Raw genomic sequence first — 57671 nt, forward strand, 5'->3', positions numbered from 1 at the left:
CTGATATTCGAGTTGAAACCATGCGGTTTCAATCTCTACAAAAACGAGCGAAAAATACTACACGTAATAAGAAAAATGGCAAAATCAATCGCAAGAAAAGATTTGGCAAATCAATAGCTAATCGCGCACCAGCCATGTTGCTAACAATAATTGACCGAAAACTAGGTTACCAAGGTCGTTCTTTAAAGAAAATAGATACTTATGCAACGAAAGCAAGCCAATTCAATCATATAACAAGAGAATATAGTAAAAAACAACTTTCGGAACGTTGGAATGAATTTGGAGAGTTTCTCATTCAACGTGATTTATATAGTGCTTTTTTAATAGGTAATACAAACGAAACTCTTAATTCAGTTGATGTGCAATTATGCAATACGCAATGGGATAATTTTGTGCAACTACACAATCTTGAGGTTGAGCGTTTAAAAAAATCACCAAGTAAAACTTTGCGATGGTTTGTCGCATAAAACAAACCTGATTGGTCGTGACAACGCCCAATAGAAGTCGGAACGATAAGCATATCAAGAGTCTTTCTAGGCTTGTTGAGAGAAGTGCCTTGCGATTGCGCAATACGTCCGTTAATGTTTTAGGAGAAAGTACGTCAGTGCTTTGGTGGAAACTCTTTCCGAAAAGAAAGATAAGGGCACCATTGAGAAGCTTGCAAGTACCCTAGAACCCCACTGCTTTAGCTGTGGGAGTTGTCAGAGACGAGTATCCAAACTATAAACCACATCAATATACGTATAAATTTTATGAAACAAAAATAAATTACACTTATAAAACGTATAAGCTACTTGACCAACAAGAAAAGGAATTAGCTGCTTCAGACAATCCGTTTGCGATGGCAATTTTAGCTGGAATATATGTGATTCGTTCAAAAAGAGATAACGCAAAAAAGTTTCTCTTCAAACTTAATTTAGTGCGGTTACTTTTATCTAAGAAATGGGAGAAAGAAAAGATTGATATGATTTTCCGTTTCCTAGATGGCATTATTCGCTTGAATGAAGACGAAGCATTACAATTAAAAAAAGAAGTCGATGAAATCATGAAAAAGAAAGGTGATGAGGAAATGGGCTTAACATGGGATAAAACAAACTTAGCGGAAGTTTATTGGAAGAAAGGGAACGAACAAGGGTTAACAGAAGGTCAAAGGAAAAAAGCACTTGAAATGGCTTTGAATTTGTTAAAAGAAGGAGTAGACGCCCAGGTTATTGTACGTGCTTCTGGACTAGATAAGGAAGAAGTCGAGCGTCTAGCAGTTCAATTAAATAATAAATAATGGAAATGAAGCAATTACGTAGAAGAACTGAGCTGTCGGGAAAGAGAACTCGTTCTAGCTTCGCTAGAACATCGGAAATTCAGATGGAGTCTCAACTCCACCTGAATGGAAGTGCCCGCCTACGTCACGCTTAGAGGTGGGGTTAAGTACAAGGTATAAGTGCCGGGAACTTAATCAACGTTTAATTAAAAATAGTTCATCGAGTAACAAAACGAGAGCAGTTTTCAATTGTTACTGAAGCTGCTCTCGTTTTTGTGTGACACACTTAATGAATTATTTTCACAACTACATACTGAGTTGTGCGGATTGTTTTTGGTAATTAAAAACTGTTATAAACCCCCATTTACTTCTTTACTTCAAACGCTCTTCATTATAACGAATTCTAAATCATTCAGTTGGACGGTGATGTTGCCATTTACGTTAATGACGGTCCCGTTTCCAGTGATGACTTCCCAATTCCCTTCAATACCTGGTAGTTGAACATCGATCGTGTCAATACAGTTATTCATCACGACAATAAATCGGTTGTTATCATCAGCTCGTTCATAGACGACGTGCTTTTCGCCTCGACCAGCTTGGAGAAATGTAAACGAACCATCTCGGAAGGCGCGGTTTTCTTTTCGTATCCGGATCATGTTTTTATAAAATTGGAACAGCTCACCGTCTTGTCTTTCTTGATTCCATAACATCGGTTTCCGGCAATCTGGATCGTTTTCTCCGTCCATCCCAAACTCATCGCCATAGTAAATGCAAGGAGTTCCTCTGTAGGTAAGTTGAAAAGCTGCTGCTAGTTTCATTCGTTTTTTGTTACCTTGGCAAATCGTTAAAAGCCTAGCTGTGTCATGAGAATCTAATAAATTAAAAGCTACTTCATTTACTTGTAACGGGTAGGCAAGGAAGATTGCATCAAGCCTGCTCATGAACTGCTCAGCATCGATCGCGTCCTTACAGAAAAATTCTAAAATGGAGTTGGTAGCCGGGTAGTTCATAACGGCATCAAATTGGTCGCCCTCTAACCAAGCTAACGAATTATGCCAAATTTCACCTAATATATATGCGTCAGGGTTTGCCTTTTTAACGACTTGCCGGAACTCGCGCCAAAAATGGTGATCGACTTCGTTTGCGACGTCTAAGCGCCAACCATCAGCGCCAATTTCTTCAATCCAATAACGAGCGACCTCTAATAAATACGCTTTTACTTCAGGATGCGCAGTATTTAATTTTGGCATTTGTCCAGTAAATGCAAATGTATCATAGTTTGGTTTTGGGTCACATGTAACAGGATAATCTCGAATATGGAACCAGTCTTTGTACTTAGATGCCTCTCCGTTGTTAACGACATCTTGGAACGGTCCAAAATAATAACCGGAGTGATTAAACACTGCATCTAGCATTACTTTAATTCCTTTTTCATGGCATTTCGCAACGAGAGTTCGAGCTAGTTCATTATCACCAAAATGTGGATCGACCTTCATATAATCAACGGTGTCATATTTATGATTTGTTTTTGCTTCAAAAATCGGTGTGAAATAAATGGCATTAATTCCAAGCTCGACAAGATAATCAAGATTGTCAATCACCCCTTGTAAGTCGCCCCCAAAGAAATTATCACGATTCGGAGCTCCGTTTTCCCAGCAATCAATGTGTTCAGGATCGTTTGACGTATCACCATTTCCAAATCGTTCAGGAAAAATTTGATAAAAAATAGCGTCTTTCACCCACTGAGGCGGTTTATGCACATCAATGGCATTTAAAAATGGAAATTCAAACAAGCCTGTAGCAAATAGTACAGAAGAATCATCGGATTCTTTTTCAACAAATCCAATTTCATTCATAATCACTCTCTGTTCACCAGAAATAAATTCAAATAAGTAAGCACAGCGTCTACATTCAGGTTGCACAACGGCCTGATAGTAGTCGAATAGCGAATCACTAGCAAACTTTTGCATTTCAACTCTTAAAAAGCTTGTTTCGTGTAAGTTGTACTTGTCACAATGGAGTAAATAAACTTGGTGCATGTCATCACGTTTCGTACGAACGCGAATATGCAATGTTTTATCGTCGTAAGCGTACGCGTAATTTGATTTGGGACGGTGGTAAATTGCTTCTAATAACATGAACAAACCTCCTAAAAATATCGCTCCGGTTTCTATTATGGACGGTTCCATGTACAATCTATAAGCAACCTACAAAAAAAGTCATAATGTATTCGCTTACTCGACAAAATTAGTAGAAAAGAGTGGCAAATCGTCACACCAAAGACCATCACTAATCAAAATGTACCTGCAGGGATAAAAAAACAACCTTTGCTCACGTGAACGATGGTTGTAGTGTTTTATTAATTTATAAGAAAAACTAAGGCTTCCCTCAAATTATATGTAGTCTAATGAATTTCATAAATGATTTTCACTACTAATACAGCTTTATGCTGCTTAGTTTTGGTCATGATAAAATTCATTTTATAAATTGTAAAATGATGAAAGCCCGTTTCCCTTACTTTACCCATCTCTGTGAAGAAAAGTGATATCATCTTCCGGTTTATTGAGTGGAAGGGTAAAGCGAAAAGAGATGGGCGTTTAAGTGAGGATTCAATAAACTAGAAGATGAATAAAGAGGATATGAGGTACTATTGTTTAGTGGAATTTCGTAAGTTTAATAGTAAGATTTCATCACTATTAATATTTTCTAAATGTTGTTTGTCAATTTTTTTATTTAACTCTTCAATCTTGGTTCTTATAGAAATTATCTCCGTTTTTATCCTATTTTGGAATTTGTGAAAGTTCGATATATGAAAATCGTCGTTCATTATTTGTTCACAAAAACTGTCAACTTCTTTACTTTTCATCGACAAATTTTCCCCTTTCTTCTGTATCTCGGAATATATCCATTGATTCTATTGAAGTGCTTGGTTGCTTTTTTCTCTGTAAAAATTCAATGCTATCGACGACTACTTCAGTGACAAACATACGAATTTGGTCTTTGTTTTCGTAACTCCTAGTTTGAATCCTCCCTGAAAGTGCAACTAATGAGCCTTTGTCACAGTAGCTTGCAATATTTTCAGCCGTTTTTCGAAAGGAAACACAAGGGATGAAATCTGCTTCATATGTTCCTTCAGAGTTTTTAAAGTTCCGTTTTACCGCTAAGTGAAAAGAGGTAATTCCTAATCCATCCTTCGAATAATAAAGTTCAGGGTCTTTTGATAATCTTCCTGTTAACAATACTTGGTTCAAATGAACGCCTCCTTTTGGGGAAGTCCCCATCTTTTTATAACTTCGACAAAACATTCTCTTCAACAAATTTCCGATAATGCTTCATTTTAGGGTCTGGAAAGTAATTTAGAATTCGCGACGTAACAATGTGATCATTTGGAACGTGGCTAATAAAAGAGAGATAACTACTCCATCGATAATTTTGTCGGTTTCCCATAAGGTGAATTAATTTACTAGCCTTTAAAAACTCGTTGGCAGAATCAATGAGTGTAAAAGTAGACTCATATTGTTGTGTAAGTTTCTTTATAATGTCTTGGATTGGTACGTGAGTTGTTTCAATTAGAAGGTAAATCTCATTCGGGGTAAGCGAGTAGGCATGAAGGTAAAAAGGATAATGATAACGTACAAGCTCTAGTAATGATAAAAAGTTAATATAATCCTTGTCCCTATTAAATAACTGCCTATTAAAAGAGTCATAGCAAGAGATAGAATAAATAGCTCCAGGAAACCAAATTACGTGTTTTTCACTCATAAAACACTCCGATTTAACAAAATTAATGTTCGACTTAGAAAATGAAATCTTTAAAACAAAGCTTCTCGTCATGTTTTTCAAATGGTAAAATATATTCAGAAAGGTTGTCGAATAAATAGCGATTTTGAAGAGAATTAGCGAAGTCAACCATAGTTTATAAGAATATTTAACCAATTTCAAGTGTTTTTTTAGAAAAAATTGTTAGTGACTAGGACTAAAGGTAAAAAATGGGCGTTACTATCAATATCTTTGAATTGTGGAATACAGTAAATTAAAGTTTGGTGGGGAGTTTATATGGATATGTATGTAGCGATACTTGGAGCAATTTTGCTCGTTATTTTAATTGCGATGTATGCGATCGCAAAAACGTTAAAAGTAGAGAAATTGTTTGGAATGGGTTTTCTCTCATTTTTTATTTTAATAGGATTATTCGTAGGTGGAACTCACTTCTTTCTAGATGTTCCACTCCTGAAAATAGGGGAAACGTCTGCTGAAGCCGAAATCGATGACGAAGCGTTTCCTGCGACTACTCCATTTGCCGTGATTACTGATGAAGAAACTTTATATTTTGAACAGTTTTCAAAGGCAGTATCTACTGCAAAAAAACACGGTACTTCGGTTTATTTTTATGACCAAAACTATGTCGTATGGGAAAAAACGAATTCTTTACCACCAAGGATTTTACAAGTGCCACTTATTTTGCAATTCCCAGATTTACCAAGAGGAGCTGAGGTTACGAGTCTAGCAATGCTTCTAGGCTATGCAGGTGAAAAAGTGAATAAACTTGAGCTTGCTGAGCACATAAAGAAAGACCCAACACCACTTTCAATGGTAGATGATATGATTTTTTATGGTAATCCGAATGATGGATTTGTCGGTAGTATGTATTCCTTAACTGAACCTGGTTACGGTGTATATCACGGACCAATTAAGGAGCTAGCAGAAAACTATTTGCCTAATCAGATCGTTGATATGACAGGGGCAAAATTTGAAGATATTTTGTACCCATTACATGCTGGACGACCGATCTGGGTCATTATTCATACCCAATTTAAAACGTTGCAGGACGAGGAGTTTCAAACATGGAAAACACCATCAGGCGAAATCGAAGTTACCTATTTTCAACACGCTGTTTTACTAACAGGATATGATGGTCAAAACATTTATTATAATGACCCACTATCATTAGAAGTTAATCGTCCGATATCCAAATCGCGTTTTAAGGAAGCTTGGCAACAAATGGGGAGACAAGCAATCAGTTATGTTGATTAAAAAACTTTTCGAGCCTATTTGTCACAAAGTAAGTTTTCCGACAGTGGAGCGCTTACATTTTTGAGGGATAGTGTCGAAAAACGAAGGGAAATGGCGAAATACCGAAGACAAAATAGTTTGACTAGAATTTGACTCGTTGCTATAGTTAAGTTGTGGTTATTAGCCACATGATTTTATTCATGAAGGGAATGTGTAATAATGTTAGGAAAAGTTAAATGGTTTAATGCAGAAAAAGGTTTTGGATTTATCGAGCGCGAAGATGGAGACGATGTTTTTGTTCACTTTTCAGCTATCAATTCTGACGGGTTCAAAACATTAGAAGAAGGACAGGAAGTTGAATTTGAAATCGTTGAAGGAGCTCGCGGACCTCAAGCTGCAAACGTAACAAAGCGCTAGTCCACATTCCCAAATAAGCAAGTTATTTTAAAAAAGTAAAAGTTCGTCTTTTTTATATAGCTTTAATTTTCGGGAGAAGAGAGCCGAAAGCCCTACCTAAATTCAGGTAGGGCTTTTCGTGATGTGTAAGCGCTTTAAAATATAGGGTAGTTGTTTAATAGTCTTTAAGACCTGTAATGTAAGTTGGACTTTGTTCATAAATATAACTAGAGTACTTTGTTTACTTCCAATTTACGGTGAGAGGGTGATTAATATAGAGAAACTTAGCTTTCGTCTTGTCGGGAAAAAGTTAGAAGAAGATGTTTTTTCAAACCTTGATGTCTTGCTGTTAAAAAAAGGTACGATATTAACTGAAATCCACATCACGCTTCTACAAAATCATCATTGTCAGCAAGTGAAAGTTTCTGATGAAGTTTCCTTTCAGTTTCTTTATCAAAAGAACATCGAGCACATTGAACAGCTGTTTTTAGAAATAGAAAACCTACAGGAAATCAACATCAACGATTGGTTTGAACCTGACAAAGCTGTCGTAAGAGAAATTCAAAAAAATGCTTCTATATTAGACAACTTATATGAAAGGAAAACTCAACCATCGCTTTTTCGTCATAGTGCAAATGTAGGCTTACTCGCTTTTTTTCTCGGAAAATTACTTAGGTACTCTTATACAAATAAGCTCCTCCTTTGGAAAATGGGGGTGTTACATGATATCGGGAAGAGGCGATTACCTAGTGAATTGTGGACAAAGCAAGAAGAGGAGTTAACTGAAGCTGAAAAAAAGCAATACAGAAAACATCCTGAATTAGGGTTTGAGATGTTAAAGAAAGTAAGTGGTGTCAATGCTCAAATGCTACATGCAGCCAAGCATCACCATGAACGAATTGATGGCTCCGGCTATCCGAATAGCGTAAGAGTGAAGCATTTACCGATGATGGTACAAATCATCTCTGTTGCAAACCAACTAGACAAGATTTTGACGACTGGTCGTACTAATTTTGAATTGGTCAATCAGCTCGTTGAAGAGACGCGTGAAAATAAGTATAACCCAGCCATTGTTATCCCGTTTGTGGGCCACTTGCTTAGAAAGTATGTTGGGAAACAAGTCGTTTTAAATGATGGTACGAAAGCAGAAGTTGCCTTTATTTTTGATCACGAACCGTCACACCCATTACTATATTTGAAGGAAACAGACACGTTTATTGATTTAAGAAATGACCATAAGAGGAAAATCGTGGAACTAGCATGAAAAATGGTCACCTATAAAACAAATGTAACGCTTCTGTACGATCCGGGTGAATTTGTGCGCGCTTCACTCATTATTTGCGCAGAATTACACAATCTCAACAATACTCCAATTTTCCCCATAAACTAAATCATTACAGCTTCAAACATAGAAAAAATAACATTTTCGTACACTTCACCCGTTTCTGTTAAAAAAAGTGAAGACTATTTCCCCATAAATTAACCGAAACTATGATTGAGCACGAAGGTACTAACTTGTTCACATTTTAAAAATATTTTTACTATTTATAACGTTTAAGAAGGAATATCGCTAGGGTATGTAGAAATATACATGCATAAAGGAAAGGAGGAGTTTATATGAACTTTAACATTCGTGGTGAAAACATTGAAGTAACTCCGGCAATTAGGAATTACGTTGAAAAGAAGGTGGGTAAGTTAGATCGTTACTTTGACGAAACCCCAACTTCACCAGTTCATGTAAACCTGCAGGTTATTAATAACCAGCAAATTATTGAGATTACAATCCCAATGCCGCAATTATTATTAAGAGCTGAGGAAACACATGAAGACATGTATGCAGCAATTGACCTTGTTGTAGAAAAACTTGAAAGTCAAATTCGTAAACATAAAACAAAAGTAAATAAAAAATTCCGCCAAGAAGGCAGTTTGAAATATATGTTCCGCGATGAAATGGAAAATAGCGTGACATTTGAAGAAGAAGATGATCTTGAAATCGTTCGTACGAAACGCTTCTCGTTAAAACCAATGGATACAGAAGAAGCAATTTTACAAATGGATATGCTTGGTCACAATTTCTTTGTATTCTCAAACTCAGTGAATGGCGACACAAACGTAGTTTACCGTCGTAAAGATGGACGCTATGGTCTAATTGAGCCACAATAATATACTTAAATAAAAGAGTGCAGCTGAAGCTGTGCTCTTTTTAAATCTACCAATCCTATCCACGCTCATCCTTGTATCGACAGCACCAAACTGTTAAAATTAAATATGAGTGTAAAAAGTAGGAAGTGTAAGAACAGCAAGGAACTTAGCCGTAGTATATAGGTCTCGTTTAGCAAAATGGACGTTAAGTGCATCGCCAAAATTAGGTGAAGTCGACAAGTCCTTACTTAAACCACGGATTTATAACTTTTTATTGGAGAAAAATAGAACATGAATTGGGAATCGTTTTTACGTTCCCATTAAAAAAGGAGAGCAGTTTATGATAGGTTTTTTGAAAAAAGTGATAGGAGATCCTAGCCAACGCCAACTGAAAAAAATGCAAAAAACAGTTGATGAAATTGAGTCACTTGAAAGTGAGATCAAAAAGCTTTCTGATGACGAGCTACGTCAAAAAACAGAAGAGTTCAAAAAACGAATTCAAGATGGCGAGACATTAGATGCTATTTTACCAGAAGCATTTGCAGTTGTTCGCGAAGGTTCAACTCGCGTCCTGAAAATGCGCCATTATCCAGTTCAGCTTTTAGGTGGAATTGTTCTTCATGAAGGAAATATTTCTGAGATGAAGACTGGGGAAGGGAAAACGCTAGTAGCAACATTACCTGTTTATTTAAATGCGCTAACTCAAAAAGGGGTTCACGTTGTAACGGTCAATGAATACTTAGCTCGTCGTGATGCCGAGACGATGGGTGAGCTATACAAATTTTTAGGCTTAACAGTTGGTTTAAACATCAGTGGATTAACGAAAGACGAAAAGCGTGAAGCATACGCTTGCGACATTACATATGGGACAAACAATGAATTTGGTTTTGATTATCTTCGTGACAATATGGTTACGTATAAAGAACAAATGGTACAACGTACGCTTTACTTTGCATTGGTCGATGAGGTTGATTCAATCTTAGTTGATGAAGCTCGTACACCACTGATTATTTCTGGTTCAGCGGAAAAATCAACAAAACTTTACCAAGTAGCAAACTCATTTGTACGCACGTTGCGTAAGGAAGCTGACTATACATATGATGAAAAAACGAAAAATGTTTTACTGACTGATGAAGGTGTGGAAAAAGCCGAAAAAGCCTTCAACATTGAAAATCTTTTCGATGCTACTCATGTTCAGTTAAATCATCATATTAACCAAGCGTTAAAAGCACATGTTGTCATGCACCGTGATACAGATTACGTTGTTGAAGATGGCGAAGTAGTTATCGTTGACCAGTTTACTGGTCGTTTAATGAAAGGACGCCGTTATTCTGATGGATTACACCAAGCGATTGAAGCAAAAGAAGGTTTAATGATTCAAAGAGAGAGCATGACACTTGCATCGATTACTTTCCAAAACTATTTCCGTATGTATCAAAAGCTAGCCGGAATGACAGGTACAGCTAAAACAGAGGAAGAAGAATTCCGCAATATTTACGGAATGGATGTTATGGTTGTACCAACGAATTTACCAATCCAACGTGACGATCGTCCAGATTTAATTTTTAAAACAATGGAAGCGAAATTTAAAGCAGTTGTAAACGAAATTTCAGAGCTTCACAAAAATGGGCAACCTGTGTTAGTTGGTACGGTAAGCATTGAAACGTCAGAGCTTATTTCTTCTTTATTAAAAAAGAAGGGTGTTCCTCATCATGTTTTAAATGCGAAAAATCATGAAAGAGAAGCGGAAATCATTGAAAATGCTGGTCAAAAAGGTGCAGTAACGATCGCAACAAATATGGCCGGTCGTGGTACGGACATTAAATTAGGTGAAGGTGTCGTTGAAATAGGTGGTCTACACGTATTAGGTACAGAGCGCCATGAATCTCGCCGTATTGATAATCAGCTTCGTGGACGCGCGGGACGTCAAGGAGACCCAGGTTCATCACAATTTTATTTATCAATGGAAGACGAACTTATGCGTCGTTTCGGATCTGATAATATGAAAGCGATGATGGAAAAACTGGGCATGGACGATGATCCAATTGAAAGTAAGCTTGTCAGTCGTGCAGTAGAACAAGCACAAAAACGAGTGGAAGGGAATAACTTTGACGCTCGTAAACAAATTTTACAATATGACGATGTTATGCGTGAGCAGCGTGAAATTATTTATAAGCAGCGTATGGAAGTTCTTGAGTCTGATAACGTTCGTGAAATCGTTGAAAATATGATTAAGTCTGCTGTTGAGCGAAATATACATGCGCAAACGCCAGAAGAAGAAGTTCCAGAAGATTGGGATATCAAAGCAATCGTCGATTATACACGGGGTACTGTTCTTAACGAAGGTGACGTAACTGAAAAAGACTTGAAAGGCAAAGACCCTGAGGAAATGATCGAATTGATCATGGAAAAAGTAAAAGTCGCTTATGATAAAAAAGAACAAGACTTTCAGCCTGAACGTATGAGAGAATTTGAAAAAGTCATTTTACTTCGTTCTGTAGATACGAAATGGATGAACCACATTGACCAAATGGATCAACTTCGTCAAGGGATTCATTTACGTGCCTACGGGCAAAATGATCCGTTGCGTGAATACCGTTTTGAAGGCTTCCAAATGTTTGAGGATATGATCGCCTCTATTGAAGAAGAAGTATCATTATATATCATGAAGGCTCAAATCGAGCAAAATCTAGAACGTAAACAAGTGGCAGAAGGCAAGGCCGTTCATGCCGGTTCAGGGAAAGAGCCAGAGAAAAAGAAACCAATCCGTAAAGCGGCAGCGATCGGACGAAACGAACCATGCGTTTGCGGAAGCGGTAAGAAATATAAACAATGTTGTGGTAGATAATTGGATATGACCCGAGAGCTAAGCTTTAATGCTTGGCTTTCGCTTATTTTAAAATATAGATAAAAAGGTGGATATACATGGAACTTGTAGAAATTAAGCAAGAGCTTTCAATGATGGCTAAACGTTTAGCGGACTTTAGGGGGTCTCTTTGACCTTGAAGTAAAACAAGAGAGAATTGGTGAGCTTGAGGAAAAAATGACAGACCCAAACTTCTGGGATAACCAACAACAAGCTCAAGCGGTTATTAACGAATCGAATGCCTTAAAAGAGCAAGTCGAGAGTTTTCTAGAGCTTCAAGAACATTATGACGATCTTGAAGTTTCGTATCAATTAGTCAAAGAAGAGCCAGATGCTGACCTTGAAAAAGAATTAGAAGAGGGTGTTCGTAGCCTTTCTAACGACTTAAACGAGTTTGAACTAACGTTGTTGTTAAGTGATCCTTACGATAAAAATAATGCTTTGCTTGAATTGCATCCAGGAGCAGGGGGGACAGAATCACAAGACTGGGCATCGATGCTCCTACGAATGTACACTCGTTGGGCGGAAAGAAAAGGGTTTAAAGTAGAGACACTAGATTACTTACCTGGTGATGAAGCAGGGGTGAAAAGTGTGACTCTTTTAATTAAGGGCCATAACGCCTACGGTTATTTAAAAGCTGAAAAAGGTGTACATCGACTCGTGCGGATTTCTCCATTTGATGCATCTGGAAGACGCCATACATCGTTTGTTTCTTGTGAAGTCATGCCAGAACTTGATGATGATATTGAAATCACGATCTCTCCAGACGATTTGAAAGTTGATACGTACCGAGCGAGTGGAGCTGGTGGTCAGCATATCAACACAACCGATTCGGCGATACGGATTACCCACTTACCAACCAATACGGTTGTAACATGCCAAACCGAGCGTTCTCAAATTAAAAACCGCGAACGCGCAATGAAAATGCTTCAAGCGAAACTCTTCCAATTAAAGCTTGATCAGCAAAAAGCTGAACTCGATGAAATTCGCGGCGAACAAAAAGAAATTGGTTGGGGCAGTCAGATTCGATCTTACGTTTTTCACCCATATAGTCTTGTAAAAGACCACCGCACGAATCACGAGGTAGGAAATACGTCATCTGTCATGGACGGAGACCTCGATCCATTTATTGATGCATATTTACGCTCGCAAATATAAAGCTAAGAGTAATGACATGTTGTCATTACTCTATTTGATTCGAAAAGACTGTCACCCCGACAGCTCATTAAAGCGTTACTGTACTCGCGTTTACATATTTCCAGTACTGGTGTTATACTACCAAAGGATTTTAGACTGCATATATCATATTTAGCAAAAGTGGGGAAAGAAAATGAAAACAAATGGTGCAAGAAGAAGAGGGTCATTTAGGCCAACCTGCCCGAAATGGCTAATTGTCTGGGAGTACGCTCATGTTTTATTAGGGTCAGCGATCGTTGCAATCGCATTTAACTTATTTTTATTACCTAACCGAATTGCCTCTGGTGGCGTTAGTGGGATTAGTATCATTGTGTATGATGTCATCGGTATCACACCAGCCTTTACGCAGTGGGCGTTTAATATACCGTTATTTATAGCAGGTGTACTTCTGCTAGGTGGATTTAAATATGGATTGAAAACATTAGTTGGTACAATTTTTCTACCTTTCGTCGTTTTTTTAACGAGAAATTTAGAAGCTGCGACACTCGATCCTTTACTAGGTGCTCTCTTCGGGGGTATCGGTGTCGGCCTAGGACTTGGGATCGTATTCCGTTCAAATTCATCAACAGGTGGAACCGACTTAGCAGCACAAATCGTCCATAAATATACGGGTTTTTCGTTAGGTGCATGTATTTTTATTATTGATGGGTTAATTGTGGCGACATCCGCTGTCGTGTTTAATATCGAGCTAGCGCTTTATGCTTTAATTTCACTTTATATTACAGGGAAAACAATTGATTTAGTTCAATTAGGAGTCGGTTATGCCAAAATCGCTTTAATTATTTCCGAAAAACAAGAACAAGTGCAACAAAGCATTTTGAATGATATTGACCGCGGAGTGACAAAATTAGAAGGGTATGGTGGATACACCAATCATAAACGACCTGTCCTCATGTGCGTCGTAAACCAGGCAGAAGTAACGAAACTAAAGCAACTCGTACAAAAAACAGACCCAAGCGCATTTGTCATTGTTACAAATGCAACAGAAGTATTAGGTGAAGGCTTCAAGAAGTAAGAAAAAAGGAAAGTGTTGCTAATTAAAGTGTGTTTTTATATTATTAATATTAGAAATAGGACATACTTATAAATAGAAATATTTTGTTCATTCGGGGGGGCTTAGATTATGAAGAGACTTTTTTTTGTACTCTTTGGTGCAGCCTTTGTACTAGGTGCATGTGGTGGCGCCGATGAACCAGCACCAGCTCCAGAACAGGAGATTACAGGCGATTTTGATCCAGTTCGAGCTGAAAGTGCGTACCAATTATGTGTAAACTGTCATGGGGCAAACCTACAAGGGGCTCCAGCATATCCGCACCCAATCACAGGTTTGACAAAAGAAGAAGTACTAGCTGCTATCGAAGACGGCCCAGGTGTAATGCCTGGAAACATGGTTAGAGATGAAGAAGCCGAGAACTTAGCATCTTGGATTGCCGCACAAGAATAACTTACTAATAGAAAAATCCCCTTTAGTTGAGGGGATTTTTTCATTTGCACACACTTCACCCAAAATTGTGCGCGCTTACCCTTTTTATGCGCGATTTACTGCGAAATGTGCGCGAATTTCTGAATTTGTGTGCGCTTCACCGAAATTTGTGCGCGGTTATCCCCAAAAAGGCACGCTGGCCCTTTTTTATGCGCGAACCGCACGAGTTTCTGCGCGATTTACTGCGAAATGTGCGCGAATTTCTGAATTTGTGTGCGCTTCACCCCAAATTGTGCGCGCTTACCCTGAATTTATGCACGTTACCCGGATTGTCATAATTCTCCAAAATAATACAAGTTGCCCAAATTTATATTCATTTAAACTCTAAATACATGAAATCAACACTTACCCGAACACTCGAATGACCGAAAAGTACTAAGAAACGTACCTTTTGCCACCTGATTTTTTACAGTTATCCCCACTAAAATTACATTGAAATTTGCATGAAATAAAATTGTAATATTTTTCAGCTTATTTTGTAGATTAATGATGATATAATGGAATACGAGCGTGTACAAAATTGTTTGATCCTGTAGAATGTAAATAGATTGATAGAATTAATGAGAGGAAAATGTCAAATTGTGACTCAAATAGTAACGATTAAAGTTACATTATGACATGTGATTACTAAATTGTATTAGGAAGTGAGAAACGCCATGATCGAAATGAAAGATGTATGGAAGACGTATCCCAACGGAGTCATGGCCATCAATGGGATTGATGTGTCCATTTCCAAAGGGGAATTTGTCTATGTTGTCGGCCCAAGTGGAGCAGGTAAGTCAACTTTTATTAAATTAATGTATCGTGAAGAAAAGCCAACTAAAGGAAATGTTGTTGTTAACGGCTTTAGTTTAGAAACTATTAAAGAAAAAAAAATTCCGTTATTTCGCCGTAATCTCGGGATTGTATTCCAGGATTTTAGGTTATTACCTACATTAACTGTCTATGAAAATGTCGCATTTGCTTTAGAGGTTATTGAGGAAAGTCCAGCTAATATTAAACGAATTGTTATGAACGTGCTTGATATTGTAGGCTTGAAAAATAAAGCACGGTTTCTACCGCATGAACTATCCGGTGGTGAGCAACAACGTGTAGCAATTGCTAGGGCAATCGTGAATACGCCAAGTGTTCTCATAGCTGATGAACCAACAGGAAATCTTGATCCCGATACATCTTGGGGGATCATGGATGTTCTAGAAGAAATTAATAACAGAGGCACAACGGTTGTTATGGCTACACACAATAAAGAAATTGTAAATACGATCCGTAAACGTGTTATTGCAATTGAAGGCGGCCGAATTGTCCGTGACCAAGTAAGGGGGGGATACGGTTATGAAAGGTAGAACTCTCATACGTCATGGGAAAGAGGGCGTTAAAAGCTTAGCGCGTAACGGGTGGATGACATTTGCATCCATTAGTGCAGTAGCAATTATGCTATTAATGGTAGGTGTGTTTCTTTTATTAATTTTAAATTTAAATCATTTTGCAACTTCAGTTGAAGAAGATGTAGAAGTCAGGGTTTTTATTGATTTAACAGCTACAGAAGAGCAGCGAGAAGAGCTACTTCAAGAAATAGAACAGATCCATAACGTTGAAAGTATAACATTTTTACCGAAAGAGGAAGGGTTAGAACAATTTATTGACAGTCTTGGAGAACAAGGAGAAGTTTTTGAAACGCTCCGCGATGAAAATCCTTTGTATGACGTTTTTGTTGTTCGAGCTGTCACGCCTCAATTAACAGAAGAAGTAGCAACAAATCTAGAACCACTACCCTATGTAGTAGAAGTAGGATACGGAAAAGATGTAGTTGATCAATTGTTTAGCTTTACAAGTTTAGCAAGACAAGTCGGTTTCTTCCTAATAGTTGGTTTAATGTTCACAACGATGTTTTTAATTGCTAATACGATTAAAATAACGATAGTTGCGAGAAAAAGAGAGATTAAGATTATGAAGCTAGTCGGTGCGACAAATAGCTTCATCCGTTGGCCATTTTTTGTAGAAGGCTTGCTATTAGGGGTTTTAGGTGCATTGATTCCAATTGGTATTTTAGCCTTTGGTTATTCAAAACTACATGATAGTTTTACCGGAAACCTAGACTTGATGTTTATCGAACTTCTCCCTTCATCACCGCTCGTTTATCAAGTAACCGCAATACTATTAGCGATCGGTGCGTTTATTGGAATTTGGGGAAGTATGATGTCTGTTCGGAAATTTTTAAAAGTGTAATAGATTACTAAAGGTTCAGCCGAGCCGATTAAATAGCTTTTCTTAGTGAAAATGACTTTAATATTTCAGTCTTTAAGACTTGGCTGAACCTTTTTATCCCACTCTTAAGGGGCAGTAAGACCCCCACCTCAATACGTAAGAAAATCGGAAAGTTTAGGTGGGGGATTAACTGCGCTAAAGGTCCGATATAGAATAACTTTCATCAGCGAAAGCTGATGATTAGTTATTCTTATGCCCGTGGTATAAGTTAAACTAACAATCAGTGGGGATGATGGAACCCCCCACTGATTGAAGTTCAGCTTTATATTTTTTTGAAAAACGACTTTATTAATGAATTTCATACTACATATTTTTGCTGCTGAGCTACTTTATTTAATTGACTAAATGGTTGGCATTATGAAATTCACTTGATTTAAAAAATATATTAATAGAAAAGTGAGGGAAACTGGTACGATGAGACGTAGAATTTTTTTAGTGTTTTCTGTTTTTGTGTTAGCAATGGCTAGTTTCTTAACAACGATTGGTTCTGAAAATGTAGAAGCGAATTCAGAACTAAAAAACAAAATTAAATCGATTCAAGATGAGCAAGCGGAAAATAAAGCTGAGGTAGAGAAAAAAGAAAGAGAAATGAAAGAACTTGAACAAAAAATAAAGCAGCTAGAGGATGAGATGCGTGTTATTGATCATCAAACAGCTGAAACGAATCAAAAAATTCGCGAAAAAGATGCTGAACTTAAGGAAACAAAAGAAAGAATTGATATTTTAGTTGAAGAAATTGAAATATTAGAGGAAAGAATTGCAGAACGTGATGAGTTATTGCAAAGTCGTGTACGTTCTATGTATAAAAATGGTGGTTCGGTTAATTATTTGGAAGTTGTTTTAGGTTCTCAAAGTTTCGGTGATTTTATTAATCGTGTTTCAGCGTTAAACACGATTGCTCAGCAGGATCGCAATATTTTAGAAGCGCATCATAATGACAAAATTGCTGTTGAAGAAGCAAAAGAACGAATGGAACAAGAATTAATCAAATTAGAAAAACAGGTAGCTGATCTTGAGCAGTTAAAAGAAACGTTAAATAAACAAAGAAAAGAAAAAGACCGAATAATGGGTCAATTAGAACAGCAAGAAGGTCAAATTCATGCTGAATTAGGTGAACTTGAAGATTCAGCAGGAATTTTAGCAGCACAAGAGAGAGCGATGAAACAAGAGCTAGTTGCGTGGGAAGAGCGTCAAAGACAGTTAGAGGAAGAGAGAAAACGTCAAGAACAAGAGAGAAAACGCCAACAAGAAGAGGCTTCTAGAAATGCTTCGTCAAGCTCGAATTCAAGCTCAAGTTCTAGTTCCAATTCCAATTCAAGTTCACATTCAGCTCCATCTGTGACACAAGAAGGGAATTTTATGCGCCCGACCACTGGTGCGATTACCTCTCCTTATGGACCGCGTTGGGGAAGATTTCACCATGGGATCGATATTGGAAAAGGTGGACGACAAGGGGATGTCCCTGTTGTTGCAGTGGAAGCTGGGACAGTGATTAGGTCTTACTATTCTCCGAGTTATGGGAATACAGTGATGATCTCTCACAATGTGAACGGACAAGTCATTACAACTTTATACGCTCACCTAGAAAATCGGATGGTGTCAGACGGTCAGCGTGTAAGTAAAGGTCAACTTTTAGGGTATATGGGGAATACGGGTCAATCATTCGGACCTCATTTACACTTTGAAGTACACGAAGGACCTTGGAATGGTGCGAAATCTAATTCAGTAGATCCACTTCGCTACATCCCTAGATAGAAAAAATTGATCATTTAACTTGAATCTTTTATAATAGCTTTAGGACAAGCTTCATTGTTGGATACTAGTTTTTTTATACGATGTAACATGATATACTAGACACTCGTGATTTATTAACAATTAAATTCCTTCAACATTCAACATTCTAAAAGAGGATAGCTCGTCATATATTATTGATGATAGAGAGGCATTACATCATTAAGATGTGATGCCTTTTCCGTAAAAAATGAGGTGAAACTATGAATATGAATCGTAACACGCTCGCATTTCTCCTTTGTGTCGCTCTACTATTTGGAGCAGGTGGAACGTTTGCTGCCATGAATATCTTTGGATTTGGGACAAACAAACCTGTGGCAGAGCAAACGTTAGAAAACAGAGATGTCGAAGTAGAAGCTGGTGAACAACTTTCGATGGATGAGGTTGTGGAAAAGTTTACAAAAGCTTTTCAAGTGATTAGTGATGGCTACGTAGAAGAAACTGAAGAGAGCAAGTTATTAGAAGGCGCTATTCAAGGAATGCTAGAAACGTTAGGCGATCCGTATTCTGTTTATATGGATCAGCAAACGGCCAAACAATTTATGGATGCACTTGATTCACATTTTGAAGGGATTGGTGCGGAAGTAAGTATGACTAATGGAGTCGTGACTATCGTTGCACCATTCCGTAATTCTCCAGCCGAAAAAGCCGGATTACGACCGAATGATCAAATTATTATGATTGATGGAGAAGATATTGAAGGATTATCTTTGTACGAAGCTGTTTTGAAAATTCGTGGTGAAAAAGGTACTGTTGTTAATTTAACGATTGAACGACCTGGTACTGCTAACCCATTAGAATTTGCTGTAACAAGAGATACGATTCCAATTGAAACGATACGCTCAGAATTAATAGAACAAAACGGTAAAAAAGTTGGTTACATTGAGATTTTATCGTTCTCTGAAGGGACAGCAAGGAATTTTGAAGAAAAGCTAATTGAATTTGAAAAAGAAGGTATGGATGGTTTAATTATTGATGTCCGTGGAAATCCAGGTGGTTTGTTGCATAGTGTTCAGCAAATCGGTCATCTTCTAGTTCCTAATGGTAAACCAATTGTTCAAATTGAAGACCGTCACGGAAATCGCGATCGCTATTTATCTTCAGCAAAAGAAGAAAAGGATTATCCAATTGTAACGCTTATTAACAATGGTAGTGCATCTGCATCTGAAATTTTAGCAGCGGCGTTAAAAGAAGCGGGTGGCCATGATGTGGTAGGTGAAACGACTTTCGGAAAAGGTTCAGTTCAACAAACGATCGATATGGGCGACGGAAGTGAAATCAAGCTAACGCTATATAAATGGTTGACTGCTGGCGGTAACTATATCAATGAAGTTGGAGTAGACCCTACAGTTGAAATAAAGCAACCAGATTTCTTCTACGTGTCACCACTAAATGTTGATGAAGAGTTAACTTTTGATATGAATAATGAGCAAGTGAAAAATGCGCAAATCATGCTAAGAGGTATCGGCTTTGAGCCAGGCCGAGTCGATGGATACTTCGGTGAACAAACGAAAAATGCAGTGATGGCATTCCAACGTAAAAATGATTTGTCCGTAACAGGAGACATTGATAAAAAGACTGCTGAAGCTCTACAAGAAAATGTTGTACAAGAAATACGTAACAAAGATAATGATCGCCAATTAAATACTGCGATCGAATTAATTTTACAAAGGTAAAAAATCGCAAAGAGGATTACATTTTGGGGGATTGCACTCTTGGTGTAATCCTCTTTTTTGCTGAAGTGATACAATGTTCATGAGAGTAGGGTTATACACAATACGGAAGCTCTGTGGTAACATGCGCTGTGACCACGAGTAAGTGGTGCTAGAGCTAGTCTTGAGTTTCAAAAAAAGTACATGCAAAAAATACATGTATTTTGTAACCAAAAAATGTATAATGAACTTATGTGTATATGAAGCGGCTTTCAATTACGAAATACATAGGGAAGGGTGTTTAAGTTGGATTTTTATGCAGTAGGTATCGAACTATTAAAAGGGATAGGCTTATTTTTTTTACACCCCCTCACTTACATTCTCATTCTCTTTAGCTTATTTTTAGGTTACAAGAGGGTTCAGAGGGAAAGAAAAGATTTTCATACTCGTGTATATGACATCATTGATGATTGGCTAAGTCCACTCTTTCCTAGTTTCATAGCAGCATTGGTTTTGATGCTCGTGGTCGTTGGCCTTGGGATCGTTATCCCTTTAGGTGTCATGTTACTATTTGCTGCAGTTCATTTATTACTTTTATTGACTGGACAAGCCAGGTGGTTATCACCTGCTTATACAGGAAGTTTAACGCTTCTTTTTGCTCTTATTTTTCCTAATTTTAAAACAGGTTCAGCATTAATAAATCAATGGATTTCTGAAATTCATTCGGTTCATTTGCCAAGTATAGCAGTTTTAGTCGGTTTGTTAATGATTACTGAAGCTGTCTTAATTTTATCAAATGGGGCGAACCATACGTCTCCGAAGCTATTCACAAGTAAGCGTGGGAAAACGGTTGGGGGACACGAAGCGCAAAGGGTATGGATCTTACCGGTATTTCTCCTCATTCCAAGTGGTACGATATCGATCGTAGAGTTTTGGCCTATTATACCAACCGATTATTCTCAACTAGGTTTTATGGCGGTCCCTTTTGCAGTTGGCTTTAAACAAGTAGTTTGTAGCACACTGCCTAAAGAGGCAATCTTTAAGTATGGAAGACTAGTATTACTTGTAGGGGTTACCGTTTTGGGTTTAAGTACGTTGAGTATGTTTTACCCAATTTTTATTCCAATCGTAGCTGTTACAGCATTGCTAACGAGAGAGCTGATATCAATCATACAAAAGCTCCGTGAAGACAACAAAACTAATATATATGCTCAACAACAAAATGGTCTTGTCATTCTCGGGGTCATTCCTCAATCCCCAGCGGAAAAAATGGAAGTCAAGGTAGGGGAAGTAGTGACGAAAGTAAACGGAATTCGTGTGGAAACCGCGCAACAATGTTATGAAGCACTGCAACAAAACTCTGCTTTTTGTAAACTTGAAATCATAAATTTAAGCGGGGAGCTTCGTTTTACCCAAACTTCCCTTTATGATGGCGAGCATCACCAAGTAGGTATGCTTTTTGTCAAGCAAGATAACAGTTATTATGAAGAGGCTATTTGATATAGAAAAGCTTACAATTGGAAGGGGCAGAAAGATAGAAAATTGCTCAATTTAATTTTGGCGCTCATTCTACCATTTAGCCCACTCTTAAGGGACAGTAAGACCCCCACTGATTGAAGTTCAGCTTTATCGTGATGTTATTTTTACAAAAGTATCATACAGCAAAGTTGGAGCGCTGTTTGTTACGGTAATGATCTTAATTTTCGGCTTTAGTGGCTTACATCAACCACCATTAATGATTATTATTGGCACTGTTTCTGTCGTAGTAGGATTTGTTTTCTCTTCTCACATCCAAAAGAAAAATCGTAGATCGCAAAAACGTTTGGAGAGATCCAAGCGTTTTTGATTCTAATATAAGAATTTATAAATTTTTACTTATAATTAACGATTTGAAGGGGATCCCAATAAATATATAGATTTGAAATGAATAGTTTTTTTCTGATGCATTTAATATACTTAACCATTCTGTTAATAATTCCAAAACAAAAGTGAAACTGAGAAATGTATCTGAAATCGATCCAAAAAAGTAAAAGCGGGAAAGGTGCTATCTACTTAAACGATCGAGTCCGGACCCCGGTTCACACAATTACTGACTCCGATGTGCTCCCAGAAATTATTCCCCCACGACCAAAATCTTTTTTTGTTTACTTCCATCTAATTCTTAAACCCAAAAATATTAGAGGTTAACATGCAAAAATACTGAAATACTTCAAACTGAAAATTTGTTATTATCTAACAGCTATACATTAATAGTAAACGCGATGGTTATTCTTGAAATAATTAATTCTTTAGATGAGAGTAGGGATCTTTTAAAGAAAAAGGCAGCGATTGACTGTCTCCCAATCATATAAATCCTATAAAGGAGCGATTATGAATAAATATAAAATGTTAGTGCTACTTATAATCATATTTTTTTCTGTCCTCTACATAATTTTTCAGCCATTGAGCGCCCCAAAACCTAGAGTTGTTGTTGTTTTAAAAGAGTTGGAAACAGAGTATTGGAAAACGGTCAAAGTAGGTGCACAAAAGGCGCTCCGTGATTTTAGAATAGATGGAAGAGTGATTTCACCTAAAAACGGTTTCGTAGAAGAGCAAAATAAGATTTTAGAAGAAGTATTTAAAGAAGAACCCGATCTGTTAGTTTTTTCCCCCATACATACCGCTAACCTTCTTAAACTTGAGGAGCTTAACAAAAATAATATTCCTGTAATACTAGTAGACACAGATTATCCTTTGGAAAATAAACGTTCTTTTATTGGTACTAATCACGTTGATTTAGGAAGAAAAGTAGGGTTATTGCTAGCCACAGAACTACAGCCTGGAGACAAAGTTGCTATGATCCATTCGAATGGTGATTGGAGAATAGAAGCAAAACGAACGATAGAAGAAATTGATATAAAAATAACATCCCAAGAATTGCTAATATCAAATGAGCCGAGACTCATTAAACAAACGATGGAACGAATACTACGTAATCATCCTGATATTAAAGGAGTAATTGCTGAAACCGACATTATCGCAGTACATGCGTTTGAGATCATTGAAAATCATGGGTTAAAAATACCGGTTATCGGTGCCCAAGGAAATACCGTTATGATTGAGTTAGTGAAAAAGGATGCAATAAGGAGTACAGTTTCACAAAATCCATATGATATGGGATATGTGAGTATTCAAACTGCCATGAAATTAATAGAGGGAGAAGAGGCTATACGAAACATAAATACGGGCATAGACATTATTACGAAAGATAATGCCGATTTGAGACTAAACTTTTTAGAAAGATTATTACACTAAGCTAGCTAGATTAGTGAAAATCCTCAGCTCTACTCAAAACAACAACAGTCTACCACAATACCATTAATAGGGTGTCTCTAGATGAATATTTCATTTGAGCATCCTCTTTCTCGTTTTAAACAAAAAAGAATATACGTTCGTAAAAATGTTTGAATCCGCCTCAGATGTGTTATAATAATAATTGGAATTATTAAACATGTATTCGTGAAAAGTAGTAATAAAGGAAATTTCATAATATGGAGGGGATTTGTTTGGAACAGTTTCAACTAGTTTCTAAATATCAACCTACAGGGGATCAGCCAACCGCGATCCAAGAATTAGTAAAAGGAATCAACGACGGTAAAAAAATGCAAACACTCCTCGGTGCAACAGGTACCGGAAAGACATTTACCGTTTCAAATCTTATAAAAGAAGTTAACAAACCTACACTAGTAATTGCTCATAACAAAACACTAGCAGGTCAGTTGTACAGTGAGTTCAAACAATTTTTTCCAGAAAACGCTGTTGAATATTTTGTTTCTTACTATGACTACTATCAGCCAGAGGCGTACATCCCACAATCTGATACATATATTGAAAAAGATGCGAGCATTAACGATGAAATTGATAAATTGCGCCACTCAGCAACAAGTTCGTTATTTGAGCGAAAAGACGTCATTATTATTGCTAGTGTTTCGTGTATTTACGGTTTAGGTTCACCAGAAGAATACCGTGATCTTGTCGTTTCGCTTCGTACAGGAATGGAAAAAGATCGCAATGAATTACTACGAGATTTAGTTGATATTCAATATGATCGAAATGACCTCAATTTTACGCGCGGTACGTTTCGCGTTCGTGGCGATGTTGTTGAGATCTTTCCAGCCTCACGTGACGAGCGGTGTATGCGTGTTGAGTTTTTTGGTGATGAAATTGATCGGATTACTGAAGTTGATGCACTCACTGGTGAAGTCCTTGGCGAGAGAAATCATATTGCGATTTTTCCAGCATCCCACTTCGTTACCCGTGAAGAAAAACTGAAAAAAGCGATCGTCCATATCGAAGCAGAACTTGAGGAACGCCTGAGTGAGCTGCATGAAAATGGGAAACTATTAGAAGCGCAACGCCTTGAGCAACGCACTCGTTATGACATTGAAATGATGCAAGAAATGGGATATTGTAACGGAATTGAGAATTACTCAAGACATCTAACGTTCCGTGAACCAGGGGCAACCCCATATACATTACTAGACTTCTTTCCAGAAGACTTCCTCATCGTCGTCGATGAGTCTCACGTGACATTGCCGCAAGTTCGTGGCATGTTTAACGGTGACCAGGCAAGAAAGCAAGTGCTCGTTGATCATGGCTTCCGACTCCCATCGGCAAAAGACAATCGTCCGTTACGATTTGAAGAGTTTGAAAAAAAGATGCACCAAGCGATATTTGTTTCTGCAACACCAGGTCCATATGAATTAGAACATACACCGAAAATGGTCGAGCAAATTATTCGACCGACAGGCTTGTTAGACCCTACAATAGATGTACGACCAATTCACGGACAAATCGATGACCTTATCGGAGAAATCCGTGACCATGCTGAGAAAAATGAACGAGTCCTCGTTACAACATTGACGAAAAAAATGTCTGAAGATTTAACCGATTATTTAAAAGAACTCGGAATAAAAGTCCGTTATTTACATTCTGAAATCAAAACGTTAGAAAGAATTGAGATTATACGTCAATTGCGAATGGGTACGTTTGATGTTTTAATAGGAATTAACTTACTCCGTGAAGGGCTCGATATTCCAGAAGTATCGCTCGTTGCCATTTTAGATGCGGACAAAGAAGGTTTCCTAAGAGCAGAGCGCTCCCTTATCCAAACGATTGGTCGAGCAGCTCGTAATGCTAACGGACATGTCATTATGTATGCAGATAAAGTAACAAAATCTATGGATATTGCGATCAATGAAACAGCAAGACGTCGCACCATTCAAGAAGAATATAACGAAAAACATGGCATCGTACCACAAACGATCCAAAAGGAAATACCAGAAATCATTAAGGCGACAATGGCAGCAGAAGATAGTGAAGAGTACACAGCGCCACCAATCACCAAACTAAGTAAAAAAGATCGAGAACAAGTCATCGCTAGAATGGAAGTAGAAATGAAGGAAGCTGCAAAAGCCCTGAATTTTGAGAGGGCGGCAGAACTTCGAGACTTAATTATGGAGTTAAAAGCAGAAGGTTAATCCTTACGTTACATCTACTCTACTAGAGGCGCGAGGGTCATTCAATTAGGATGATCCCAGCTGCTTCTCGAAGCAAGGCTTACAAAGTTATTAATCAATGAATTAAATTTTTCTTTAGTAGCTCGTCGCGCTTCGACTATAGTTACTAATTTTTATAAAAGCGAAAAGGGTGACATGTATAAATGGCTTTAGAAAATATAGTTGTTAAAGGGGCTCGTTCTCATAATTTAAAAAATATTGATGTGACGATCCCCCGAGACAAGCTCGTCGTCCTAACGGGTTTGTCTGGATCTGGAAAATCGTCCTTAGCGTTTGATACGATATATGCTGAAGGACAACGCCGCTACGTGGAATCCCTGTCTGCGTACGCACGGCAGTTTTTAGGACAAATGGATAAACCGGATGTCGATGCGATTGAAGGGTTATCACCAGCAATTTCTATCGACCAAAAAACGACGAGCCGAAATCCGCGTTCAACAGTTGGAACAGTAACGGAGATCTATGATTATTTACGCCTGTTATTCGCACGGATCGGTCGGCCAGTTTGTCCAAAGCATGATATTGAAATATCATCGCAAACAATTCAACAAATGGTGGATCAAATTATCGCTTTTCCTGAGCGAACAAAAATGCAAATATTAGCTCCCGTCATTTCAGGTCGTAAAGGGGAGCACGTTAAAGCATTAGAAGATATTAAAAAGCAAGGTTTCGTACGTGTTCGCATTGATGGTGAAATGCGTGAAGTATCAGAAGAGATTAAACTAGACAAAAATAAAAAACATAATATAGAAGTCGTGATCGACCGAATTGTCGTTAAACCTGGGATTGAAACAAGACTTGCCGATTCATTAGAAACAGCCCTGAATTTAGCCGATGGTCGCGTGATGATCGATATTATTGATGGGGAAGAACTCCTCTTTAGTCAGCACCATGCATGTCCGCAATGTGGGTTTTCTATCGGTGAACTAGAACCAAGAATGTTTTCTTTTAATAGTCCATTCGGTGCTTGTCCTACTTGTGACGGACTAGGAACAAAACTTGAGGTAGACCTAGAACTCGTTATTCCGGACTGGTCTCGTACGTTACGTGATCACGCCATTGCACCGTGGGAACCAACAAGTTCGCAATATTACCCACAACTACTTGCAAGTGTTTGTGACCATTACGGGATTGATATGGATGTTCCGATTGAAAAAATACCAAAGCATCAGCTCGAAAAAGTGTTAGCAGGTAGTAATGGCGAAGAAATATATTTCAGATATGAAAACGAATTTGGTCATGTAAGAGAAGCGAATGTTGAGTTTGAAGGAGTGCTTCATAATTTAGCCCGTCGCTATAAAGAAACAAGCTCAGACTATATCCGGGAACAAATGGAAGGTTATATGGCACAAAAAGCTTGTCCGACATGTAAAGGAAACCGTTTGAAAAAAGAAAGCTTAGCTGTTCTTATCAACGGAAAGCAAATTGGTGACATTACGGCGCTGTCAATTAAAGAAGCGAAGTTATTCTTTGAAACGCTTGAGCTTACAGAAAAAGAAGAGGCAATCGCGCGCTTAATTTTACGTGAAATTAATGAACGTTTAGGCTTTTTAATGAATGTAGGCTTAGATTATTTAACGTTATCAAGGGCAGCGGGAACGTTATCTGGGGGAGAGGCTCAGCGAATTCGCCTTGCTACGCAAATCGGCTCATCTCTTATGGGGGTTCTCTACATTTTAGATGAACCTTCAATCGGGCTTCACCAAAGAGACAACAATCGTTTAATCGCAACACTTGAGCACATGCGTAATCTTGGAAACACATTGATCGTCGTCGAACATGATGAAGATACGATGATTGCTGCTGATTATATTATTGACATTGGACCAGGTGCAGGTGTTCATGGTGGAATGATTACGGCTGAAGGGACACCAGAAGAAATCATGAATGATGATGCATCACTAACAGGTCAATATTTATCGGGCAAAAAGTTCATTTCTTTACCGGTAGAAAGACGACAAAACGATGGACGTTTTCTCGAAATTAAGGGTGCCGCTGAAAATAACTTGAAAAACGTATCGGTTAAAATTCCTTTAGGTGTTTTTGTGGCGGTTACAGGAGTGTCTGGTTCTGGGAAAAGTACATTAATTAATGATATTTTGTATAAATCTCTGGCACAAAAGCTGCATCGTTCGAAAAACAAACCTGGAAAACATAAATCAATAAGTGGCTTAGAGTTAATTGATAAAGTTATAGATATTGACCAATCACCAATTGGACGAACCCCACGTTCAAATCCAGCAACCTATACGGGGGTTTTTGATGACATTCGTGATGTTTTTGCTATGACGAACGAAGCGAAAGTACGTGGCTATAAAAAAGGGAGATTTTCCTTTAACGTCAAAGGTGGACGCTGTGAAGCATGCCGCGGCGATGGAATCATTAAAATTGAAATGCACTTTTTACCGGATGTCTATGTTCCTTGTGAAGTTTGCCATGGGAAACGCTACAACCGAGAGACATTAGAAATAAAATATAAAGGCAAAACGGTATCAGATATACTAGAAATGACGGTAGAGGATGGATTAGAATTTTTCGCGAACATTCCTAAAATCAAGCGTAAAATTCAAACTTTGTTTGATGTAGGTTTAGGATATATGAGATTAGGTCAACCCGCAACAACCTTATCAGGTGGTGAAGCGCAACGGGTAAAGCTCGCTTCTGAGCTACACCGACGCTCAACAGGAAAAACGATTTATATTTTGGATGAACCAACAACTGGTCTTCATGTTGATGATATTGACCGCCTTCTAAAGGTTCTGCAACGCCTCGTTGAACAAGGAGATACTGTTTTAGTGATCGAGCATAACCTTGATGTCATTAAAACGGTCGATCATATTGTTGACTTAGGTCCAGAAGGTGGCGACAAAGGTGGTACGATTATTGCCATAGGAACACCAGAAGATGTCGCAAATACGGAAAAATCTTATACTGGTCAATATTTAAAACCAATTTTAGAACGAGATCGAGCTAGAATGCAGCAACGCCTAGCAGAAGCAGTCTCAAAATAATCAGGAGGGCTGACATTTCGTCGCCCTTTTTTGGGCGGTCTACAAAAAGTCGACTTTTTCTAAAGAGTTGAGAATATATTAAAGCTTGAAGGATTTCCAAATAAAAAGAAACCTTTTTCTCCATAAAACGTATGAATCAGATAAGGAAGGAAAAGAGGAGGATGGATCATGCAGGAAGAACGCAAAATGATTTTGAAGATGATTGAGGATGGCAAAATTACGGCAGAAGAAGGAATTGCTCTAATGAAAGAGTTAGGGCAAACGGAAAAAAAGGAACCGAAAAAAGAAACGAATGCTTATTTATCAAACAATGTTGACTGGGAAAAAGGTCATGATTATCGAGGGAAATATAACCAACCTTCCTTTACGAATCGGTTTACAGATTTTATAGAGCAAACAGTACAAAAAATAAAAGAGTTTGACCTAGATTTAAATTTCGGTGGTTCCATCGAAATCGACCATATTTTTCATCACCGTGATAGCAATATTTCAAAAGTGGATATTGCTGTTGAAAATGGAAGTGTTCGTTTCGTGCCATGGGATGAAACGGATGTACGTGTGGAATGTAAGGTGAAGGTATACCATGAAAAAGATGTTGAAGCAGCTAGACAGCACTTTTTAAATCAAATTACTTTTCAAGTGATCGATGAAAAAATACGTTTTAAATGTCGCGATAAATCTTTAAAAATAAATGCCACGTTTTATGTGCCGCGTCAATCGTATGATGAAGTTACTTTATATACTTTTAATGGCCAACTTCAAGGAGAAGAGGTCGAGGCACGTGAACTTTCAGCAAAAACAGTAAATGGTCGCATTTCATTTGATAAGTTAGCGAGTACAAAAGTAATTTTAGAAACAGTAAATGGAAGCATTTCTGTTGATAAGCTCGATGCCGAGAGAACCGAGGCAAAAACAGTTCACGGAACGATTAACTTTGTTACGTCTGGCGGTGAAGCAGATGTAGAAACGTTTAATGGTTCAATAAAATATAAGCTAATAGAAAAAGTAAAAGGGAAAGCTTATTTAAAAACAACGACAGGGAGCATCGAACTAACCGTACCTGCTGATATGAAAACAGAAGGTGAATTTAAAACAGTCGTCGGTGGATTTACATGCGATTTACCAAATCTTCAAATACTAGATGAGAAAAAAGATATCGTTAATAAATTTGTTACGTTCATTTCAAACAAAGGTACTGAACCAGTTTTTTATGTGGAAGCAGAGGCAAGAACAGGTTCGATACTTATTCAAAACTAAAGGAGATGCAAGAAAGTGAAAAGGTTATATCGGACTCAGCATGATCGGAAATTAACAGGAGTATGTGGTGGTTTTGGTCAATATTTTACTATTGATCCGACGGTCGTAAGAATTATTTTTGTCGTGCTTATTTTTGCGACAGCATTTTTCCCAATGCTAATTGCCTATGTCATTGCAACGATGCTCATACCAAATGAACAGGATGTACGATAAAAATGAGGTGGCTCATATACCTTTTAGTAAATAGTGTTGTACTAATGGTAGTAGCTGGCTATTTTCAAGGCTTTTATTTAGAAAGTGCATCGGCAGCAATACTCGCGAGTGTACTATTGTCGATTATTAATTTTATTGTCAAACCAATTCTTGTCATACTCACGTTGCCAGTTACATTCCTCACGTTTGGTTTTTTTCTTTTTATCATTAATGCTATTACATTAATGATCACCGCATCTTTGATGGGAGACGCATTTGTTATTTCCAGTTTCGGAATGGCAATTTTAGCATCGATATTTATTAGCGTACTAAACTTGTTGATTAAAAAGTTTATAGTAGAACCAATGCGAAGTAAAAGGTAAACGTTAGAAAAGCTAACTGTCTAGGTAAAAGGCTAGTTAGCTTTTTGTTTTGCTACGCTACCATAGAACAAACGCGCACAACCGTCAATGCGCGTACAAAAATCAGAAACTGCGCATAATCGACAGGGAAACGCGCACAATCGAGAGAAAACCGCACACAAATAGAGGCCCACCGCGCATAACCGGCAATGCGCGCACAAAAATCAGAAACCGCGAATAATCGACAGGGAAACGCGCACAATCGAGAGAAAACCGCGCATAATCGACAGGGAAACGTGCACAATCGAGAGAAAACCGCGCACAAGTAGTTGCCCACTGCGCATAACTGCCAATGCGCGCACAAAAATCAGAAACCGCGTATAATCGACAGGGAAACGCGCACAATCGAGAGAAAACCGCACACAAATAGTGGCCCACCGCGCATAACCGGCAATGCGCGCACAAAAATCGGAAACCGCGCATAATCGACAGGGAACCGCGCACAATCGAGAGAAAACCGCACACAAATAGTGGCCCACCGCGCACAACCGGCAAGAAAGCGCGCATCCCATGTGGTGTGAGCAGCCTAGTTAAAAGTATTTCCAACCAGTTCCAACGCGAAAATCTCCCTAATCTGTCACAAACTACATATTTTATCCAAAAACCCCATACATTCGGATATAATTCTACATTATTAGTTCTTAATTATGTTAAAATGTATAAGTCATGAATTTGATGCGAAAATAAAGGTTATGGAAACAATTGTAATGCACTCTTTGATTCAGAGAATGGAGGACGTTTTTCTTGGCAAAAGTTACAGTACAAAATTTAATTGAAAAATTTAAGCTTGAATTACTAAGTGGAGAAGATGGAATTCATCGTCCCGTAACAACTTCTGATATTTCACGACCTGGTATGGAAATGGCGGGGTATTTCAACTATTACCCAGCAAAACGTATTCAGTTGTTAGGAAAAACTGAATTAACGTTTTTTGAAAGTTTAGCTGATGAGATAAAAACTGAAAGAATGGAAAAGCTTTGTACATATGATACACCTGCAATCATCATTTCTCGTCAATTAGAGGTTCCAGAGCAGCTAATTACTGCCGCTGCTGAAGTTGGTGTTCCTGTTTTACGCTCTAAAATGCCGACATCAAGATTGATTAGTACTTTAACGAATTACTTAGAGAATGAATTAGCACAAATGACAGCTGTTCACGGCGTTCTCATTGATATATACGGACTTGGTGTTCTTATTACAGGATCAAGTGGAGTAGGTAAAAGTGAAACTGCATTAGACCTAGTTCGTCGTGGTCACCGTCTTGTTGCCGATGATTCAGTAGAAATTCGTCAAGAGCATGAAGGTAGTTTAGTCGGAACATCTCCGGAATTGATTCGTCATTTATTAGAAATTCGTGGTCTAGGAATTATTAATGTGATGACATTATTTGGTGCAGGTTCGGTCCGTTTATATACTCCAATTCATTTAATCGTTAACCTTGAACTTTGGGATCAGAAAAAAGCGTATGATCGTCTTGGTCTTGATGAGGAAACGATGAAGATTTTCGATACAAGAATTCCAAAACTAACGGTTCCAGTACGTCCAGGACGTAACTTAGCCGTAATCATTGAAGTAGCCGCTATGAATTACCGCTTAAAAATTATGGGAATCAACGCTGCGCAACAATTTTCAGAGCGATTAACAGGTGTAATAGTAGATGGGGATAAAGAGGAGATTTAAATAAATAGTTACATGACAGGAGTAGTGCTCGTCTTACACACCACCGATAAACGAGCACATTACTCCAAATATATATAAAGGGGGATTTTGTATGCTTTATCAAATTCAACCTTTAAATCCAGTAGCGATAGACTTAGGTTTCACCCAAATTTATTGGTACGGATTGATTATTGGGTTTGGTGCATTTTTAGGTTATATACTAGCAAACCGGGAAGCAATTAGGCGAGGCTTACCTAAAGATTTGTTTGCAGATTTATTGCTTTACGCTATTCCGATAGCAATTTTAACATCAAGGCTTTACTACGTCATTTTTAAATGGGACCATTACTCTCAACACCCTGGAAAGATTTTAGCCATTTGGGAGGGTGGCTTGGCCATTCATGGTGGCTTAATTGGAGCGATTATTACCGGTTATATATTTGCAAAAAAACGAGGGGTTTCGTTTTGGAAGTTAGCCGATATAGCGGCACCAAGCATTTTACTAGGGCAAGCGATTGGACGTTGGGGAAACTTTATGAACCAAGAGGCCCATGGTGGTCCGGTAGATCCTGAATTTTTACAAAGCTTGTTCATTCCACAATTCATCATTAATCAAATGTACATTGATGGGGTATATTATCATCCGACATTTTTATATGAATCTGTTTGGAGTTTAATAGGGGTAGCACTTTTAATTTATGCACGAAGATTGAATTTCCGACGTGGTGAACTATTTTTATCCTATGTCATTTGGTATTCAGTTGGGAGATTTTTTATTGAAGGGATGCGTACAGATAGTTTATACATTATCGGAACATTACGTACAGCTCAAGTTATCTCCATCTTACTCATTGCCGGTGCTGTTGCATTAATTTTTTACCGTAGAAAAACAGGATTATCAACTATTCGCTATTTAGATGAGGAACCTACCGAAAAGAAGAAGAAATCGAAAAAAAAGAAGAAGTAGTTGGGATTAGGGAGTGAGAGATTTTGGATAGTTTGAAAAAGGGGTTATTAGTAGGTTTGCAAACAACGTGGACGTTAGGAAAAATTATTTTTCCGATCACACTGATTGTGACCATGATTAGCTATACGCCACTATTAAATTGGCTTGCTAAAATCCTCTCACCAATCATGGGGTGGATTGGTTTATCAGGGGAAGCAGCTATCCCATTAGTATTGGCGAATGTCCTAAATCTATATGCGGGTATCGGTGCCATTTTAACGCTAGATTTAACCGTGAAAGAAGTATTTATTTTAGCAGTCATGATGTCTTTTTCTCATAATTTATTTGTGGAATCGGCTGTAGCTACTAAAGTAGGAATTCGAATGTCTGTTGTACTTGGTGTTCGAATTGGGTTGGCATTATTTTCAGCAGCGGCCATCCATTTCATTTGGGATGGTGGGCACGAAAAAGCTCAGTATGGTTTCGTTTCTTCCGGACAGACTGACGTCACTGGTTGGGGAGCGATCATTTATCAAGGGTTGGAGAGTGCAACGCTTGGAATTTTTCAATTAGCACTTATCGTTATTCCGATTATGATCGCTATTCAAATAATGAAAGACTTACAATGGTTAAATTGGTTTTCAAAAGCAATGTCTCCATTTACAAAAATGCTGGGCATGAAAGAGAATACATCAACAACATTAGCCGCTGGTTTAGTATTCGGACTAGCATACGGTGCCGGGGTTATGATGCAAGCCGTAAAGGAAGACGGGGTAAAAAAGAAGGATTTATATTTAGCATTTATCTTTCTTGTTGCTTGCCACGCGGTGGTTGAAGATACACTTTTATTTATTCCATTAGGAATTCCAATTTGGCCACTGTTCCTCGTTCGCCTTGTAACAGCCATTATCCTTACAATGCTCGTCGCCTTCGTGTGGAATAGAATGGAGAAAAAAGGTTTTTTGAACAATAAAGAGAAAGAAGTCGTCTGAAAATGGTAGAATGTAGGGTGAACGTTGTTTTGGAGTAAATTCCAAGCAGTAAACATTCTGCATTCTATTTTTTCATAAATAAGATAAGAAAAAGGAGCTATAAAAAATGAAAATTGATACGGTGCTTTTTGATTTAGATGGAACGTTAGTTAATACAAATGAGTTGATTATTGCTTCATTTTTACATACGTTAGATCATTATTACCCAAATGAATATACACGCGAAAAAGTAATTGAGTTTATCGGACCTTCGCTAGATGATACATTTACTCGTCTTAACCCTGATAAAGTAGATGAAATGATTGAGATGTATCGAACGTTTAACCATAAAATGCACGATGAATTAGTGGAAGAATACGGCACAGTAAAAGAAACGGTAAAAGCTCTTCATGAAAAAGGCTATAAGCTAGCAGTTGTAACAACAAAGATTTCAAAAACAGCGATGATGGGCTTGAAGCTAACTGGGCTCGATCAATATTTTTCAGTACTTGTAGGTATGGATCATGTTACTAAAGTAAAGCCAGATCCAGAACCTTTATTAAATGCATTAAACCAATTACAATCGTCACCAGAGCGTGCAATTATGGTTGGTGATAGTCAGTACGATATACTAGGTGGGAAAAATACAGGTACAAAAACAGCAGCTGTTGCCTGGACAATTAAAGGTAAAGAGTTTCTTCAAAGTTACGAACCAGATGTTATGTTAGAAACAATGTCTGATTTGCTAGAGTACTTAGGAGAAGAGTCACTTGGCTAGAAGAACGACTCGCTATCCTGTTCAGGGGGCGAACTCCTTATGGCAAATCTATAAAACCGTTCCCTTTTATAAGGTAATGAAGAACTTTATAATTATTCAAATCTGTCGTTATACACCATTCGTTCCATTAAAAAATTGGTTTTACCGGACGTTTTTAAAAATCAAAATTGGAGACCAAACAGCAGTTGCCTTAATGGTCATGATGGATATTATGTTTCCTGAAAAAATAAGGATCGGGCGAAATAGTGTGATCGGTTATAATACGACCATATTAGCTCACGAATATTTGATAGATGAATACCGCCTCGGTGAAGTGGTCATTGGAGATGAAGTGATGATAGGTGCCAACTCGACGATTTTACCAGGGGTCAAAATTGGTGACAGAGCAACAGTCGCTGCGGGTTCTGTTGTCCACAAAGATGTGCCAGCTGGTGCCTTTGTTGGTGGAAACCCAATGCAAATCATTAGGTTGAAGGATGAAAAGTAGTCATTTGGCTTACTGCTGTACTTTAGTAGTAAGTCAAATGAATATCTTGTAAATTACTTACTTGGAAACTGACTAACTTCAGCACCGAGGCTTTTCTTAGATCTTGGTGCAGAAATCTTAATTCATGTTGGGATTAATACAGTCCAATTAGAAGGAAAGCATTTTACAGCTCATGTAAAACAAGGTGATGAAGTGAAAGTTGGAGATCTCCTTGTTGACTTTGATATCGAAAAAATTAAAGAAGCTGGCTATCGAGTGACGACTCCTGTTATTGTTACAAATACAGCGAACTATTTAGAAGTAATCGAAACAAATCAATGTAGTATTCAAGCGAAAAATGAATTAATGACACTTGTAGTATAAGTTTCGATTAAGAGGCTACCTTATGAAGGCAGCCTCTTATTTAGTTGTCAAGCACCAGTGCTGGTGAGCCGGGTCACATCCCCCTTTTCGGACTAGAGAAGCGGCGTCTGCCAGTAAAGCTTTTACGGACACCAGGGACCTTATTTTGAGAAAAAAATGAAAATTTTAGATTTTGCGGACAGAGAAGCCCCTATTTAGTCTCATAATAGTTATTTCTCAATGTTTTTGAATAAATAAAGGATCTGGTGTCCGCGAAAGGTTAATAAAAGTAATTTTTTCGGAAATAACGGAACCTCAGTCCTAAAAATAAAGTTACCATCGTCTAGTTAACAGAAATTCATTATTCACCCAAACAAGAAGCGATTTCTAGTTACAATCCAATGTTCATAGCTCGGGTTTGTCTTATGAATTTCAATTAATCAAACGTTTAATTAATTACTAGCCTTCAGTGACTTCCGGTAGACAGTTTCCTTCACCTTGACTAGGCGTTATATTAAATAAAACCCGACTCCAAAGATGACATAGGCCGCTAGTAGTATTGCTCCTTCAAACCAATTAGTATCCCTGATTGAGCATAACCAGAAACCGCGCATAAACCGGAGTGAACCGCGCACAAACTGGAGTGAATCGCGCACAACCACACCCACCCCTATCTGATTATCTCCACACCAAAATCCGAAACTTTATCAAAAAAGAAGGGATTATTTAGCAACAAATACGAATTAATATAATGAGTAGGATTTTCACATTGGATTTCATCATTCATTATCCTCGCCACTAATTTCTACCCCTAGTTACAATAACTTATTCGTAACTAATATAGAATTTTGGTAATAGTGAAATTCACTCAAATATTGAGCGTTTCATCTCTGCACAACTAATCATACATATTTTTCTAACAAATTAATCGAATTATCAAACAAAAAGGTTGACGCGTATTTCCAAGGGGTGTAGACTACTTAATAAGACGCTTTACTATATTAGTGATTTAGCAGACTAAAGTAAATTAACTAAAGATAATTAAACCGCATTGAACTTGGTTTACCATAATGTAATCCCGAACCTACTCAATGTGTATTCAATTAATATACAACAACCAAATCGGAACGGAGTGTGAAAGATGTCTAAGCCATTTATGTTTGAAAAGCCAATTGGAATGCGTGATACGCTTCCTCCATTATATGAAACGAAAAATCAAATTCGTGAAAGAATAAAAGGAGAGTTAAAACTTTGGGGCTACCAATCCATTGAAACCCCAACTCTTGAATACTATGATACAGTTGGTGTAGCATCAGCGATTTTAGATCCACAACTCTTTAAACTTCTTGATCAACTAGGAAATACACTTGTGTTACGTCCAGATATGACCGCTCCGATTGCAAGATTAGCGGCATCTAGCTTAAAGGATGTAAGTTTTCCACTTCGACTTACGTACGATGCGAACGTCTTCCGTGCCCAACATAACGAAGGGGGAAGACCGGCTGAATTTGAACAATTAGGGATTGAATTAATTGGTGACGAAACAAGTAGCGCCGATGGAGAAGTGATCGCTCTCATGATAGCGGCCCTGAAACAAGCAGGTCTTAGCCACTTTAAAATTGCGATTGGTCATGTTGGCTATGTCAATGCGCTACTTCTCGATACAGTTGGTAACGAACAACGAGCAGATACGCTTCGCCGCTTTTTATATGAAAAAAATTATGTAGGCTATCGTCAACATGTGAAAAGCTTATCCCTTTCATCAATTGATAAGAGCCGTCTCCTAGAACTTCTTAACCTTCGCGGAGATTTCTCAAAGCTTGAAGATGCGAAAAAACTTTTAACAAACGCAGAAGGCAACAAAGCATTACAAGACTTAGAAAAACTTTGGGATGTTCTTGAAAACTACGGAATTACCGATTTCGTGAAACTAGATTTAAACTTAATTATGCACATGAGCTATTATACAGGCGCCGTTTTTGAAGCTTATAGCGATAACCTCGGAACACCGATTGGAAGTGGTGGACGTTATGATGAGCTACTTAAAAAGTTTAACCGTCCGGCTCCAGCGACAGGCTTTGGCATTCGCCTTGACCTATTAGTTGAAGCGTTAGGAAATACAGCTGAAAAACAAACCGTTACGTGCATCATTCATACAAATGAACGAAGAAAAGATGCAATCGAACTAGCAAAAGAAAAGCGCTCAGAAGGAATTGCTGTTATCCTTCAAGATTTATCAGGAATTAAAGATGTCGATCAATTTTCACAAAATTATGATGACATCATTTATTGCATTGGAAAAAACGGAAAGGGGGACATCTAAATGCTAACAGTTGCGATGCCAAAAGGAAGAATATTTGAAGAAGCAGTTGAACTTCTTCGTAAAGCGGGCTACAACCTTCCACCAGAATTTGAAGATAACCGTCGCTTAATCATTGACGTAGAAGAAGCAGGAATGCGCTTCATTTTAGCAAAACCAATGGATGTTCCTACGTATGTCGAGCACGGGGTTGCAGACATTGGAGTTGCTGGAAAAGATACGATGATTGAAGAAGAACGTGACGTGTACGAAGTCCTCGATCTAAAAATTAGTGAATGCTATATGGCTGTGGCAGCACTTCCGACCTATGAAAAAAATAGAGATATCGCGCCAAAAGTAGCGTCTAAGTATCCCAATCTTGCTGCTAGTTACTTCCGTGAGCAAGGAGAACAAGTCGAAATTATTAAACTGAACGGATCGATTGAACTTGCTCCACTCATTGGTCTTGCCGATCGTATTGTCGATATCGTCTCAACAGGGCAAACATTACGTGCCAACGGATTAGTTGAACTTGAAACGATCGTCCCAATAACATCTCGTCTCATCGTTAACCCTGTAAGTTATCGCATGAAAGATACCGTGATCGATGAAGTTGTTGAACGATTAGCAGCCGTCGTTGAGGGGGAAGAACAGTGAAAATCGAAAAAGTAACAAAAAACGTATCATTAAAACGCAGCATTGACCAAGGCACAGACGAACAACGTCAAGCCGTCGAAGCCATTATTGAAAAAGTAAGAAATGAAGGCGACTCGGCCGTCCGCTTCTTTACGGAAAAATTCGATGGCGCTACACTCTCCACTTTTAAAGTAACAAAGGAGGAGATGGAAGCTGCCTACGCACATATAGATGATGAGGTACTTGCTGCGCTTCGCGAGGCAATAGGTAACATCCACCGCTTTCATGAAAGACAAAAACGTCAATCATGGTTAGCGACAGAAGAAGACGGTACAATCTTAGGCCAAAAAATTACCCCACTTGATTCAGTGGGGGTGTACGTACCAGGCGGAACGGCCGCTTACCCGTCTTCCATCTTAATGAACGTGATCCCAGCTCAAGTGGCAGAAGTGAAAAACATCGTGATGGTTTCACCGCCAGATAAAGATGGAAATCTTCCACCAGGAGTTCTTGTAGCTGCAAATGAACTTGGTGTTGAAAATATTTTTAAAATGGGTGGCGCTCAAGCAGTCGCAGCACTTGCTTACGGAACCGAATCCGTTCCAGCGGTTGATAAAATCACGGGACCAGGAAACATTTATGTGGCACTTGCCAAACGTGCGGTTTACGGACATGTCGATATTGATATGATTGCAGGACCAAGTGAAATCGTCGTTTTAGCAGACGAAAACGCAAATCCGCGTTATATCGCAGCAGATTTACTTTCACAAGCAGAGCACGATGCTCTAGCTTCATCAATTTTAGTCACACCTTCACAAACACTTGCTGAAGCGGTGGCCATCGAGGTTGAGAAGCAATTAGCTGAGTTACCACGAAAAGAGATAGCAAGCCCGTCAATTCGCGATTACGGAGCGATTTATGTCACGAACGATTTAGACGAAGCCGTTGCGGTAGTAAACGAGCTAGCTCCTGAACATTTAGAAGTGTTAACAGAGGAACCAATGCAATTGTTAGGAAAAATTCGTCACGCTGGAGCTATCTTTTTAGGTCCATATAGCTCAGAACCAGTCGGTGACTATTTCGCGGGACCAAATCATGTGTTACCAACGAACGGTACCGCTCGCTTCTCAAGCCCATTAAATGTAGATGACTTTACAAAAAAATCGAGTATCATTTCATATAGCAAAACAGCATTACTTGCTAATGGTAAAAAAATCTCTGCCCTCGCACGCTTAGAAGGGTTAGAAGCACATGCGAGAGCCGTTGATATACGACTTGAAGAAGAAAGCTAAAGTTGCTTAGTAGGAGAACTCGTTCTAGCTCGGTAGAACTTCCATTTAGATGGAGCCTCAACTCCACCTGAATGGAAGGTTCCCACCTACGCTCCGCTTAGAGGTGGGGGTCTATGCCCCTTAAGAACAAATCATTTGATTAATTTTAGAATAGATCAATGGTGGTGGACATTCTTCACGGTTTAACACCACTATTACAGGCAAGACGAATTGGAGGAAGAAAATGAGTAGATCAGCCAGTATCGAACGAAACACAAACGAAACACAAATTCAATTACAGTTGCAAGTAGACGGAGAAGGCAAAGCAAATATTCAAACGCCAGTTCCGTTTTTAAACCATATGCTAGACTTGTGGACAAAGCACGGTTTATTTGACTTAACCGTTAATGCCAATGGTGACGTGGAAATTGACGACCATCATACAACCGAAGATATCGGCATTTGCTTAGGTATGGCTCTGAAAGATGCACTCGGTGATAAAAAAGGAATTAAACGTTATGGAAATGCTTTTGTCCCAATGGATGAAACGTTAGCACAAGTTGTGGTTGATCTAAGCAATCGCCCCCACTTAGAAATCCGAGCGGACTTACCAAGTGATCGTGTCGGTACGTTTGATACCGAGTTAGTTCACGAATTTTTATGGAAATTTGCTCTTGAATCAAGAATGAACCTTCATGTAATCGTTCATTACGGTACGAACACGCACCATATTATTGAAGCTATTTTTAAAGCGTTAGGCCGTGCGTTAGACGAAGCAACAACGGTTGATCCTCGAATCAAAGGTGTGCCTTCAACGAAAGGAATGTTATAAAATGATTGGAATCGTTGACTATGGGATGGGAAACCTTCACAGCGTTAGTAAGGCGTTAGAACGTTTAAACTACGAATATTTTATCTCTGAAAATCAAGACGAATTAAAAACAGCAGATGCCCTCATTTTACCTGGTGTTGGTTCGTTTAAAGATGCGATGGAAATTTTACAAGAACAAAAACTAGACGTTTTTTTAAAAGAGTGGGCAGCTTCCGGAAAGCCGCTGCTAGGAATTTGCTTAGGGATGCAGCTTCTTTTTGAAGAGAGTGAAGAGAATGGGGAAACAAAAGGACTTTCTTTATTAAAAGGACAGGTTCGTCGTTTTAAAGGGATAACCGAAACTGGCGAAAAATATAAGGTGCCTCACATGGGGTGGAATCGCCTCAAGTTTCATCAAAACCACGTATTACTCGAAAACGTCGAACAAGGCCATGTTTACTTCGTTCATTCGTATGTTGTTCAAGACATGGAAGAAGCATCCTTATTAGCTAGCAGTGAGTATGATGGCGTCGTTCCAGCCGTTGTTGGGAAAGACAACGTGTTAGGAACGCAATTTCATCCTGAAAAAAGTAGTTATGTCGGCATGAAACTACTCGAAAATTTTGCAAGTATTGTAACAAAACAGAAGGAGGCGAAAGTTCATGAGTAAATTTACAATCTATCCGGCGATCGATATTCGCGATGGCAACTGTGTTCGCCTCATTCAAGGTGATTATGATCAAGAAACAGTATACGGAAATTCTCCGATTGATATGGCAAAGCGTTTTGCTGATGCAGGTGCTGAGTGGATCCACACCGTTGATTTAGACGGTGCAAAGGCAGGACATCGCGTCAACCATGAACATGTGATTCAGATTGCTAAAGAATTAAATGTGAAAGTGCAAATCGGTGGTGGTATTCGTACACCAGAAGATGTTGCTGCTTATTTGGATAACGGTGTTGACCGTGTTATTTTAGGGAGTTCAGCAATCAAAGACCCTGAATTCGTAAAAGCGATGCTAAAGAAATACGGTGAAAAAATTGCGATTGGTATTGACGCGAGAGATGGCTATGTCGCTACAGAAGGATGGTTAGAAACATCTAAAGTAACGGCTGAAGAGTTAGGAAAAGAATTAGCCGCACATGGAGCAGAAGTCTTTATTTTTACAGATATTTCTCGTGACGGCATGTTATCAGGCCCTAACACAGAAGCGATCGCATCATTAGCACGAGCGACAGGAAAAGAAGTCATCGCTTCTGGCGGGATGAGTAAGCTAGTAGATATTGATGATTTAAAAAAGTATGAGGCAGATGGCATTGGTGGAGCAATTATCGGAAAAGCTCTTTACACAAACCAGTTTACGCTAGCTGAAGCATTAGAAAGAGGTGCTGCGAATGTTAGCTAAACGTATTATACCTTGCTTAGACGTAAAAGAAGGCAGAGTCGTGAAAGGCGTTCAGTTTGTCAATTTACGCGATGCTGGTGACCCAGTAGAGTTAGCCGCGTTTTATGATGAACAAGGAGCAGATGAGCTTGTCTTTTTAGACATTTCAGCATCTCATGAAGGTCGCGAAACGATGGTTGACGTCGTTGAGCAAGTGGCAGGCCAACTTGCCATTCCGTTTACCGTTGGTGGTGGGATTAATTCACTTGCAGATATGAAACGAATTTTGCGAGCAGGCGCTGATAAAGTTTCATTAAATACAGCCGCTGTCCTACGTCCGGAGTTAATTACCGAAGGCTCAGATTTTTTTGGTGCTCAATGTATCGTAGTAGCGATTGACGCAAAATATGATGAAGAGCTAGGATCGTGGCGCGTCTTTACGCACGGTGGCCGAAAGCCTACGGAGTGGGAAGTCGTCGCATGGGCACAAGAAGCCGTTCGCCGCGGCGCTGGTGAAATTCTATTAACAAGTATGGATCAAGATGGAGAAAAGAAAGGCTTTGATCTCCCATTAACGAAAGCGGTAGGTGAAGCAGTCACGGTACCAGTGATTGCATCCGGTGGGGCTGGTTCTAAAGAGTGCTTTGACGAAGTATTTAAAGAAGCAAATGCCGATGCAGCGTTGGCGGCTTCCATTTTTCACTATAAAGAAACATCGGTAGAAGAAGTGAAAGACTATTTAAAAGAAAAGGGAGTTGAGGTTCGCTAATGGTAACCAATGTAAAGTTTGACGAAAAAGGCCTCATCCCAGCGGTTGTTCAAGATGCTACAAGCAAAGAAGTACTAACCGTTGCTTATATGAACGAAGAGTCTCTAGCAAAAACAATTGAAACAAAGGAAACGTGGTTTTATAGCCGTTCACGTCAAGAGTTGTGGCATAAAGGTGCAACATCTGGAAACATCCAGAAAGTCGTTGATATCCGCTTTGACTGTGATCAGGACGCTTTAGTTGTTCTCGTTCAACCAGCAGGTCCAGCTTGTCATACAGGAAGCTATAGTTGTTTTAGTAATTCGCTACTAGGTAAAGAAACTGTAACCGCTGAAGATCGTTTTGCAATCCTCTCTATTTTAGAAGAAACAATTGCTAAACGTGAAGCAGAAATGCCTGAAGGTTCGTACACAACGTATTTATTTGAAAATGGCATTGATAAGATGCTTAAAAAAGTTGGTGAAGAAGCGGGCGAAGTTATTATTGCTGCAAAAAATCGTGACGCAGATGAATTAAAGTGGGAAATCGCTGATCTATTTTTTCACGTCCTCGTTGTGATGCGTGAACAAAAGCTTCCATTAGATGATGTTCTTAACACATTAATGCAAAGACACGGAAAATAATAGAAGTACAAATTCTATTTGTAATGATACTGTAATAAAATTAGGTTGTATGTATTGCTAACAATATGCGATATATACAACTTTTTTAGTGGTATGATTATAAGAGAGTGGGTTAGTTTTAGGTGTTCAAACTGTGTTTCGTGTAGGAGTTTGTATTCTTAAAAAGCCTATTAGTTAAGTAATGTAACACCTTACATATTAGTTTTTACATTTATTTTGACAATTGTATTTTATGATTTACCAGAAGGCTAGAAAAATGGTATACTACGACGAGTAAGAAGAGTAGAAGGAGGTAGAAATGAGTAAACAATTTGAACGTGTTAATGCGATGGGACTAGTAATCTCAAATCTTCAGGATGGGGCTTATTTCTACAGCAAAGGAATTGAAGCGTATCGTGAAAAGAATATTAATAAAGCGAAACGCTATCTTGAGCGAGCAGTTCAGTTAGATGCAAAAGAACCAAGTTTCTTATGTCAATTGGCAGTTGTACATGCTGACTTAGGTAATTATCAACGCTCGAACCTTTATTTAAAAAAGGTTATCGATGAAAATTTAGCTGAAGACTTACCAGAATGTCATTACTTTTTAGCCAATAACTATGCAAATCTTGGCTTATTCGAACACGCAAGAAAAGAAGCACTTTTATATATTGAGAAGGATTCTGAAGGGGATTTTCTAGAAGAGGCCGAGGACTTACTTGAATTTATACAAGACGAAGACGAACTCTTTGCAGAAGCAGAAGATTTTCTCATTCGATATGAATTAGCATCTCATGAACTAAAGAAAGAAAATTATCAAAAAGCGATTGAATATTTTAATGATATTATTAAAGAAGAGCCAAAATATTGGATGGCACATATCAGATTAGCTGAAGCGTATTATAATATGAAAAATACGAAAAAAGCAATCGATATCTTAAAAGCGGTGCTAGCGAAAGAGGATAATATCACAGCTCGTTGTAATCTAATGATATACTATTTTGAAACAGGTCAAAAAGAAAAAGCAAACAAATTATTGCAATTACTTAAAAATGTTTGGAGTTTCGATTACCTACAAGCATATCAAATAGGAGTTTGCTTTGGTAAAGTCGGAGAACACGAATTAGCCTATCAACGTTTAGATCGTTTAGGTAAAAAAGGATTCGGAAATTTCCCGAAATTTGTTTATCAACTAGCCGTAGCGTCTTACTATACAGGTCGTATTCAAAAAGCTACAAAGCTGTGGGAGAAGCTAGCGGCTCTAGGGAATAATGATGCAATCCAACATTTAAACACTTTAGAAGATGGATGCTCTCTTGAACCAACATATTCTTTCAACGCAACTACTGTTGAATAATAGTAGTTGGAATAATCAAATCGCAATAAGTGAAAATTATAGTTGGTACCTAAAATTTTAACGCGTTATTTAATATGCGTGTTTATAAATGGTGCCAACTATTTTTTATTTTATCTAAATAGAATGAAAATTTTTAAGCAAGAAAGTGGACTTATTTTTCCTAATTATTTACGATAGATACGTATAATAGTTTTAATGAAGTAAAGTGAATGTAATAGGGAGTTGAATGTAATGAGTGAAGAAAAAATTTATGATGTAATTATAGCAGGGGCGGGTCCGGCTGGAATGACTGCTGCTGTTTATACATCACGTGCTAACTTATCTACGTTAATGGTTGAAAGAGGTGTGCCAGGGGGACAAATGGCTAACACTGAAGATGTAGAAAACTATCCAGGCTATGAAAGCATTTTAGGGCCAGATTTATCAACTAAAATGTTTGATCACGCTAAGAAATTCGGTGCAGAGTATGCATATGGAGATATTAAAGAAATAAAAGACGGGAAAGAATATAAAACCGTTGTAACTGGTAGTAAAGAATTCAAAGCAAGAGCGGTAATCGTGACAACTGGTGCGAAATATAAAAAATTAGGCGTACCTGGTGAAAGTGAATTAGGTGGTCGTGGTGTATCATATTGTGCAGTATGTGACGGTGCCTTTTTTAAAGGGAAAGAACTTGTTGTCGTAGGTGGCGGAGATTCTGCTGTCGAAGAAGCGGTGTACTTAACGCGCTTTGCAACAAAAGTAACGGTAATACATCGTCGTGACGAGCTTCGGGCTCAAAAAATTCTTCAAGATCGAGCATTCGCAAATGAAAAAATAGAATTTTTATGGAACCATGTTGTTACAAACATCAACGGTGAAGGTAAAGTAGGTAGTGTTACAGTTCGAAATACTCAAGACGATACAGAGCAAGAATATAAAACTGATGGTGTATTTATATACATTGGAATGGAGCCATTAAATGATGCAGTGAAAGACCTAGGCATTACAAATGCAGCTGGCTACATTGAAACAAATGATCAGATGGAAACAAAAGTTCCTGGTATCTTTGCAGCTGGTGACATTCGTGAAAAAACGTTACGTCAAATCGTAACAGCGACAGGCGATGGTAGCATTGCTGCTCAATCTGCGCAGCATTATGTGGAAGAACTTTTAGAAGAACTAGAGGGTTAAATTATAAGAGTGGGTGCAAATTTATTTGATTTTGCACTCTTTTTTTATTCTTTATCCCACTCTTAAGGGGCAGAAAGACCCCAACCTCAAAACGTAAGAAAATCGAGAAGTTTAGGTAGGGGATAAACTGCCCCTAAAGGTCCTATAAGTTGAACTAACAATCAGTGGGGGATGAAGGAAAACCCCCACTGATTAAAGTTCAACTTTATATCTACATGTCTCATATGAGGGTTAATTCGTCATTCCTATCTACTGAAAAAATGACTTCTTTACAAAATGTCATTATTCTTAATAAAACGTTACTCGGTTTTAATTACGCTGTAACAGTTTTGAAATATAATAAGAGTATTATAAAGGTAAGTAATTGACCCCCTTTTTTATATACTTTCTTGTAGCACGAATGAATGCCATTCGTGCTCTTTTTTTTACCCAGAGTGATGAACATGCAGGAGTTAACACAAGACCCATAGTAAAAAGTGTAGTATGATAGATGGTATTGTAAATTATTTTACATAAGAAAATAGCCACTTAGTTATATAAGGAATGTTCTCCATAAAAAAATATAGTATACTGTAAGGTAAGTAGTAAAGGTAATCAAAACTTTATTTCAAGGTAAGAAAGTATAAAATTTCTAACTTGGAAACGGTCTAGCTCCAGGCGCCGATTGCTCGTGACCAAGGCGCTTGCGTTTTTCTTTTATAGAGTGAATATAAGAACGCAAAGATTAAGTAAATGAATTGACTAGTACAGAGGTGTGGACTTTGCAAAGAATAACAAATTGTATCGTAAAAAAGGATCAACAAATATTATTATTGCAAAAGCCGTCTAAAGGCTGGTGGGTTGCTCCTGGTGGAAAAATGGAAAGTGGAGAAACGGTTAAGGAAGCTGTCTCAAGGGAATTACGTGAGGAAACGGGTTTAGAAGTACAAAACCCTGAGATGAAAGGGGTATTTACAATCATTATTAAAGAAAATGATAAAACTATAGATGAATGGATGATGTTTACATTTTTTGCTACTGAGACAAAGGGAGAAATGCTAGCAGAATCTCCTGAAGGCAAGCTACAATGGAAAAATGTAAATGAAGTTTCTTCATTACCTATGGCTCCAGGGGATGTTTTTATCTTTAATCATATTCTTCAATCCGATCAAATCATGTATGGTACATTCCACTACACGAAAGATTTTAAACTTTTATCATATAGATTAGATCCAGCATAAGGTACGGTAGAAGTTGGTTCTAGGTTAAAAAGGGAGGAAGTAATTTGACAGCAAATCAAGATATGCAAGTTGTGATTATTACAGGGATGTCAGGTGCGGGGAAAACAGTTGCTGTACAAAGCTTAGAAGATTTAGGCTTCTTTTGTGTTGATAACCTTCCGCCAGCACTAATTCCTAAGTTTATTGATTTAATAGATAATTCTGGCAACAGAATGAAAAAAGTTGCATTAGTTATTGATCTAAGAGGTCGTGAATTTTTCGACCAGTTGTTTCAAGCGATAGACTATTTAGGAACTGTAGCTGAAGTTAATGTGCAAATTATCTTCTTAGATGCTGAAGATAGTAAACTTGTACAACGCTATAAAGAGACGCGGCGTTCACATCCGTTAGCTCCAAAAGGCCTTCCATTAGAAGGAATTCGAAGTGAGCGTGAAATGCTAGAAGAGTTAAAAGGGCAAGCTCAACAGATCATAGATACAACTGATTTAAAGCCTATTCAACTAAGAGAAAAAATAATTCAACGCTTCTCAGCTTCTGAACAAAACTCCTTCTCAGTAAATGTCATGTCGTTTGGATTTAAATATGGGATGCCAATCGATGCAGATCTTGTGATGGATGTACGCTTCTTGCCAAATCCTCATTACATCGATCATATGCGCCCGAAAACAGGTTTAGATGAAGAGGTTTCAACATATGTCATGAAATGGACTGAAACTCAACAATTTGTTGAGAAACTAGATAGTTTATTAACCTTCATGTTACCACAGTATAAACGAGAAGGAAAAAGTCAGGTTGTAATCGGAATAGGTTGTACAGGTGGGAAACATCGTTCGGTTACATTAGCTGAATATTTTGGAAAGAAATATGCGCAAGACTATACGACGTTTATTACACACCGAGATTCTCAAAAATGGAAGGTAAAATAAAGTGGAAATGACAAATATCGTAGTTATCGGCGGTGGAACAGGTCTTTCTGCAATTTTACGAGGGTTAAAAACATTTCCAGTAGATATTACCGCAATTGTCACTGTAGCTGACGATGGTGGAAGTTCAGGACGTTTACGTAAAGAGTTAGATATCCCACCACCTGGGGATGTACGGAATGTTCTCGTAGCGTTATCTGAAGTGGAACCCCTTGTAGAAGAACTTTTTCAACATCGTTTTCAAAACGGGCATGGACTTTCGGGTCATTCGTTAGGGAACTTGCTTTTAGCAGGGATGACTTCAATTACGGGTGATTTTGCTAAAGGAGTACATGAATTGAGCCGTGTATTAAATGTTCGCGGAAAAGTATTGCCAGCTGCTAATCAGAGCATTGTTCTAAAGGCGGAAATGACTGATGGAAGTATTGTTGTTGGCGAATCAACGATTCCTGAGGTTAAGAAAAAAATTAAGCGAGTGTTTCTAACTCCTGAAAATGTAAAACCGTTACCCGAGACTCTTAAGGCAATACGTAAGGCAGACTTAATTGTTATAGGTCCTGGCAGTCTTTATACAAGTGTACTTCCTAATTTATTGGTACCTGGAATTGCAGATGAAATAAAAAAATCGACTGCCAAAAAGGTGTACATTTGTAATGTAATGACTCAGCCAGGTGAAACCGATGATTACACTGTCAGTGACCATATTGGAGCATTAGTATCTCATGTGGGTTCCGGTATTATTGAAACAGTCATTGCCAATGATCAAGAAATAGATAAGAAACATTTAGAACAATACGAGAAGGAAGGGGCAAAAGAAGTACTCATTGATAGAGAGAAACTTCAGAAGTTGCCTTATCAAGTAGTAACTGATCAACTATTAATATACAAAGATAATTACCTGCGCCATGACGCTATTAGGCTATCGCAAGTATTATTGTCACTATTATAAAATTTGATTTGTTATATTAGATGTTGAAATAAAAGGGAAGTATGGTAAGATGCATACCAATATGTGCTCCTTCTCTAGTAATTACTTAGAGGGAAACAACTCTAAAATATAGATAAAGGGGGGACTATTTTGTCTTCTTTCGCAGCTATGACAAAAAAAGAATTAACACAACTAGATACTGATGGGTGTTGCGCGAAAGCAGAATTAGCTGCCCTTATCCGGATGAATGGTGTTTTATCTTTTAGCAATAAGCAACTAGTTTTAGATATCTCTACTGAAAATGCTGCTATTGCAAGGCGAATATATACATTAATAAAAAAGACGTTTCCGATACATGTAGAGCTTCTCGTCCGAAAAAAAATGAGGTTGAAGAAGAATAATGTTTATTTAGTTAGAATTTCACAACAAGCACAAAAGCTTCTCGAAAACTTAGGGATTATGGAGGAAGGTTATCAATTTATTAGGCAAATTTCATCTGAAATAATAAACGATAATTGTTGTAAACGTGCTTATTTACGAGGTGCCTTTTTAGCTGGTGGTTCAGTAAACCATCCAGAAACTTCTTCCTACCATTTAGAGGTGTTTTCGCTTTATGAAGAGCATAATCAATCCTTGTGTGAATTAGTAAATTCCTACGATTTAAATGCAAAAGTGTTAGAACGGAAAAAAGGCTTCATTGTCTATATTAAAGAAGGTGAAAAGATTACCGAATTTCTAAATGTAATTGGTGCACACCAAGCTTTACTTTTTTTCGAAGATGTAAGGATCATGAAAGACATGAGAAACTCTGTTAATCGTCTTGTTAACTGTGAAACCGCTAACTTAAATAAAACCGTAGGGGCAGCAATGCGTCAGGTAGAAAATATCCGTTTTATCCAAAAGGAAGTAGGTCTTCATATCCTTCCAGAAAAATTAAGGGAAATTGCAGAATTACGAGTTAAACACCAAGATGTAACATTAAAAGAGTTGGGTGAAATGGTTTCTACAGGTAAAGTAAGTAAATCTGGAGTCAACCATCGCCTAAGAAAAATTGATGAATTTGCAAATAAACTTCGTGCGGGTGAAACCCACCACCGTTATTAAACGTAGTATAGAAAAGTACAGAGCACTTGTTCATCGAGGAAGTAAAAAGAGCCTTTGACTCTCAACTTATCGTAAAACGGGTGAAGGATAAGTAAAATCGATACGGAGCAGAGATAGAAATACTGTTCCAAGTCGTAAAAGTTAAGCGCTATTATTAAAACGAATATGAAAAAAAGAATAGGAGGAAAAGAAATGGTAGAAAAAACAGTTGTAGTTAAACTTAAATCTGGACTACAAGCAAGACCTGCAGCGTTATTTGTGCAAGAAGCAAATAAATTTAGTTCTGAAATTTTTATTGAAAAAGAAGGTAGAAAAGTTAATGCCAAAAGTATTATGGGAATTATGAGTTTAGCTGTAGGTTCTGGAAAAGAAATTACTCTTGTCATTGATGGTAAAGACGAAGAAGAAGCGTTGGACGCTTTAATTTCATTTGTTGAAAAAGAAGAGTAGGTATATTAGAGATATAGGATGCATAAAAAGAAGCTAGGTCGAAACCTAGACCGTTCAGTTTTGGGAGAGAAAAAGTGAATTCACAAACTAAATAACGGATAATTTCGCATTCAAATTCCATACAAGTTAACATTGTAATTAGCATACAAAACGCACAGATCTGTGCGTTTTTATCCTGTTTTCTTTTCTTATTGCACTAATGCTCTGCTAACGGACACAGTGGACCTTATTTTACCGATTTGATCAAATAATTAGAGCTATCGGACATGAGGTACGTTATTTCATGAAAATCTGCTATATTTGGTGCTAAATTAAGTAAATAACGAACCTGATGTCCGCTACCCCTTTTAAAATACTCCTTTGTTCACAAATAACGGCTCTCTTGTCCGATAAACACCGCTTTTTATATCCAAATAGAGGTGATGGTAGATACAATTAAAGAAAATAGTAAAGTCATTAAACAGCAATATTCTTAAACACCCCATTAATTTCTTGTTCTATTTTAGTTTCCGAATAATTAGCAACGCTTTTAGCATATGAAATAAAAGAGGAACATAAATCTATGTGTCTTGTCTAAACGATTTGCTAAATCCCTTGCTAATTTTAGTATAAAGCTAAACCAAACATTGATATAACAACAAAAAATAGCGTACCATATCCTATGTGAATTGGACGCTATTTCTATTGCTAGTTGTTATTTTCTCTCCGAAAACTGAACCCGTTAGTCGAAACCTTAGCTTCTTTTTTTATCTTCTAGGAAAGAATAGATTATACTACTTGTGGAACTAAAGGTGTCTAGCTCCAGCGCCTACGAGCTCGGTCACTTCAGTCCTTTTCGCTCGTGACCAAGGCGCTTACGCTTTTCTTTTTATTTCTTTTGAGTGAGTACCTCATCGATTAATCCGTATTCTTTTGCTGCTGGTGCTGTCATAAAGTTATCACGATCTGTATCACGTTGGATAATTTCAATCGGTTGACCAGTACGTTCTGATAGGATTTCGTTTAACTTTTCGCGCATTTCGATAATACGTTTCGCATGGATCGCAATATCAGATGCTTGACCCTGTGTACCCCCTAATGGCTGATGGATCATTACTTCACTGTTTGGTAAGGCAAAACGTTTACCTTTTTCACCAGCGGCTAGTAAAAATGCCCCCATTGAAGCTGCCATCCCGATACAAATTGTTGAAACTTGAGGTTTAATAAACTGCATTGTATCGTAAATTGCCATTCCAGCTGTAATTGAACCACCTGGACTGTTAATGTATAAAGAGATGTCTTTTTCTGGATCTTCTGCAGCTAAGAAGAGTAATTGTGAGACAATTGAATTAGCAACATTGTCATCAATAGCACTTCCTAACATAATAATGCGATCTTTTAGAAGGCGCGAGTAAATGTCATACGCGCGTTCACCACGATTTGTTTGTTCAATAACTGTAGGGATTAAGTTCACGATAATTCCTCCTTTTTTTGTGAAAAAAATTCGATTAATTGATACTTGTGGAAAAACTTCACCTTTCAATGGCGCTTAGTAAACGTTTTGGTATGTATATCATAATATAAAGGTCAGTGAAGGTCAAAGTTTTTGCATCGATATGTTTATATACTTCGATGAAATTTCCATAAGTCCTTCAAGAAACGCCTCTAATCTTTAATACATATTCATCTTTTCCGAAACTATTCAATTTAAAACAAGGAAAGTTTGGTGGTCTTCTAAAAAATAGAGATCCTAGTTAATTTCAGAGTAAGAATTAAAGTCAGTTAAGGTACAAGCCTTTTAGCTGCTATATCGATAAAAAAATTGAAAGAATGAAAGATAGGGTGTTCGAAAAAAAAAATTCCCGAAAAGTCAATAAAATTAAGGTTTATTGGAATTGAGACGAGAAGAGAGTGAATAAAATTAAGATATATCCAGATAAAAATGTTTTTGGTGTATAGCGTGAACTACTCACCATTTAACTTTGACGAAATTTAAAGTGGGAGCTTCTTAGTTCCGTGAAAGAAACCTATTATTTCCCACTTACTGTTGGGCTTTTCCCTTTATCCCACTCTTAAGGGGCAGTAAGACCCCCACCTCAAAACTTAAGAAAGTCAAAAAGTTTAGGTGGAGGATTAACTACCCCTAAAGGTGCGATAAGTTAAACTAACAATCAGTGGGGGATGAAGAAAAACCCCCACTGATTGAAGTTCAGCTTTATACGTTTTAAGAAGGGGTATTCTTTCGGAGAAGTTAAATATTTAGAAAGCACTGAAAACTATTGAATATTATGATAGAGTTCAGAGGAGGATGTATAATGAATATGGGGTTTGGTTTGTATCAACAAAAATCGATGAACCTTGCGATGACTAGCGAACTAAGACAAGCGATTTCCATTTTACAATATTCAACTCAAGAATTATTATCTTTTTTAGAAGAACAACATCTTGATAACCCCCTTCTTGAATTAAAGGTTAAAAGTGTTGTTGATAGTCAAATGGACCAATCGGATAGTCGAAATGAAGCATACGACGATTCGAAGGTCTATGAAGGTGATAGTATATCTCCTTTTGATAATATTAGTAAAAATGATACTAACCTACATGAGTACCTTTTAAGGCAAATTTGTTATCTGCCATTAACCGAAAAAGAAAAGAACTTAGTAAAGTATTTAATCTACTCAATTGATGAAAATGGATACTTATCGATAAAGATAGAAGAAGTCTCAAAGAAATTATCAATTTCATGTGAAGAAATATTGGAAGGTTTGGATATATTACAATCATTAGATCCATGTGGCGTTGGAGCTAGATCTCTTCAAGAATGCCTATTACTGCAATTACAGAACTTAAAGCCTAGAGATAACATTGCAGAAGCAATTGTCCAAAATTATTTGGATTTGTTTGCAGAAAAAAGGTGGAAAGAAATTACTAAAAAATTGTCTATCTCTATGGAAGAAGTTCAGAGGGTCTCCGATCTTTTACAAACATTACAACCAAAGCCTGGTTCTGTTTTCCACGATGAGCCACTTTCATACATTTATCCCGATATTAATGTTGAATTAATAGAAGGAGAGCTAATGGTTATAACGAATGATCGTTTGTTACCCAATATATCGATCAATAGAGAATATTGTCAACTTCTTCAACAAGCAAATGATGAAAAGGCAACTAAATACCTTCACCAAAAGTATCAACAAATATTGTGGTTGTTAAAAAGTATTAATCAACGTCAATCAACACTACTCAAGGTTACAAAAGCAATTGCGAATTATCAAAAAGAGTTTTTTATTTACGGGTATGAGTATTTGAAACCGTTAACGCTAAAAGAAATAGCTGCAGCTGTTAACATGCATGAATCGACGGTGAGTCGAGTAACCACACAAAAATATGTTCAAACGCCTAAAGGGGTATTTGAGTTAAAATTCTTTTTTAGTGCGGGGCTAAATGGTGAAGGTAGACGAAACACCTCATCGCTTTCTGTAAAAGAAGTGATCAAAAAAATAGTCGATAACGAAAACAAACAAGATCCTCTTTCGGACAAAGAAATTGTATCAATTCTAGAAAAAGATTATTCTATTCAAGTTTCTAGAAGGACGGTAAACAAATATCGAGATGAACTAAAGATACCTTCATCAATCAAACGAAAACGGTTTTAGAAAGTGGTTTTGTTCGTCTTATTATAATATCGGAGGAGTTTTATGGAGATTACGTATTATTCAAAGGATAATTGTTCCCTTTGCGATAAAGGGCTGATCATATTAGAAAGGATACAAAGAGATTTTCCATTCACAGTAAAAGTCGTTAATATTTATGAAGATGATGCTTTATTAGAAAAATACCAAATCATGATTCCTGTCGTAGAAATTGAAGGGGTAGAAGTAGATTCTGGAATTTTATCAGAAGAAAGAATACGATTTTTTTTCGAAAATAAAATACACAATATGAATGGATGTTAGATTTCACCAAAAATTCGATTAAAACGCTTACAATTGTGACAATTATTTAATTTATGTAAAAACAAATGAAATACACTTGAATACGTAGGTAATCCTTGTTACACTAATTTTGGTAATAAGGATTATTTTACTTTAATAAGCTTTTCATTGTTTTATTGAAATTTTTTGAAAGTTTAATAGAGTGAAGTTTGGATTACATATTTTTTTAACCCTTATGGGACACAATATGTCTATGAGGGACTTATTATGTCCTTTTACAAAGCATAGACAAAGCAAATAAGGGGAAGGTTATGAGAGTATTATTAGACGTTCAAAAAAAATTATTACCTGATCTTTTGAAAGTTTTATCGTTAAGGTATCGTATTTTAAGGTTTATTAGTTTGATGCAACCTATAGGGAGAAGGAGTTTATCATCAAGCTTAGGAATGTCAGAGCGAGTTTTGCGAAGTGAAGTAACTTTTTTAAAGGAACAAGGCTTAGTCGATATCGCAACGTCCGGTATGACTTTAACTGATGAAGGCAAAGTTTTACTTCTCCAATTAGAAGAAATTATGAAAGACGTTTTTGATTTGAAAAAGGTCGAGGACCAATTAAAGCAAAGTCTTGACCTATCTGAAGTTTTCATTATTCCAGGAGATAGCGACAAAGATCCTTGGGTGAAAAAAGAGATGGGGCGTACAACGGTTCAATTAATCAAAAGATTTTTACAGGGTGAGGAACGAAAGATTGTTGCAATCACTGGTGGAAAAACGATTGCTGCGGTTGCAGAAATGATGACTCCGGACAAGCAAATGAAGGAAACGTTATTTTTGCCAGCTCGTGGTGGGTTAGGTGAACAAGTTGAAAACCAAGCCAATACGATATGTGCTACAATTGCTACAAAAGCAATGGGGCATTATCGCTTACTCCATGTACCTGATCAAATTAGTAAAGAATCGTATAAGTCATTAATGGAAGAACCAAAAATCAAAGAGATATTAGACCAAATTCGTTCAGCTAATTTAGTTGTTCACGGGATTGGAGAAGCAAGGACAATGGCAGAGCGTAGAAGCTCTACAGATGAAGTTTTACATAAACTGAGTGAAAAACATGCAGTCGCAGAAGCTTTTGGTTATTATTTTAACCAAGTCGGGGATATTATCCATAAAGTCACAACCATTGGATTGCAATTAGAGGATATGACGAATTCAAAGTGTGTTGTCGCAGTAGCTGGTGGCTCTTCAAAAGCACAAGCGATACTCGCTTATATGAAACAGAAAAAAAGCAACATTTTGGTTACCGATGAAGGCGCTGCAAAATCACTATTAAAAATCCATTCATAAAATTTATTTTTTTATGGATACTAGAACTTAGGTATTTCATTTAGAATGATAAAAACAAAAGCAAAACTCAAGTTTTTAAACATTCTACACTAAATTGTTATTTAGGGTTTTCCCTTTATATATATAAAGTTTCAGCTATTTTAAGGAGGAATAATAATTATGGCAACTAAAGTAGGAATTAATGGATTTGGACGCATTGGACGTGTAGTATTTCGTGCAGCACTAAACAACCCAAATGTAGAGGTTGTAGCTATCAACGACTTAACAGATGCTAACATGCTTGCTCACCTTCTAAAGTATGATTCTGTTCACGGAACATTAGATGCAACTGTAGAAGCTGATGGTGAAAACTTAGTAGTAGATGGGAAAGTTATCAAGGTAACTGCTGAAAGAGATCCAGCTAAACTTACTTGGGGAGAGCAAGGAGTAGAAGTTGTAGTAGAATCTACTGGTTTCTTCACAAAACGTGCTGACGCTGCAAAACACTTAGAAGCTGGTGCGAAAAAAGTTATCATCTCTGCTCCTGCATCTGATGAAGATATCACAATCGTAATGGGTGTTAACGAAGACAAATATGATGCTGCAAGTCATGATGTTATCTCTAACGCATCTTGTACTACAAACTGTTTAGCACCATTTGCTAAAGTACTTAACGATAAATTTGGATTACGTCGTGGTATGATGACAACTGTTCACTCATACACTAATGACCAACAAATCCTTGACTTACCACATAAAGATTACCGTCGTGCTCGTGCGGCTGCTGAGTCAATCATTCCTACAACAACAGGTGCAGCTAAAGCAGTAGCTCTAGTACTTCCTGAATTAAAAGGTAAATTAAACGGTGGAGCTCTTCGTGTTCCAACTCCAAACGTTTCTTTAGTTGACTTAGTTGCTGAGCTTGACAAAGAAGTAACTGTTGACGAAGTAAATGCAGTTCTTAAAGAAGCTGCTGAAGGTCCATTAAAAGGAATCCTTGGATACTCAGAAGATCCACTAGTATCTCGTGACTACAATGGTAGCCCAGCATCTTCAACTATCGATGCGTTATCTACAATGATCATGGAAGGTAACATGATTAAAGTAATTTCTTGGTATGACAATGAGACTGGTTACTCTAACCGTGTAGTTGACCTTGTAGACTACATCGCTAAAAAAGGTCTTTAATTTCCAAGCAATACCAAAGGAAAAGAATATTTTTTGACGAATATAGTAACAGTGGCAGAGGAGAAGGGAACGAGTTTCTCGCTCCTCTTTCCAATGTTAGGGTAATGAAGATTGAGAATTCTAAATGTTAATCAATTTAGCTTAGCTAATACATAAAACATTTCGACATTCTAGATCATTCGACATTTTATATTTTTCATTTAAGAAGGAGGGTTTCACTTATGAACAAGAAATCAGTTCGTGATATCGATGTAAAAGGAAAACGTGTATTTTGCCGTGTTGACTTCAACGTACCTATGAGCGACAACCAGGTAAATGATGATACACGTATTCGTGCTGCTCTTCCAACAATTCAATTTTTAATGGAAAAAGGAGCAAAAGTAATTTTAGCTAGTCATTTAGGTCGTCCTAAAGGCCAAGTAAACGAAGAAATGCGCTTAACTGCTGTTGCAACTCGCTTAAGTGAATTATTAGGTAAGCCAGTTGTAAAAACAGACGAAGCTTATGGTGAAGCTGTTGAAAACGCAATTTCTGATCTTGCCGAAGGTGACGTTTTACTACTAGAAAACGTTCGTTTCTATCCAGGTGAGGAGAAAAACGATCCTGAATTAGCCAAAGCTTTTGCTAACCTTG

The 57671-nt window shown here is 37.7% G+C and carries 50 protein-coding genes and 2 pseudogenes (1 of these 52 running past the window's edge); 48 read left to right on the forward strand and 4 right to left on the reverse strand.

What is annotated here, in order from left to right; all coding sequences use genetic code 11:
* Positions 1-467, forward strand: a pseudogene (locus BKP45_RS07290) (RNA-guided endonuclease TnpB family protein); the annotation flags it as partial.
* 224 nt (positions 468-691) lie between these two features.
* Positions 692-1279, forward strand: a complete 588-nt coding sequence (locus BKP45_RS07295; RefSeq protein WP_071389079.1) for an RpnC/YadD family protein — start codon at positions 692-694, stop codon at positions 1277-1279.
* A 356-nt stretch (positions 1280-1635) separates the two neighbouring features.
* On the opposite strand, the gene BKP45_RS07300 is transcribed toward BKP45_RS07295, so the two are convergent.
* From BKP45_RS07300 to BKP45_RS07315, 3 genes are all read right to left on the reverse strand, one after another.
* Entirely contained in the window at positions 1636-3396 is a 1761-nt protein-coding gene (locus BKP45_RS07300) for a glycoside hydrolase family 13 protein (protein ID WP_071389080.1), read from the reverse strand.
* A 717-nt stretch (positions 3397-4113) separates the two neighbouring features.
* Positions 4114-4509, reverse strand: coding sequence for a single-stranded DNA-binding protein (locus BKP45_RS07310; protein WP_071389082.1), 396 nt, complete (start codon positions 4507-4509; stop codon positions 4114-4116).
* A gap of 34 nt (positions 4510-4543) precedes the next feature.
* Positions 4544-5020: a hypothetical protein gene (locus BKP45_RS07315; RefSeq protein ID WP_071389083.1), complete on the reverse strand. Its 477-nt coding sequence runs from the start codon at positions 5018-5020 to the stop codon at positions 4544-4546.
* A 294-nt stretch (positions 5021-5314) separates the two neighbouring features.
* On the opposite strand from BKP45_RS07315, the gene BKP45_RS07320 reads away from it, so the two are divergent.
* The 41 genes and pseudogenes from BKP45_RS07320 to BKP45_RS07510 all read left to right on the forward strand — a co-directional run bounded on the left by BKP45_RS07320 (position 5315) and on the right by BKP45_RS07510 (position 50614).
* Complete coding sequence (locus BKP45_RS07320; protein ID WP_071389084.1) at positions 5315-6292, forward strand: C39 family peptidase; 978 nt, start codon at positions 5315-5317, stop codon at positions 6290-6292.
* Positions 6293-6490: 198 nt separating this feature from the next.
* The gene (gene cspD, locus BKP45_RS07325) at positions 6491-6688 is read left to right on the forward strand and encodes a cold-shock protein CspD (RefSeq protein ID WP_071389085.1); all 198 of its coding nucleotides are present in this window, start codon (positions 6491-6493) and stop codon (positions 6686-6688) included.
* Between the two features lie 244 nt (positions 6689-6932).
* A complete protein-coding gene (locus tag BKP45_RS07330; protein ID WP_071389086.1) occupies positions 6933-7931 on the forward strand; it encodes an HD-GYP domain-containing protein in 999 nt (332 codons plus the stop codon).
* A 353-nt stretch (positions 7932-8284) separates the two neighbouring features.
* Positions 8285-8830, forward strand: coding sequence for a ribosome hibernation-promoting factor, HPF/YfiA family (gene hpf / locus BKP45_RS07335; RefSeq protein ID WP_071389087.1), 546 nt, complete (start codon positions 8285-8287; stop codon positions 8828-8830).
* Between the two features lie 319 nt (positions 8831-9149).
* Positions 9150-11657, forward strand: a complete 2508-nt coding sequence (gene secA, locus BKP45_RS07340) for a preprotein translocase subunit SecA (protein WP_071389088.1) — start codon at positions 9150-9152, stop codon at positions 11655-11657.
* A 77-nt stretch (positions 11658-11734) separates the two neighbouring features.
* Positions 11735-12833 (forward strand): peptide chain release factor 2 gene (gene prfB / locus BKP45_RS07345; protein WP_245747408.1). Its coding sequence is split into 2 segments (ribosomal slippage): positions 11735-11797 and positions 11799-12833, totalling 1098 coding nucleotides; the frame shifts between segments, so codons are not numbered across the junction.
* 172 nt (positions 12834-13005) lie between these two features.
* Positions 13006-13887: a YitT family protein gene (locus tag BKP45_RS07350; protein WP_071389090.1), complete on the forward strand. Its 882-nt coding sequence runs from the start codon at positions 13006-13008 to the stop codon at positions 13885-13887.
* Positions 13888-13995: 108 nt separating this feature from the next.
* Positions 13996-14316, forward strand: a complete 321-nt coding sequence (locus tag BKP45_RS07355; protein ID WP_071389091.1) for a c-type cytochrome — start codon at positions 13996-13998, stop codon at positions 14314-14316.
* Positions 14317-15011: 695 nt separating this feature from the next.
* The gene (ftsE, locus tag BKP45_RS07360) at positions 15012-15698 is read left to right on the forward strand and encodes a cell division ATP-binding protein FtsE (RefSeq protein ID WP_071389092.1); all 687 of its coding nucleotides are present in this window, start codon (positions 15012-15014) and stop codon (positions 15696-15698) included.
* Complete coding sequence (gene ftsX / locus BKP45_RS07365; RefSeq protein ID WP_071389093.1) at positions 15688-16581, forward strand: permease-like cell division protein FtsX; 894 nt, start codon at positions 15688-15690, stop codon at positions 16579-16581. Before ftsE ends, ftsX begins: the two co-directional genes overlap by 11 nt.
* 453 nt (positions 16582-17034) lie before the next feature.
* Positions 17035-18375, forward strand: a complete 1341-nt coding sequence (locus tag BKP45_RS23255) for a murein hydrolase activator EnvC family protein (protein WP_071389094.1) — start codon at positions 17035-17037, stop codon at positions 18373-18375.
* 245 nt (positions 18376-18620) lie between these two features.
* Positions 18621-20087: a S41 family peptidase gene (locus BKP45_RS07375; protein WP_071389128.1), complete on the forward strand. Its 1467-nt coding sequence runs from the start codon at positions 18621-18623 to the stop codon at positions 20085-20087.
* Positions 20088-20369: 282 nt separating this feature from the next.
* Positions 20370-21563: a PDZ domain-containing protein gene (locus tag BKP45_RS07380; protein ID WP_071389095.1), complete on the forward strand. Its 1194-nt coding sequence runs from the start codon at positions 20370-20372 to the stop codon at positions 21561-21563.
* A 139-nt stretch (positions 21564-21702) separates the two neighbouring features.
* Complete coding sequence (locus BKP45_RS23530) at positions 21703-21909, forward strand: DUF2198 family protein (protein WP_407639584.1); 207 nt, start codon at positions 21703-21705, stop codon at positions 21907-21909.
* Positions 21910-22433: 524 nt separating this feature from the next.
* Entirely contained in the window at positions 22434-23357 is a 924-nt protein-coding gene (locus BKP45_RS07385; RefSeq protein WP_071389096.1) for a sugar ABC transporter substrate-binding protein, read from the forward strand.
* Between the two features lie 251 nt (positions 23358-23608).
* On the forward strand, positions 23609-25582 hold the full coding sequence (uvrB, locus tag BKP45_RS07390) for an excinuclease ABC subunit UvrB (protein WP_407639583.1): 1974 nt from the start codon (positions 23609-23611) through the stop codon (positions 25580-25582).
* 182 nt (positions 25583-25764) lie between these two features.
* Entirely contained in the window at positions 25765-28632 is a 2868-nt protein-coding gene (gene uvrA, locus BKP45_RS07395) for an excinuclease ABC subunit UvrA (protein ID WP_071389098.1), read from the forward strand.
* Between the two features lie 168 nt (positions 28633-28800).
* Positions 28801-29889, forward strand: coding sequence for a DUF4097 family beta strand repeat-containing protein (locus tag BKP45_RS07400; RefSeq protein WP_071389099.1), 1089 nt, complete (start codon positions 28801-28803; stop codon positions 29887-29889).
* Between the two features lie 15 nt (positions 29890-29904).
* Positions 29905-30102 (forward strand): PspC domain-containing protein, encoded by a 198-nt coding sequence (locus tag BKP45_RS07405; RefSeq protein WP_071389100.1) that lies wholly within the window; start codon positions 29905-29907, stop codon positions 30100-30102.
* Between the two features lie 2 nt (positions 30103-30104).
* On the forward strand, positions 30105-30464 hold the full coding sequence (locus BKP45_RS07410; protein ID WP_071389101.1) for a phage holin family protein: 360 nt from the start codon (positions 30105-30107) through the stop codon (positions 30462-30464).
* A 783-nt stretch (positions 30465-31247) separates the two neighbouring features.
* Positions 31248-32183, forward strand: coding sequence for an HPr(Ser) kinase/phosphatase (gene hprK / locus BKP45_RS07415; protein WP_071389102.1), 936 nt, complete (start codon positions 31248-31250; stop codon positions 32181-32183).
* 91 nt (positions 32184-32274) lie between these two features.
* Positions 32275-33129, forward strand: a complete 855-nt coding sequence (lgt, locus tag BKP45_RS07420) for a prolipoprotein diacylglyceryl transferase (RefSeq protein ID WP_071389103.1) — start codon at positions 32275-32277, stop codon at positions 33127-33129.
* 23 nt (positions 33130-33152) lie between these two features.
* The gene (locus BKP45_RS07425) at positions 33153-34100 is read left to right on the forward strand and encodes a nucleoside recognition domain-containing protein (RefSeq protein ID WP_211272954.1); all 948 of its coding nucleotides are present in this window, start codon (positions 33153-33155) and stop codon (positions 34098-34100) included.
* A 106-nt stretch (positions 34101-34206) separates the two neighbouring features.
* Positions 34207-34857 (forward strand): pyrophosphatase PpaX, encoded by a 651-nt coding sequence (ppaX, locus tag BKP45_RS07430; protein ID WP_071389105.1) that lies wholly within the window; start codon positions 34207-34209, stop codon positions 34855-34857.
* The gene (locus BKP45_RS07435; RefSeq protein WP_071389106.1) at positions 34850-35344 is read left to right on the forward strand and encodes an acyltransferase; all 495 of its coding nucleotides are present in this window, start codon (positions 34850-34852) and stop codon (positions 35342-35344) included. The genes ppaX and BKP45_RS07435 overlap by 8 nt, the downstream gene beginning before the upstream one ends.
* Before the next feature lie 99 nt (positions 35345-35443).
* Positions 35444-35707, forward strand: a pseudogene (locus BKP45_RS21485) (PTS sugar transporter subunit IIA); the annotation flags it as partial.
* 1120 nt (positions 35708-36827) lie between these two features.
* A complete protein-coding gene (locus tag BKP45_RS07440) occupies positions 36828-38009 on the forward strand; it encodes an ATP phosphoribosyltransferase regulatory subunit (RefSeq protein WP_211272955.1) in 1182 nt (393 codons plus the stop codon).
* Positions 38010-38642 (forward strand): ATP phosphoribosyltransferase, encoded by a 633-nt coding sequence (gene hisG, locus BKP45_RS07445; protein WP_071389107.1) that lies wholly within the window; start codon positions 38010-38012, stop codon positions 38640-38642.
* On the forward strand, positions 38639-39913 hold the full coding sequence (gene hisD, locus BKP45_RS07450; RefSeq protein ID WP_071389108.1) for a histidinol dehydrogenase: 1275 nt from the start codon (positions 38639-38641) through the stop codon (positions 39911-39913). Before hisG ends, hisD begins: the two co-directional genes overlap by 4 nt.
* A gap of 223 nt (positions 39914-40136) precedes the next feature.
* Positions 40137-40724 (forward strand): imidazoleglycerol-phosphate dehydratase HisB, encoded by a 588-nt coding sequence (hisB, locus tag BKP45_RS07455; RefSeq protein WP_071389109.1) that lies wholly within the window; start codon positions 40137-40139, stop codon positions 40722-40724.
* Between the two features lies 1 nt (position 40725).
* A complete protein-coding gene (gene hisH, locus BKP45_RS07460; protein ID WP_071389110.1) occupies positions 40726-41373 on the forward strand; it encodes an imidazole glycerol phosphate synthase subunit HisH in 648 nt (215 codons plus the stop codon).
* On the forward strand, positions 41366-42109 hold the full coding sequence (gene hisA / locus BKP45_RS07465) for a 1-(5-phosphoribosyl)-5-[(5-phosphoribosylamino)methylideneamino]imidazole-4-carboxamide isomerase (protein WP_071389111.1): 744 nt from the start codon (positions 41366-41368) through the stop codon (positions 42107-42109). The genes hisH and hisA overlap by 8 nt, the downstream gene beginning before the upstream one ends.
* Positions 42099-42857 carry an imidazole glycerol phosphate synthase subunit HisF gene (hisF, locus tag BKP45_RS07470; protein WP_071389112.1) on the forward strand — a complete coding sequence of 253 codons (759 nt, stop codon included), beginning with the start codon at positions 42099-42101 and terminating at the stop codon, positions 42855-42857. Before hisA ends, hisF begins: the two co-directional genes overlap by 11 nt.
* Positions 42857-43480 (forward strand): bifunctional phosphoribosyl-AMP cyclohydrolase/phosphoribosyl-ATP diphosphatase HisIE, encoded by a 624-nt coding sequence (gene hisIE, locus BKP45_RS07475; protein WP_071389113.1) that lies wholly within the window; start codon positions 42857-42859, stop codon positions 43478-43480. Before hisF ends, hisIE begins: the two co-directional genes overlap by 1 nt.
* 298 nt (positions 43481-43778) lie before the next feature.
* A complete protein-coding gene (locus BKP45_RS07480; RefSeq protein ID WP_071389114.1) occupies positions 43779-44816 on the forward strand; it encodes a tetratricopeptide repeat protein in 1038 nt (345 codons plus the stop codon).
* A 231-nt stretch (positions 44817-45047) separates the two neighbouring features.
* Positions 45048-45989: a thioredoxin-disulfide reductase gene (trxB, locus tag BKP45_RS07485; protein ID WP_071389115.1), complete on the forward strand. Its 942-nt coding sequence runs from the start codon at positions 45048-45050 to the stop codon at positions 45987-45989.
* A 761-nt stretch (positions 45990-46750) separates the two neighbouring features.
* Positions 46751-47209 carry an NUDIX hydrolase gene (locus tag BKP45_RS07490; RefSeq protein WP_071389116.1) on the forward strand — a complete coding sequence of 153 codons (459 nt, stop codon included), beginning with the start codon at positions 46751-46753 and terminating at the stop codon, positions 47207-47209.
* Between the two features lie 62 nt (positions 47210-47271).
* The gene (gene rapZ, locus BKP45_RS07495; protein WP_071389130.1) at positions 47272-48135 is read left to right on the forward strand and encodes an RNase adapter RapZ; all 864 of its coding nucleotides are present in this window, start codon (positions 47272-47274) and stop codon (positions 48133-48135) included.
* Between the two features lie 7 nt (positions 48136-48142).
* On the forward strand, positions 48143-49081 hold the full coding sequence (locus BKP45_RS07500) for a gluconeogenesis factor YvcK family protein (RefSeq protein WP_071389131.1): 939 nt from the start codon (positions 48143-48145) through the stop codon (positions 49079-49081).
* Between the two features lie 147 nt (positions 49082-49228).
* Positions 49229-50164 (forward strand): DNA-binding protein WhiA, encoded by a 936-nt coding sequence (whiA, locus tag BKP45_RS07505; protein WP_071389132.1) that lies wholly within the window; start codon positions 49229-49231, stop codon positions 50162-50164.
* 192 nt (positions 50165-50356) lie between these two features.
* Positions 50357-50614: an HPr family phosphocarrier protein gene (locus BKP45_RS07510; protein ID WP_071389117.1), complete on the forward strand. Its 258-nt coding sequence runs from the start codon at positions 50357-50359 to the stop codon at positions 50612-50614.
* Positions 50615-51482: 868 nt separating this feature from the next.
* On the opposite strand, the gene clpP is transcribed toward BKP45_RS07510, so the two are convergent.
* Complete coding sequence (clpP, locus tag BKP45_RS07515; RefSeq protein ID WP_071389118.1) at positions 51483-52067, reverse strand: ATP-dependent Clp endopeptidase proteolytic subunit ClpP; 585 nt, start codon at positions 52065-52067, stop codon at positions 51483-51485.
* An 841-nt stretch (positions 52068-52908) separates the two neighbouring features.
* On the opposite strand from clpP, the gene rpoN reads away from it, so the two are divergent.
* From rpoN to BKP45_RS07540, 5 genes are all read left to right on the forward strand, one after another.
* Positions 52909-54249 carry an RNA polymerase factor sigma-54 gene (rpoN, locus tag BKP45_RS07520; RefSeq protein ID WP_071389119.1) on the forward strand — a complete coding sequence of 447 codons (1341 nt, stop codon included), beginning with the start codon at positions 52909-52911 and terminating at the stop codon, positions 54247-54249.
* Between the two features lie 42 nt (positions 54250-54291).
* Positions 54292-54549: a glutaredoxin family protein gene (locus tag BKP45_RS07525; RefSeq protein WP_071389120.1), complete on the forward strand. Its 258-nt coding sequence runs from the start codon at positions 54292-54294 to the stop codon at positions 54547-54549.
* A 290-nt stretch (positions 54550-54839) separates the two neighbouring features.
* Positions 54840-55871 carry a sugar-binding transcriptional regulator gene (locus BKP45_RS07530; protein ID WP_071389121.1) on the forward strand — a complete coding sequence of 344 codons (1032 nt, stop codon included), beginning with the start codon at positions 54840-54842 and terminating at the stop codon, positions 55869-55871.
* A gap of 159 nt (positions 55872-56030) precedes the next feature.
* The gene (gene gap, locus BKP45_RS07535) at positions 56031-57038 is read left to right on the forward strand and encodes a type I glyceraldehyde-3-phosphate dehydrogenase (protein WP_071389122.1); all 1008 of its coding nucleotides are present in this window, start codon (positions 56031-56033) and stop codon (positions 57036-57038) included.
* A 221-nt stretch (positions 57039-57259) separates the two neighbouring features.
* Positions 57260-57671, forward strand: the 5' portion of a protein-coding gene (locus tag BKP45_RS07540) for a phosphoglycerate kinase (RefSeq protein WP_071389123.1). Its footprint extends 773 nt past the window's final position; 412 of the gene's 1185 nt are visible here — the first part of the coding sequence; its start codon is at positions 57260-57262; its stop codon lies off the right edge, out of view.

Source organism: Anaerobacillus alkalidiazotrophicus, from assembly GCF_001866055.1.

Bases quoted from the DNA above. Each gene is read 5' to 3' on its own strand.
- BKP45_RS07300 (WP_071389080.1), bottom strand. From the start codon at position 3,396: ATGTTATTAGAAGCAATTTACCACCGTCCCAAATCAAATTACGCGTAC.
- BKP45_RS07315 (WP_071389083.1), bottom strand. From the start codon at position 5,020: ATGAGTGAAAAACACGTAATTTGGTTTCCTGGAGCTATTTATTCTATC.
- BKP45_RS07320 (WP_071389084.1), top strand. From the start codon at position 5,315: ATGGATATGTATGTAGCGATACTTGGAGCAATTTTGCTCGTTATTTTA.
- cspD (WP_071389085.1), top strand. From the start codon at position 6,491: ATGTTAGGAAAAGTTAAATGGTTTAATGCAGAAAAAGGTTTTGGATTT.
- hpf (WP_071389087.1), top strand. From the start codon at position 8,285: ATGAACTTTAACATTCGTGGTGAAAACATTGAAGTAACTCCGGCAATT.
- secA (WP_071389088.1), top strand. From the start codon at position 9,150: ATGATAGGTTTTTTGAAAAAAGTGATAGGAGATCCTAGCCAACGCCAA.
- BKP45_RS07350 (WP_071389090.1), top strand. From the start codon at position 13,006: ATGAAAACAAATGGTGCAAGAAGAAGAGGGTCATTTAGGCCAACCTGC.
- BKP45_RS07355 (WP_071389091.1), top strand. From the start codon at position 13,996: ATGAAGAGACTTTTTTTTGTACTCTTTGGTGCAGCCTTTGTACTAGGT.
- ftsE (WP_071389092.1), top strand. From the start codon at position 15,012: ATGATCGAAATGAAAGATGTATGGAAGACGTATCCCAACGGAGTCATG.
- ftsX (WP_071389093.1), top strand. From the start codon at position 15,688: ATGAAAGGTAGAACTCTCATACGTCATGGGAAAGAGGGCGTTAAAAGC.
- BKP45_RS23255 (WP_071389094.1), top strand. From the start codon at position 17,035: ATGAGACGTAGAATTTTTTTAGTGTTTTCTGTTTTTGTGTTAGCAATG.
- BKP45_RS07375 (WP_071389128.1), top strand. From the start codon at position 18,621: ATGAATCGTAACACGCTCGCATTTCTCCTTTGTGTCGCTCTACTATTT.
- BKP45_RS07385 (WP_071389096.1), top strand. From the start codon at position 22,434: ATGAATAAATATAAAATGTTAGTGCTACTTATAATCATATTTTTTTCT.
- uvrA (WP_071389098.1), top strand. From the start codon at position 25,765: ATGGCTTTAGAAAATATAGTTGTTAAAGGGGCTCGTTCTCATAATTTA.
- BKP45_RS07400 (WP_071389099.1), top strand. From the start codon at position 28,801: ATGCAGGAAGAACGCAAAATGATTTTGAAGATGATTGAGGATGGCAAA.
- BKP45_RS07410 (WP_071389101.1), top strand. From the start codon at position 30,105: ATGAGGTGGCTCATATACCTTTTAGTAAATAGTGTTGTACTAATGGTA.
- lgt (WP_071389103.1), top strand. From the start codon at position 32,275: ATGCTTTATCAAATTCAACCTTTAAATCCAGTAGCGATAGACTTAGGT.
- ppaX (WP_071389105.1), top strand. From the start codon at position 34,207: ATGAAAATTGATACGGTGCTTTTTGATTTAGATGGAACGTTAGTTAAT.
- BKP45_RS07440 (WP_211272955.1), top strand. From the start codon at position 36,828: ATGTCTAAGCCATTTATGTTTGAAAAGCCAATTGGAATGCGTGATACG.
- hisG (WP_071389107.1), top strand. From the start codon at position 38,010: ATGCTAACAGTTGCGATGCCAAAAGGAAGAATATTTGAAGAAGCAGTT.
- hisB (WP_071389109.1), top strand. From the start codon at position 40,137: ATGAGTAGATCAGCCAGTATCGAACGAAACACAAACGAAACACAAATT.
- hisH (WP_071389110.1), top strand. From the start codon at position 40,726: ATGATTGGAATCGTTGACTATGGGATGGGAAACCTTCACAGCGTTAGT.
- hisA (WP_071389111.1), top strand. From the start codon at position 41,366: ATGAGTAAATTTACAATCTATCCGGCGATCGATATTCGCGATGGCAAC.
- hisF (WP_071389112.1), top strand. From the start codon at position 42,099: ATGTTAGCTAAACGTATTATACCTTGCTTAGACGTAAAAGAAGGCAGA.
- hisIE (WP_071389113.1), top strand. From the start codon at position 42,857: ATGGTAACCAATGTAAAGTTTGACGAAAAAGGCCTCATCCCAGCGGTT.
- BKP45_RS07480 (WP_071389114.1), top strand. From the start codon at position 43,779: ATGAGTAAACAATTTGAACGTGTTAATGCGATGGGACTAGTAATCTCA.
- trxB (WP_071389115.1), top strand. From the start codon at position 45,048: ATGAGTGAAGAAAAAATTTATGATGTAATTATAGCAGGGGCGGGTCCG.
- rapZ (WP_071389130.1), top strand. From the start codon at position 47,272: ATGCAAGTTGTGATTATTACAGGGATGTCAGGTGCGGGGAAAACAGTT.
- BKP45_RS07500 (WP_071389131.1), top strand. From the start codon at position 48,143: ATGACAAATATCGTAGTTATCGGCGGTGGAACAGGTCTTTCTGCAATT.
- whiA (WP_071389132.1), top strand. From the start codon at position 49,229: ATGACAAAAAAAGAATTAACACAACTAGATACTGATGGGTGTTGCGCG.
- BKP45_RS07510 (WP_071389117.1), top strand. From the start codon at position 50,357: ATGGTAGAAAAAACAGTTGTAGTTAAACTTAAATCTGGACTACAAGCA.
- rpoN (WP_071389119.1), top strand. From the start codon at position 52,909: ATGAATATGGGGTTTGGTTTGTATCAACAAAAATCGATGAACCTTGCG.
- BKP45_RS07525 (WP_071389120.1), top strand. From the start codon at position 54,292: ATGGAGATTACGTATTATTCAAAGGATAATTGTTCCCTTTGCGATAAA.
- BKP45_RS07530 (WP_071389121.1), top strand. From the start codon at position 54,840: ATGAGAGTATTATTAGACGTTCAAAAAAAATTATTACCTGATCTTTTG.
- gap (WP_071389122.1), top strand. From the start codon at position 56,031: ATGGCAACTAAAGTAGGAATTAATGGATTTGGACGCATTGGACGTGTA.